Source organism: Kitasatospora sp. NPDC098652 (assembly GCF_044760155.1).
In the GTDB taxonomy this organism is placed as follows: domain Bacteria; phylum Actinomycetota; class Actinomycetes; order Streptomycetales; family Streptomycetaceae; genus Kitasatospora.
This window is the reverse complement of record NZ_JBIWAQ010000008.1, coordinates 171895-227574: the sequence shown is the minus strand read 5'-3', so window position 1 is coordinate 227574 and position 55680 is coordinate 171895. Positions and strand designations below refer to the sequence as shown.

Below are 55680 nucleotides of genomic sequence, written 5' to 3'. Positions count from 1 at the left end.
TGGTCGTGGTGGGCCCGGCTTGGGTGGGCTGGTGGTGGGGGAAGTGGAGGGCGCCGTAGGGGGTGGGGCCGGAACGGGCGGGCTTCGTAGGGGCGTTACGTTGGGAAGAGGAAGGGCGGGGGTGGGTGTGGCACTGGTCAGGGTGTGGCGGATCAAGCGGCTGTTCCGGCAGGCGGACCGCAGGTACCGGGGGGCGGCCCTGAGGCTGGAGGGGGTGTCCCAACTCCTCGCCCTGCCGGGGCGGCGTCGGGTTCGCAGGCTGCGGCTCGCGCGTGCGCAGTGGCTGCGGGCGGTGGAGGAGGATCCGGACAAGGCGCTGAAGGCGCTCGCCGACGCCGTGGTGAACGGACTGGACGTGGCGACCGGCGAGTTCGTCGACGGGGCGCTGGCCCGGTGGATCCGGTCCGGTCGGTGGGGCCGCCTGGAGCAGGACACCTACGAGCGGTTGCGGGAGGCCCTGGCCACGACCGGCCGGTCCCTGGCCGTGCGGCTGACCGACCTGTACCGGGGGGAGCCGGGGCTGCGGGAGCACCGCAAAGCCCGGGAGGTGCGCGACATGCTGATGGAGTACCACCCGGAGCACCCGCCGATGGAGCTGCTGATGGCGGTGGGCCCGCTGGGTTCGGAGGCGGACTGGTGGTGCGACCTCGGCTACCGGGCGATCCAGGACGGCGACCTGGAGCTGGCCGACCGGCACTTCACCCGGGCGCACGACCTCGGCTGTCAGCACGTGCGGAAGTGGGTGGTGTACCTCACTCTGCTGCGGGTGGCGGAGGTCGGCGACCGGGTGCAGGTGCACGATGCCCTCAGGACGGCCCGTGAGCTGCATCCCGCCCTCGACCACGAGCAGTTGTTCTACCTCGACTGCCGGGGCGTCCTCGCCGGTGTGGAGCCGGACGTGGAGGCGATGGTGCGGTTGCGGGTGGACCGGCCGGACCTGCGCCAGCTGTGGCTGGCCCAGCACTTCCTCCGGGTCGGGAACCCCGTCCTGGCCCGTGCCAGGCTGCGGTCGTGCGTGCGGAAGGCCAAGAAGCTGACCCAGGACCGGTACGGGTACCTGGACAGGCACGACGACGATCCCGATCCGTCCGACGTCCTACGGATGGCCAAGGCCCAACTGGCCCGGCAGGACGGGCGTGTGCAGGACGGGCGTGAGTCGGCGGGCCCGGACGCGCGCCTGCTGCCGTCGGTGGAGCGGTTCGACCCGGGCTATCTGCACGAGGCGCTGCCGAGCCCGTAGCAGCGAGCGGATCCGGCGGTTCCTCGGTCGTGCCTGAGGCTGGATATTCGCTTGGCCGACGGCCGCGGGCCGGGCGATCATGGCGGGATGTCCGATCTGCTCGAGCGGGTAGCCGCCTTCCACGTCGCCTTCGCCCGCCGCCAGGCGGCCGAGGTCGTCGAACTGCCCGAGTTCCCCGGGGTCTTCGCCGTGCGGAACCCGGAGTTCGTGCTCTCCCACGAGCACAACCACCTGATCGTCACCGGACCGGGCACCGACCCGGCGGCCCTGCCGGGGCTGGCGGTGCGCTGGCTCGGGCAGCGCTCGCAGTACGCGATCACCGTGCTGGACGAGGCGTGGGGCGAGCGGGCCGCGCCGGTGCTGGCCGGGGCCGGGTACGAGCGCAGTGCCGTGGTGGTCATGGCCAGGGACACGGCGGGTTGCACGCTACCCGAACCGGCTGCTCTGCCGACGGAGTTCGCCGACATCCGGGAGGCCGTCCTGCGGCAGCAGCGGGAGTGGTACGAGGGCGCGGAACTGCTCCGGCAGCTCGCCGACCGTCGGCCGACCAGGCGGCGCGGTGCTGAGCAGGTGCACTTCCTGGCCGCCCGGGCGGCGGACGGCGAGGTCGCCGCCTGGGTCGACCTCTACCTCGAACCGGCCCTCGGGCTGGCCCAGTTGGAGGACCTGGTCACCGCGACCCCGTACCGCGGGGCCGGTCACGGTGACACCCTGCTGGCCAGCGGCCTGGCCCTGGCGGCGGCGGCCGGGATCCCGCAGCTGTTCCTGCTCGCGGACGCGGTCGACTGGCCGCGCACGTGGTACGCGCGCCGGGGCTTCGTCGAGATCGGCCGCAGCCTGTCCTTCCAGACGCGCTGACGGCCCGCCGACCGCCCCTTTGACGGCCCTTTGACGGCCCTTTGGCGGCCCGGGCGTTGGCAGTCGTACGGGTGCGCCAGGATGGGGGCATGAACACGGAACGGGCCCTGCCCCGTGACCTGATGGCCGTCGACACCCCGGCGCTGGTGCGACTGGAGGAGCGGGCCGCCGGCCTCGGCCTCTCCCAGCGGCTGGACCCGGCGTGGCTGACGGCGCACGCGGCGCCCGAGGGGCGGCACTACCTGCGGGCGGTGCTGTGGCACGGGCTGTCCCACCGCCCGGAGCTGCCGGCCCAGTTGCGCTGCGAACTGGTGCTGGAGCTGCGGACCGGCGAGCAGGTGCTGAGCCTGCTGGACGTCCTGGCCGAGGACTTCGAGCGACTGACGGCGGTGACGTCCCGGGACGAGGGACTGCCGGTGGCCAGGCTCCTGGGCGGTGGCGGGCTGCGGTCGGTCAGGGAGTACGAAGCCGGGGGGTAGTCGGCCGAGGGATAGTCGGCCGGGGAATGCTCGGTCAGGGGGCGCGACGAGGGGCTGCGGGGCTGACCGGCCCTGCCGCCGCCCGCCCGCAGTGGTCGGCGACGGTGTCCGCGAAGGCCCGGGCGAGCGGTCCCAGGGTGAGCCACTCGCGCGCCGCCCAGCCGACGGTGAGGCCCGGGAGGTCGGGCAGCGGCACCAGCCGGAGCCCGGGATGGCCGGGGCCCTGCCACTCGGGGAGCGCCGGGACGACGGCGTGCCCGAGGCCGAGTTCGGCGAGCAGGATCGCGGTGTCCCAGTCGGTGACGCTGGTGTCGAAGACCGGGCGGATGCCCGACTTGCCGAGCCAGTCGTCCAGTTGGGAGCGGGAGACGGAGTTCTGCGGCAGTCCGATGAGCCGGGCGTCCTGGAGGTCGACCGGTTCGATGCGCTCCCGGGCGGCGAGCGGGTCGGCGGCCGCCACGGCGAGCACCCACGGCAGTTCGGCGACGGGACGCTGCTCGATGCCGCGGACGGGCGTGCCCAGGGTGATCCAGGCCAGGTCGACCTGGCCGGCGGTGAGCGCGTCCAGACAGCTGCGGCTGGATACACCGGTCTGGAACTCCAGGCTGACCTGCGGGAACCGTTCGCGGAAGTCGACCACGGCGGCGGACATGAAGTGCCGGATGCTGGTGGCGCCGGTGGTGATCCGCACCGATCCGCCCTCGCCGCGGGCGAGTTCGGCGATGGTGCGCAGCGCGTGGTCGATGCCGCCCAGCCCGTTGGCCACGGCGGTCTGCAGCTGGCGTCCGGCCTGGGTGGGCACCACGCCGCGCGGGTGGCGCTCGATCAGGGCGAGGCCCAGTTCGCGCTCCAGCCGCTTCACGTGCTGGCTGACGGCGGACTGGCTGCACGCCAGGTCGCGGGCGACAGCGCTGAGCGAGCCGGCCCGGCAGACGGCGGCGAAGACGCGGAGGTCGTCGAGGGTCACGAACGCCCAGGGTACTGCCGGATCCGGGACGGTAGGAGAAGGGGTCCGACCCAAGCCTGACCTTGGAAGTTCCCCAGGAAATCGGCGGATTGACTTGGAAGTCCGGCAGCCTCGATCATCGATGGCAGGGCCCGCAGGAGGGCGGCAACCCGCCCGCTGCCTTCGCGGCGCTCCGGACGCGTAGAGGCGGGGGCGGGGCGGGTGCCGACCCGTTTGAATCAGCTGCATGAGCTGCATCCGCGCGTGCCCGCGTGCCCGTGTGCCCGTGTGCCCGTGTGTGCACGGGCAGGTCGGACAGTCGGGCAGTGGAGGGGGGAACGGAATGCGGTACGCCGATGGTCCCGGCGCGGACTGCGAGGTGTTCGTCGGGGCGACGGTGGAGCGGCTCTGGGCGCTGGTGACGGACATCGCACTGCCCGCCCGGCACAGCCCGGAGCTCCAACGGGTCGCCTGGCTGGACGGTGCGGACGGCCCCGCGCCGGGCGCCCGCTTCGAGGGGTACAACCGGCGGGCGGGGATGCCCGATTGGCGGACGGTCTCCGAGGTGGTGGAGGTGGTCGAGCACCGCGCCTTCGTCTGGGCCGTCCTGGACGCGGACGGCCGCTTCGGCGCCCCGGTGACGGACGCGACCGGTGCGTTGGCCCGGTGGCGCTTCGAGCTGCGCCCCGAGGACGGCGGCACTCTGGTGCGGCACTCGGTGGTGCTCGGCCCGGGCCGTAGCGGAGTCACCCGGGCCATCGACGCCCGGCCGGAGGCGGAGGAGAAGATCGTCGCCTTCCGTCTGGGGGAGCTGCGGACCGGGATGACGGCGACGCTGGAGGGCATCAAGTCGATGGCGGAGAGCGGGGGTTGAGGTGCCGGAACCGGCCCGCTCGGAGGTCGACTGTTCCGAGCTCGACTGTTCGGAGCTCGACTGTTCGGAGCTCGACTGTTCGGAGCCGGCCCGTTCCGGGCTCGACTGGCCGGGGCTCGCGGAGCCCGACCGTCCGGTGGACTTCGCCGGGCTGCTCGCGGAGCTCGGGGCGTCGGCGGCACGCCTGTGCGCGGACCTCGCGTCGCTGACCGACCGGCAGGCCCGTGAGCCCTCGCTGCTCCCCGGCTGGAGTCGGGGCCATGTGCTCACCCACCTCGCCCGCAGTGCCGACGCGTACCGCTGGATGCTCGCCCTGGCCCGTACCGGCAGCGCGCCCGGGCCGCGCGCCGACGCCGACGAGCTGGACCGGCGGCTGCGCGAGGGCGCGGGGCGCGCTGCCGGGGCGCTGGTCGACGACCTGCGGGACGGCCTGGACGGGTTGCTGCGGGACGCGGCTCAGTTGCCCGTCGGGCGCCGGGACGTCCTGGTCCCGGCACTGGCGGGCTGGCGGCACCCGGCCTGGTACCTGCTGTGGCGGGCCTGGCGGGAGCTGGAGGTGCACGCGGTCGACCTGGACCTCGGCCGCGGGCCGGCCGACTGGCCCGCGACGTTCGTCCGGGCGGCCCTGGCCGAGACGGCCGCGGCGTCGGCCGTACGGTCGGTGCCGGTGGCCCGGGTGGAGGCCGAGGACCTCGGCCGCAGCTGGGTGATCGGCGGGGCGGGCCCGGTGGTGAGCGGCCCCGGGCACGCGCTGCTCGCCTGGTTCGCCGGGCGCGGCCCGCTGACGGGCCTGCGGGTGGCCGGCGGGCAGTCGGAGCCGCTGGTGCCGCCGGTGCTGCCGGCCTGGCCATTGCCGCCGGTGCCCGGCTGGGGGTGAGTGCTCAGCGGACGGGCGGGCGCGGGCGTACGTAGGCGACGTGGCCGCGCCCGGCACCGGTTCGTCCGGTGCCGGGCGTTCGGCTGTCCCGCTGTCCGATGGCACGGCTCTCCAGCCGCCCGGCTACTCGGCCTTGAGGTGCGCCAGCGTGACGATCAGCCGGTCGGCGATGCCCTCCGGCCACGGGAAGGCGACCGTGGCCGCCTGCTGGTGGGCCAGTCCGTGCAGGCCCAGCCAGAGGGCCACGGTGTCCGCGAACGGGTCGGTGCTGGTGGACGCGCCCGTGGCGACGCACGCCTCCAGGGTCTCGACGAACAGGTGCAGGAGCTCCTGGCCGAGGGCGCCCATGTCGTCCGCCGTCACGGTGGTGTCCTGGAGCGCGGGCACCCAGACGCCGCCGAACATGGTGCGGTAGCGCTCGGGGTGCTCCCGGGAGTACTCCAGGTAGGCGTGGCAGAGGGCGGTGAGCCGCTGCCGGGGGTCGTCGTCGGCCGCGCCGACGGCGGCGCGCAGCCGGGCCTCCATCTGCTCGAAGGCCTGCCGCACCACGGCCAGCATGATGGCCGGCTGGTCGGGGAAGTGCCGGTAGATCGAGGGGGCGGCGATCCCGACCCGGCGGGCGACCGACCGCAGGGTGACGGCGGTCTCGGTGCCGGCCTCGTCGAGCAGTTCGACTGCGGCGGCCACGATGTCCTCGCGCAGGCGGGCGCCTTCCCCGCGACGGTTGCGGGCGCGGACGGGGGCTGTGCTCGGTTCGTTTCCCATGGCGTGAGCTTACAGGTGAAAACTTACGAGCGGCAGCTCTTGTCGGCCGTGAGCTTACGCATGTAACTTTACGGCCGTAGCCACCGCCACCGTCATCACTGAGCCGAACGGAGCACACCGTGAACAACACCGTCGTCACCCACGCCACCGAGGTCGTCCTGCCGGGCGAGGTCGAGCCGAGCGGCCTCCGGCTGCGCACCCGCGACCTCCCGCCGCCGAGCGCCGGCCACGTCCTGCTCCGGATGGACGCCACCGGGGTCTCCTTCGCCGAGCAGCAGATGCGCCGCGGCAAGTACTACGACCAGCCGCCGTTCCCCTTCGTGCCCGGTTACGACGTGGTCGGCACCGTGGTCGCCGCCGGCCCGGGCATCGACCCCGCGATGGTCGGGCGCCGCTTCGCCGCCGTCACCAAGACCGGCGCCTGGGCCAGCCATCTGCTGCTCGACGCCGCCGACCTCGTCCCGGTGCCGGACGGCGTGACGGCCGCCGACGCGGAGACCGTCGTGGTCAACGGCGTGACGGCCTGGCAGATGCTCCACCGGACCGCGAAGGTGCGCCGGGGCGGCACGATCGTCGTACTCGGCGCCAACGGTGGTGTCGGCTCGACCCTGGTCCAACTCGCCCGGCATGCCGGGATCGCGGTGATCGGCACGGCCTCCGCGCGGCACCACGACACCGTTCGCGCCCTGGGTGCGACCCCGGTCGACTACCGCGACCCCGACCTCTACCGGCGCATCCGGGAGCTCGCGCCGGACGGCGTCGACGCGGTGTTCGACCACGTCGGCGGCGCCGGGCTGGAGCAGTCGTGGTCGCTGCTGCGCCGCGGCGGAGTCCTGGTGTCCTACGGCACCGCCGCCACCAAGGACGAGGCCGGCAACTCTCAGCTCCCGGTGTTGAAGCTGTTCGCCCGGCTGGCGCTGTGGAACAGCCTGCCCAACGGCCGGTCCGCGCACTTCTACAACTTCTGGGCGGGCAGGCGCCGCCCGGAGGCCTTCCGGGCCCGGCTGCGCGAGGACCTCACCCAGGTGCTGGCCCTGCTGGACGACGGCACGCTCACCGCGCAGATCGCCGCCGAGTTCCCGCTCGACGAGGCCGCGGCCGCGCTCGCCCTGGCCGAGTCGCGCACCGTCGCGGGCAAGGTCGTCCGCTGACCGGGCTCGGCTCTGCACCGGCCCGGCCCGGCCCGGCCAGGCCCGGCCAGGCCCGCCGTTGGTCAGGCGGTGTCGGCGGAGGCCGCCGCGATGCGGGCCTCGATCTCCGCCAGGATCGGCCGGTAGGCGTCCTCGTAGGTGTGCATCCGGTCCAGGCACTCGGCGAACAGCCGCCGGGAGCGGGACTTCCGGTGGGGCATCAGGTCGTAGCGGCGCAGGCGCACCGAGCGCATGTCGACCATGAACCCGGGCCGGCAGCGCACGCCGTGGGCGTGCCGAACGGTCTCCTCGGCCTCGCGCAGCAGGCTCAGGTAGGCGTCGTGGCCGGCCTTCCAGCGGGCGGCCTCCTCCGGCGTGCCGGGCACCTCGACGCCGCGCACGGGTGGCGCGACCGGGTCGACGACGTCGTAGAGGGTGAACTCCAGCCCCTCGGGGGCCTGGGCCCAGGACATCACCCGCCACGGCCACGGGATCAGGGTGTAGGTGCGCTGCTGTACGCGGATCACGCGGTTCCCCCCGGTGTCGGTGCGCATCGGTCCGGCGGCCCGGGCCTACTGCCCGGGGCCTGGCGTCAGCGTAGGGGATGCCGCCGGTGCGGCGGAGGCCGTCGGCGCGGACGGCCGGCCGCCATCGAACACGTCGTGGTGTTCATGCAGGAGAACCGCGCGTTCGACCACTACTTCGGCACCCTGGCGGGCGTCCGGGGCTTCGGGGACCGCACCGCCGTGCGCGGCGTCGCGTTGCTTGCGCTGGAGGACTCGCTGAGCTGACAGCGGCACCTCCGAGGCCCTGCCGTCCCTGTCCAGGGAGGGCAGGGCCTCTCTGCGTTCCGGGGTCCGTCGGCGCGGTTGTTAACCGGCGCGGCTCAACGGTTGCGAAGGAGTGAGGCGACCTTGAAGAACATCGCACTGATCGGCCGGGCGAGATCCGGCAAGGACAGCAGGCCGCGAACACCCGCGTCGAGGCCGAGGTGCCCGGCTTCACGGACACCCTGCCCTCGCTCACCGCCGCGGCCTGACAACCCGCCACTTCCAGTGTGACTGTGCACCGTAGATGGCCAGGGTTTTCGCGCTACCCGGCCAGGTGAGCGCGGGAGGCCCCGAACTCCTGGCACACGGCATCCTCCTCCTGTGGCGGCGAGTTGGCGCGGCCTCTCAGGATCTGCTCCCGGCCCAGGGCTTCACCGGGGTTCCTGGGCCGGGGTGCGCGGAGGGGGATGGGCTACTCGCCGAATTGGTCGAACGCGTTGTCGAGATCGGCGGCGACGGCGTTGGCGTCGCGGCTCTCGATGCGGTACCTGGGCATGAAGTAGACGAGTTCGCCGTCCTTGAAGAGGGCGAAGGAGGGGTCGGAGGGCGGGAGGTCCTCGAGGTAGGAGCGCATCCGGGCCGTCGCCTCCAGATCCTGCTCGGCGAAGACCGTGAGCAACAGGTCGGGGCGGTGGTCGGGGTTCTCCAGGGCGAGGCGCACGCCGGGCCGGGCGATGGCCGCCGCACATCCACTCACGGAGTTGATGGCCACCAGGGTGACACCGGTCTCGGCCTTCTTCATCGCGCTGTCCACGGCTTCGGCGGTGACCAGGTCGGTGAAGCCGATCCTGGTCAGCTCCTCTTTGAACGCCTTGACCATCTGCGGTGGGTACGGCATGCCCACTCCTCACTGAGAGAGAACGTCTGATGGCTCAGCGTATCGAGGTATGGCCTCGGTTGGATGGACGGTCAGATCGGCGGGAAGACGGTCCTGGGCAACCTGACGACCTCCAAGTCGGTGTACACCTCGGTCGTCGGGCAGCTTGCGGCCTATGCCCACGCGGACGACCTGATCACGGTGGACCGCAAGATCCAGGCGTTCCCGAAGGTGGACGCCGGGGCGGTGCTGCACATCACCCCGGCCCGAGCCGAGTTCCGCCCGGTGGGGATCGATCGCCCCGTGTTCGACCGGTTCCTGACCCTGCGCCGTCGCTTCACCGACGACCGGGCATCGGACGCCGGCATCACCGGCAGCACCGCGGAGCAGGCGTTCGCGGTGTTGGTCGGTGTCGGCGCGAACGGCAAGTTGGTGTTCCTGGACACCTTGTCGTACGTATTCGACGCGCTCGGCGAGACCACGCGCTTCGAGACGTTCGAGGACCGGGGCAGCTCGATCCCCGCCGACCTGGCCGCGCTGCGCGGGGCTCGGATGGTGATGGCCTCGGAGGGTGAGGCCGGTACGGCGATGTCGGAGTCCGTGCTGAAGCGTGCGACCGGCAGCGACAAACTGACGGCGAGGTTCATGCGGGAGAACCTCTTCACCTACCAGCCGTCCTTGCTTCTGTGGCTGGCCTCCAACCACACCCCGGCCTCCCGGTCTCAGACACCGGCCTGTGGCGAAGGGCCAAGCTGATCAAGTTCGACCGGTACTTTCGGCCCGAGGAGCGGGACCACGGGATCTTCGCCGACCTGCGCGAGAGGGCCGAGGGAACCGCCGCGTGGGCGGTCGCCGGTACGGTCGAGTGGTACTCCGAGGGCCTGGAGGAGCCCGACTGCATCAAGGCCGCGACCTCCAACTTCTAAGGAGAACTCGGACGCGCTGGCGGAGTTCCTGACGGACGTCCTGGTGAAGACCGGCAGTGACGCCCCACCGGCTCGCCGTCCCGCAAGGGCGTCTTCGACTCCACGCTGGTTTCGCCCGCCGTCCCGATCCCGGTCGGCACCGACACCCTCCACCTGGCCTTCGACTCGCACTACCGCCAGGAGGCCCCGCAGAAGGCCGCCGTCACCGCGGTGTTCGACAACGGGGCCGAGACCCGACTGGTCCGCTACAGCTCGGACGCCACCGGCAACGACAACGCGGGCAGAGACGCCCAGAACGTCCAGGTCGTCCGGCAGTTCGCGGTGCCGGCGGGTGCGCGGTCGGTGACCTTGAAGTTCCGGATGTACGACGCGGGCAACAACTGGTACTGGGCGGTGGACCACGTCCGGCTGGACACCCGTCCGATCACGGGCTGACCCGGGGCGCCGCGCCGGTCGTCGTTCCTGGCTGGCTGCGTTGATTCAGCCTGTGGGGATGCCGACCTGGTCGCGTTCGAGGGCGGCGCGCAGGGTGGCCAGGGCCCCGGCCGCCGAGGACAGCGCGGCGGCGTCGAGGGTGTCCGAGAGCAGCTCGGCCAGGCCCTCGGTGACGGTCCGCTCCGCCGCCTCGACGAGCCGGGTGCCCTCCTCGGTCAGGACCAGCAGCGAGGAGCGGCGGTCCGCCGGGTTCGGCCGGCGGGCGGCCCACCCCTGCTTCTCCAGGCGGTCGATGCCCTTGCTGGTCGCCCCGACCCCGATGGCGAACTCGGCGGCGAGGTCGGCCACCCGGCACCCGGGGTGGCGGTGCAGGTAGCCCAGGAACTCGTACTGCGAGGTGACGATCCCGTGCCGCTCGCGGAGCCGGTCGTTGAGGGCGTTGTACAGCCGCGTCTCGCACCGCACCAGGTCGGCGAAGAACCCGGCGAGGCCGGCTGCGGCGGGGGCGCCGTTCAATGTATCTTCCACGGCATATAGTGTACGGGAAGCTACTCAGGCAGGAGTGTGCCCATGAGCAGGGAGCAGCGCAGCCAGGTCGACGCGATGCTGCGGCGGTCGGCGTCGACCGGGCCGCGGTCGGTGGAGGAGATTCGGGCCGGCTTCCGGGCCCTGATGGCGGGAATGATCGTGCCCCACGACGCCATCCGCACCGAGCCGACCACCCTCGGCGGCCGCCCGGCCCTGCGGGTCCGGCCCAAGGGCCCGGAGGGGAGCGGTCCGGCGGACGGCTCGGATCGGGCTTCCGAGGACGGGACGGAGGGCGGGGCCGAGGACGGGACGGAGGACGGGACGCAGGGCGGGTCGGGGGCGACGATCCTGTACTTCCACGGCGGCGGCTGGGTCTTCGGCTCCCCCGAGACCGCGCTCTCGCTGACCGGGAACCTGGTGGCCAGGACCGGTGTCGGAGCGTACTCGCCGGACTACCGGCTGGCCCCCGAGCACCCCTTCCCGGCCGCCGTCGAGGACTGCCTGAGCGCCTACCGGGCCCTCCTCGACCGGGGCGGGGACCCGTCCGCCATCGTCTTCGCGGGCGACTCCGCCGGCGGTGGACTCACCGTCACCACCTGCCTCGCCGCCCGGGACGCGGGCCTGCCGCTGCCCGCCGCCCTGCTGCTCCTCTCCCCGGGCCTCGACGCCACCCGGAGCGGCGAGAGCATCCGGACCAAGGAGGGCGTCGACCCGATCTTCACCCGCGCCGCCCTCGACCACACCGGAGCCATGTACCTGGGCGGGGCCGACCCCCGGCAGCCGCTGCTCAGCCCCGTCCTGCACGCCGACCTGACCGGCTTCCCCCCGATGCTGATCCAGGTCGGCGCCAACGAACTGCTGCTGGACGACTCCACACGCCTGGCCGAGCGGGCCCGCGAGGCGGGTGTGGACGTCATCCTCGACGTCACCGCCGACGCGCCGCACGTGTTCCAGTCCTTCGCCGGCGTCCTCGACGAGGCGGACGAGGCGCTCGACCGCGCTGCCCTCTTCCTGCGCCAGCGGCTCCGGGCCGGACGGGCCGGAGCCGCCGCGCGGGCCTTGGCCGAGTAGGCGCTCCGGCCCCAGTCGAGCAGGCGCGGGTCGGGGCTGGGGTCAGACTGCGGCCCCGATCCGCGACAGGCGGAGCAGGTAGGCGCCGGAGGCGGCGGCCAGCAGAGCCATGCAGGCGGCGAACACCAGGCCGGCGTGGGCCAGGCCGAGCGGACCGGTGAGCAGCCCGACGCCGATGACCGGGATCGAGATGCCGAAGTAGCCGACCACGAAGAGGGCCGAGAGCGCCCCGCCCCGGTGCTCCGGCGGGCTCGCGGCGGCGACCTCGCCCACCGCGCCGCGCAGCCCCATGCCCTGCCCGACGCCGCCCACCAGCGCGGCCGACACCAGCAGCGCCAGGACGGCCCACGCCAGCGAACCCGCCAGCAGCGCCAGACCGGCGATCAGCACCAGGCAGCCCAGCGGCACGGCCCGCGCGGTGCCCAGCCGGGGGACGAGCAGCTGACCGAGGGTCGAGGCCAGGAAGGCGGACGAGACGATCAGGCCGACCAGTGCGCGGTTGTGCACGTCCAGCCCCTCGGCGAGGAAGGCCGGGGCGACGGAGGTGAACAGCCCCAGCAGGGAGAACCCGGCGAAGGCCGCGATCCCGGCCGCCAGGAACACCCGCCGCACCTCCGGGGGCAGGCTGGGCCGGACCGGCCGGGCGGTGCGCAGTGGACGGGCGCCGACCACCGTCTCCGGCAGCCGCAGCAGCACGCCGAAGGCGGCGGCCAGCAGCACCAGGTGCGCCACGAAGGGCAGCACCAAGGGGTGCGGCGCGTACTGGGCGAGCAGCCCCGCCACCAGCGGGCCGCAGCCCAGGCCGCCCATGTTGGCGGCCGTCGCGACGAAGCCCGCGCGCCCCCGGCGCCCCGGCGGTGCCAGCTCCAGCACGTACGCCGTGGCGGTGCCGGTGAACACCCCCGCCGACAGCCCCGACAGCAGCCGCCCCAGGCAGAGCAGCAGCACGCTGTCCGCGGCCAGGAACACGACGGCGCTCAGGGCCGCGCTGACCAGTCCGCACAACAGCACGGGCCGGCGCCCGACGCTGTCGGACACGTTCCCGACCAGCAGCAGCACCCCGATCACCGCGAAGGCGTACACGGCGAACACCACCGTCACCGTCAGTTCGGAGAAGCCGATCCGCTCCTGGTAGAGCCCGTACAGCGGGGTGGGCAGGGTGGTCCCGGTCATGCAGACCGCGAAGGCGAAGGCGGCGAGCAGGTAACCCGCCCCGCTGACGACGGGACCGGCAGTGCGATGATCAGTCACCAACCCACGATAGGCACCCGGACGGTACGGGCCCACGGCGTGCGGTCGCACACTGGGCCGACCGGCCGTACGGCGTGGCTGCCGCTTCCGCTGCGGTCGCCTCCGGCGCCGCCGTTGCCCCCCAACGGTGGCCGTGCCGGGGATGGGCAGGGCCAGGAAGCCCAGGCCCCGGTTCTGCGGTAGCCGCTGGGCGGCGGCGGCCTGCTGGGAGGTACGGGCCCGGCGGGAAGTGGCGGACTGTCGGGAGGTGCGGGTCGGCCTCATGTCAGACCGCCTCCGCAGCCTCCGTCGGGGTGCCGGAATCCCGGAGCATCGGCGACCCTTTTCGCGAGGCCCGGGGAAGTGCAACTCCTCGCAGCGGCGGAACGGGCGACTGGTGTCGCGGTGGGGGAGAGGGAGTGCTCAGAGCTTGTCGGCCGCGCGGACCCGGTGGAGGTGGATCAGCACGTCGTAGCTGCCGCCGAGGGCGAGGGTGGGCAGCGGGGTGCTGGTGAAGGTCGTGCCGGCGTCGTAGGTGGGGCGGGCGGTGTCGAGCCAGGTGCGGGCGGCGGGCGAGGCCTGGTGCAGGTCGAGGTAGTAGTCGCGGGGGCGGACCCGGTCGAGGAGGTACTCGTTCATGCCGAGGGTGGCCGGCGGCACGGTGGTGCTGCGCCAGTCGTCGGCGAAGGCGTCGGCCTCGGTGAGGAAGGAGCCGCTGCCGAAGGTGAAGCCGATGCCGACGTAGCCGGCGCCGAGTGCCTCGCGCAGGTGGGCGCCCTGCGGCGTGGGGTAGAGGATCGGGTCGCCGGACCGGTAGCCGACGTGGCCGTTGTGCGCCGAGAGCAGCACCTTGCCGCCGTGGCGGCGCTGCCACCACAGGGTGTTGTCGGCCATCGCCCGGTCGCGGAGCACCTGGGCGGCGACGACGGAGGCGCTGTCGTCGACCTGCATGGTGGTGAAGGCGAAGGTCCGGGCGATGTTGCGGGCGTGCTGGACGGCCCACTCGTAGTCCGCGTCGCCGTCCCGGCCGGCGGCGGTGACCAGGTCCAGCGCCTGCTGCGCCAGGTCCGCGTTGCGCCGTCGCTCGGGCAGCGGGGTGCGGCTGAGGTAGCCGATGGCGTCGGTGAAGGGCCGCAGGGCGGCGTAGGACTGCTCGACGCTCGACAGCGAGGCGGGGGCGGCCTTCCGCAGGTAGGCGGTGACCTCGGCGAAGGGCTGCTCGCCGATCGCGGGGAAGCCGAGGTCGGTGCCCACGAAGTGCACCGGGTGCTGCGGGCCGCTCCGGTTGTACGCCCGCATCCAGCTGATGAGGTCGGCGAACTCCCGCCGCTGCCACGGCGATCCGGCCATCACCCGGCGCACCAGCGTACGGGCGTCGCCGTCGCCCTGGCCCTGCACGAACGCGTCGATCAGCAGGCCCGCCGACCAACTGGCCTCCAGGGCGAAGGTGGTGAAGCCCTTCTCCTCGACCAGGTAGCGGAACACCCGGTGCTTCATGGTGAAGAACTCGTGCGAGCCGTGGGTGGCCTCGCCCAGGCCGACCACCCGGGCGTCGCCGATCATCGCGCCCAGCGCCCGCAGCCCGGCGGCCGGGGCGTCGGGCTCGGTGGAGCGCAACGGGTGGGCGATCCGGTCGAGTTCGGCGGAGACCGCCGAGGTCTGCGGGACCGACCGGGAGGCCGTCGGGCCGGCGGCTGCGGTGGTGGCCGCCGCTGCGGTAGCGGTGGTGGCCGTCGCCGGGATGAGCAGGGCGGCGGTCGCCGTCGCCGTGGTGGCGGTCAGCAGGGTCCGTCGGTCGATCGGGGTCCGGGTCACGGTCATGATGGCTACTCCACGGCTCGTCGGTTCAACTCGTCCGGCGGTGTGGGCCGGTGAGAGAATCCTCTGCCGAGGAGGGGGTGGGGCGCGCTGGGGAGGGCCGCCAGGTTCTCCGGGGGGCAGACCCCACCCGCCCAGGCCCCTTGGGGGCACCTGGACGGTTCCCCTGGGGCCACCTGGACGGATGGGCGGGCTGCTGGTAGGCGGGGGGCCGGGGGCGGCCCGCCCTGGTCCGGGTGCTCCGGGTGCGGGTGCTTCGGGTGCGCCCGGTGCTTCGGGTCAGCCGAGCCGGTCGGCGCGGTGGGTGGGGCGGCCGTCCAGGACGGTGAGCAGCACCGGGACCTCGGCGAGCTCGGTGGCGGTGGTGGCCAGGGGGTCGGCGGCGAGGACGGTGAGGTCGGCCCGGTGGCCGACCGCGATCCGGCCCGCGAGCTGTTCCTCGCCCGCCGCGAAGGCCGGGTTGACGGTCATCGCGCGCAGCGCCTCCAGGGCGGTGAGGGCCTGGCCGGGGTTGTGCGGGGGCTGGCCGAGGTCGCGGGTGGGGCGGCGGTGGCGGGCCCCCGCCATGACGCCCAGCGGCGGGTAGGGGGCGATCGGCCAGTCGGAGCCGAGGACGACGGTGGCGCCCGCGTCCCAGAGGTCGCGGCAGCGCCAGGCCCGGTCGGCGCGCTCCTCGCCGAGGCGGCGGGACCAGTTGTCGGTGTGGTCGGCGCGGGTGAAGTCGCAGCAGTGGGTGGGCTGCATGGAGGCGATCACGCCCAGCTCGGCGAAGCGGTGTACCACCTCGTCCGGGACGGTCTCGATGTGTTCGATCCGGTGTCGGACGGGGCCGGTGGTCGGGCCGGTCGGCGTGGCGGGCGGGGCGGTGGTCGCGGTGGCCGTCGAGGTGGCCTGCTCGACGGAGTCGAGGGCGTGGCGGACGGCGGCGTCGCCGATGGCGTGGGTGGCCGTCGGCACGCCGGCGCGGTGCAGCTGCCCGATCACCTGGGTGTAGTGCGCCGGGTCGGGCCAGAAGGCGTGGGTGGACTCGCCGTGGCAGTCCGGGCGTTCCAGCCAGGCGGTGCCGTTGTCGATCGTGCCGTCCATGAACAGCTTGACGCCGTCCACCCGCCACAACTCCCCACTGCGGCCCTGGAGTTCGACCAGTGCGTCCAGCCCGTCCTGGTCCACGCCGGGCTGGCACCAGGGGGCGACCCGCAGGCGCAGCGGCAGGTCGCCCGCCTCGTCGAGCTCGGCGTAGAGGGCGAGGCTGTCGCCGCCCGCGTCCATCGCGTGGCCGCCGGTGAGGCCGTTCGCGGCCATGGCGCGCAGGGCGGCGGCCAGGCGCTCCCGGCGCTCGGCGTGGGTGGGTTGCGGGGCGGCGCGTTCGACCAGTTCGCAGGCCGCGTCCTCCAGCAGTAGGCCGGTGGGGTGGCCGGCGGCGTCGCAGACCACCTCGGCAGCCTGGGCGAAGGTGCGCGGACCGTCCACGCCGGCCAGTTCCAGGGCGCGCGGGCTGGCGAGCATGGAGTGGGCGTCGAAGAGCTGGAGCAGTGCGGGGACGCCGTCGAGGACGGGGGCGACGGCGGCGGACTCGACCGGGCGGTCGCCGAAGACGTTCGGGTCCAGGCCCCAGGCGTGCAGCCAGGCGCCCGGGGCGAGGCGCTCGACCTCGGCGGCGAGGGCGGCGCGGACGGACGGCAGGTCGGTGCAGCCGGAGAGGTCCAGGCCGTGGGTGAGTTCGGCGCCGGTGACCGGGTGGAGGTGGCCGTCGACCAGGCCGGGGGTGACCACGGCGCCCTTGAGGTCGATCACCGTCGTTGCGGCGTCGGCGAGTTCGCGGATCGTCCGGTCGTCGCCCAGCGCGGCGATCCGGCCGTCGACCACGGCGAGCGCGGTCTGCGGGAGGAAGCCGCCGGACGCGGGGTCGAGCAGTCGGGCGGAGAGGAGGACCAGGGAGGTTCGCACGTCGACTCCAGCGGTGGTGCGGGGTGGGGGAGGGGGTGTGGGAGGGGGAGGTGGGGTCAGGACTGCTCTTCGGTGCCGGATCCGGGCTCGGTGGTGGGGGACCCGGGTTCGGCGGTGGCGGGTTCCGGCTCGGTGGCGAGGGCCAGCGTGCCGTCCGCCAGGCCGAGTTCGCGTTCGGCGGTGGCGGCGGCCAGCCGGATGACGGCCGAGGGGTGGTTGCCCAGGCCGGTGTTGGCGTGGGAGGCGAGGCCGTCGATCACCACCAGGATCCGGATGGCCGTGAGGTCCGGGTCCTCGGTGTGGAACTCGCCCCGTTCGACGCCCGCTCGGACGGCGCCGGTGAGCCGACCCCGCCACAGCGACTCCTGGCCGAGCACGCGCTCGCGCAGGACGGGACGGTAGCGGCTGAGGTGGCGGGCGTTGAGCCAGAGGCGGCTCATGTCGTCGTACGCCGGGCCGGTGGCGCGGGCGAAGAAACGGGCGAGGTGGTTGAGCGAGGAGCCGTCCGGCGGGTCGGCGGGCAGCAGCGACTCCAGTTCGGCGGTGGCGGCGCTGCCGAAGGCCTCGGCGACCAAGTCCTCCACGGCCGGGAAGTAGTGGCTGATCAGGCCGGGTCTGACGTCGAGTTGCTCGGCGATCCGGCGCAGGGTGATGCACTCCAGGCCCTCGGTGAGGGCGACGGTGGCTGCGGCCTCGACGATCTCCGCGCGGCGGTCGTCGGGGGACTTCCGGATCCGTTTGCGCTGAACGCTTGACGTCATGTGCCGGATGCTATTGAGTGTGCGACCAATAAGCAAGCAGGTGGGCACGACACCCCCACGGAGGGCCCCCAATGGCGTCCACGCTCCCGGACCACCCCCAGTCCGACTCCCCCACCGGACCACCGCTCCCGCAGTCCGCGCAGTCCCCACAGGACCGGGCCGGGCGGGTCGAGGTCCACGGCATCGACCACATCCCCGAGACGGAACGGAGGGGCCGCGCCCGTGAACTCTTCGCGGTCTGGGCGGCGGCCAGCGTCAACTACCTCAACCTGGTGGTCGGCGGCGCCCTGGTGCTGAGCGGGCTCAGCCTGTGGCAGGCCTTCGCGGTGATCGTGGTCGGCAACCTGTTCTGGCTGGGCACCGGACTGCTGGCCGTCTCCGGACCGGCCGCCGGCGCGCCCAGCGAGGTGATCACGCGGGCGCTGTACGGAGTCCGGGGCAACCGGGTGAACAACGCAGTCACCGGGTGGATGATCTCCGTCTGCTACTTCGCGCTGAACCTGGCGGCGGCCGCCGTCGCGGCGTTCTCCCTTGCCGAGCAGGTCGGGATCACCCCGAATACCCCGATCAAGATCGCCATCGTGATCGCGATCGTGGTGCTCACGCTGACCATCAGCGTGTACGGGCACGCCGTGATCGTGCGGCTCTACCTGCCGATCACGCTGGTCCTCGCCGCCGCCTTCGCCGTCGTCGGCTACGCGATCCTCCGGCATGCCGACTTCGGCTGGAGCCAGCCGCAGCCGCTCAGCGGCAGCGGGATGTGGGCGGCCGTCCTGGCCGGCGTCACCCTCATCGCCTCCGGGCCGCTCTCGTACACCACCAGCGCCGACTTCTCCCGCTACCTGCCGGCCGACACCTCCCCGCGTGCGGTGCTCGGCTGGACCGCCCTCGGCGGCTTCCTGCCCAGCGTCGTGGTCGGCGGCCTGGGCGTGCTCGGGGCCACGGCCGTCGACATGACCGACCCGCAGGCCGCGCTCCAGACGATCCTGCCCGGCTGGTTCAACCCGGTCTTCCTCCTCTCACTGGTCATCGGCACCGTTGCCGTCAACGCCCTCACCGCGTACAGCGCCGGCCTCGCCCTCCAGGCCGTGGGCATCCGCATCCGCCGCACGCTCAGCGTCCTGGTGGACGGCACGGTCGCGGTCGCGCTGACCCTCTACGCCCTGCTGGTCTCCAACTTCCTGGACACGGTCAGCAACGTGCTCCAACTGACCGTCGTCCTCCTCGGCCCCAGCACCGCCATCTACGCCGTCGACATCCTGCTGCGCCGCAACCGCTACGACGGGCGGGCGCTGACCGACGAGTCGCCCGGCAGCCCGTTCTGGTACCGCGCGGGCGTCAACCCGGCCGGTGTGCTTGCCCTGGTGGCGGGCGTGACGACCTCGGCCCTCTGCGTCGACACGCTCTACACCGGCCCGGTCGCGGCGCTGACCGGCGTCGACCTGGCCCTCCCGGTCGGGATCGCGGTCGCTGCCGTGGTCTACGCCCTGCTGATGCGGCGGGTGGTGTCGCGCGGGAAGGGCTGAGGCCCGGGACAGTTGGCCCCGTCGGTCCGGCGCTGGGCGAACGGTGGCTGAGGGTGGGCGAGGGTGGGCAGCGCGCGGGAGGTCGGCCGGCCCGACGTCCCGCGTCGGCCCGCCCACCGGTCGTTCTCCACCCCCGGGCGGTCACGATGGCGGCAGAGCAGTTCGCCTCGCTGGAAAAGGAGTTGGGCGGAGCCTCAGGGATCGACCGGGCGCCGGTCGGCCCGGCTCCAAGCGAGGCGGGCCCGGAGCGGCTGCGGGTAGCGCAGCCACCGCAGCACACGTCGTCGTCGCGGAACGGTGCCATGTACTCGAGCGCGTAGGCCACGTCGCGCAGGAGGCGGGCGAAGGTGGTCGGGCTCCGGTCGTCGACGACCTGGCCCAACCGCCCGGGCCGGATTCGCGGCTGATCCAGGTCAGGACCTCGCGGTCCTGCTCGTCGAAGCCGAGCGCGCGGGGTGAGTGTCCCTGGCCGACGGCCTCCGGACGGCGGAGGAGGTTGTGAACCGCTGAGGTCCATGGGCCGACCGGCCGGTGCACCGTGGTGCGGATGCGCTCGATCCGACTGGGGTCTGGTGCAGTCACCCGGCAGCCGTGGCGGGGGAACTGCCGTGGCGCAAGCGGTAGTCGTGCCCTCGCGTCGGCCGCAACCGAACGCAGCCGGATCGCCGAGGCCGGGACGGTCGGCGGCGGGCGGAGGTGGTACCGGGCGAACGGTGGTGCGCCCCAGGTGCGTTCCTCTCCCAGGCTGCTCCTCCGCTCGGCCGTTCGCCGTTGGCTGTCGGCGATCTCGGTTAGGGTGCGGACCGGCTGCGCCTGGCCATTTCAGGGCCGGCGCGAGGGGAGGGGCGTCATGATCGACGTCATCGGTGACAGTTCGCGCGGGGCCGAGGAGCGGGGCGGTGAGGGCATCCAGTGGTTGGCGGACGCCGATGGCGAGGTGAGCGGAGTGGTGTTCGCGCGCGGCATCCCGCCGGAGGAACTCGCCCGCCGGATGGGTGCCGACCCGGCTGCCGCCACCGGGCCGATCAGCGGGCGGGAGATCTGGGACCTGGACATCGAGGTCTACCGGCCCGGTGACGACGGCGACGGCGTGATCCGGGTCGGCGAGGCGGACGGCTGGTCCTTCGCGATCGAGTACGGGGACTCCACCGGCGGCGAACTGCTCACCGAGATAGCGCGCGAGGGTGTGGAGGTGGTGCACTTCCGGCCGATGCCGGAGCAGCCGCCCGCCCTGCTCGACTACGCCCGGGACGGCGCCGTGCTGTGCGGCTTCGGCCTGGGGCAGGAGCGGTGGCGCTGGGGCCGGCAGCCCGATCTGCTCGTACCGGAGCTGATCGCCGCGAACGTCCTGGAAGCGGACGGCGTCACCTCCTGCACCCCTGGGCGCGCGCCCGCTGCCGGAGTCCGGCGGCGGACCCTCGGCGCGGTCGGGCGGCGCTTCGGGCTGTGCCTGCCCCGGGCCGTCCTGGGCGAGGTACGGCTGCCGGCGTACGTGGTGCGTGGCAGGCCGGGGCTGGAACTGCACTGAGCTCGACGGCGGGGATGCGAGTAGGGGCGACGGCGGCGCGATGGTGACGGTGATGGCGGTCATGGCGGTCATGGCGGGGCTCCCTCCCGGGGCCCCACCGGCGGGGCCCCGATGACCGTCATCCTCGCCCGCCACCAGGCGCCCGCACATGTGCCGATCGGGAGGTTCCGCCGCGCACAACTCCCTTGCAGGGGTGCCGATCGGCCCACTCGCGGGTCAAGGTCGGGCCGGGCCGGGCCGGACAGGGCCGGAGCCGGCGCCCGGTGCCCCCGCCCTCAGGCAGGGAGGTCGGCCGTGCGCACCCGAGTGGCGGCGCGGGACAGTCGGAGCGCGGCGATCGGGCTCGGGCAGAAGCCCAGGGCACAGGCGAGGAGCAGGGCGCTGGGGGTGAGGCCCGTGGAGAACAGCGTGAACGCCACCGTGATCGCGGGCGTGAGCAGCAGCGGGGAGACCATGAGCACGGCGGCCTGCCGCTTCTCCCGGCGCGTCCACTGACGGGACCTGGTCACCCGGACGGCCGCGACGACGGCCGCGGCGAAGCCGAGCACGGGCCCGGCGAGCGGGACCAGCGAGACCGGCAGGGCGAGGACGGCCAGCGCGAGGGTGAGGTTGGTCCGGCGGGCCGACTCCGGGGCGGGCGGTGTCTGCCCCTCCTCGGCGAGGGCGGCCTCGGCGATCTGCCGGGGGGTGCCGAGCTGCGCCAGGACGGAGCGGATGGCGTCGTCGTCGAGCGGGACCTCGGTGAGCGAGACGTCGATGTGCTCGCGCAGGTCGGCCAGCAGCTCGCGGCGGCGCTCGGGCGGCAGTGTGGCGGTACCGCGGGCGACGGCGTCGAGGTGAGCGCGGACCAGGGGGTGGTCGACGGGGTTGTTCACGGGTGCTCTCCCGGGGCGAGGACGTGGTCGATGGTGGCGCGGAAGGCGGGCCAGAGCGCGGTGAACTCCGCCAGGGCGCTCCGCCCCGCCTCGGTGAGGGTGTAGTACCGGCGGGACGGGCCGCTGGCCGAGTCGCGCAGGAAGGTGTCGGCGAGCCCGGCGCGGCGCAGCCGGGACAGCAGTGGGTAGATGGTGCCCTGGCTGGTCGCCAGCATCGGGTGGCGGCCGAGTTCCTGGAGCAGCTCGACCCCGTAGCGCGGGCCGTCGCGCAGCAGTGCGAGGACGCAGTACTCCAGGACGCCCTTGCGCAGCTGGGTCGCGACCGGACCGTCGACCGCGCCGGGCTCGTCGCCGCCGTCGGTGCTTGCGATGCCAGGTACCATGCAATGCAAGATAGCAGGCGAAGCAAGATACCGGCCAGGGGGCGCGCCCCGACGGCGGGGAGCGGGCGCCGGGAGGGAAGCGCCGTCGGTCGCGGTCGGTCGCGGGGGCGGGCGGGCTACCCCTCCTGCCGCACCGGCCGCCAGCCGGCCAGGTGCGCGGCGAGGACGGTGCCCGGGTCCGCCGTGGTCTCCCGCAGCGCGACCATGGCTGCGGTGATCACGTCGCACAGCTCGCCCTGCAGCTCGGCCACGGTGTGGCTGACGCCCTTGCGCGGGTTGGCGCCGAGCACGCCGAGCAGGGCCTCGGCGACCTCCCCGGCCTCCTCCTGGATCTTCACCACCTGGAGGGGCAGTAACGGCAGTCCGCTGCCCGCCCGGTGCTCGGACAGGTGGCGGTGGATGTCGTCGACCACCGCCCACTCCGGCGTCCGCCCGACCGCCAGCCGCGCCTCCAGCTGCCGCAGGTACCCCTTGAGCGCGGGCGGGAGCTTCATCCGCTGGGCCTCGGTGAAGGGGACCAGCCGCAGTTCCCGGCCCTCCCCGAGGACCAGCTCCGCCTGGTCGACGTCGACCAGGGCGTGGAAGGCGCGGCGCCGCCGGCCCTCCGGGTCGGTGGCGGCCAGGACCGGGTGGAAGGGGAGCAGCCCGGGCACGTCCAGCCCGGTTTCCTCGCGCAGTTCGCGCACCGCCGTGCGGTACGGCGTCTCGCCGGGCTCGCGGTGGCCGCCGGGGACCACCCAGTGGTCGGGCCACGGGATGTCGGGCCTGTCGTCGCGCAGTTGGAGCAGGACTTCCTGCCGGCCAGTGGTGATGAAGACGTCCACGCTGTCGAAATCGCTGTCGGTGCTCAACGTGCCCTCCGTTTCGACGGTGCCCCGCGGTCCCCGCCGTGCCGCGGCGGCGGACTCCCGAACTGCTTGCGGCGTACCCGCGACGTACCCGCAGTGCACCCGACCCGGCACCCGACCCCGCACGCGGCGCACCCGACCCCGCTCCCGCAGCGCTCCCGCGCCGCACCCGGGCAGTGCGCCCGCACCGTCCCGGCCGGACCCTCACCCGGTCGGCCGATGGCAGTCCGTCCGGCGCACGCCCTCCGTCCGGAGATTCCGACGGGCGTCGCCGCGCCCGGGCCCCTAGGGTCTGTGGTGCGCCGACGGTGCCGGGCGCCGGGGCGCGCACGCCTCCCCGACGCACCACGCGTACGCCAGGCGTACGCCGTCCTGCCACGCGCCGGTGCACCCGGCAGTACCGCCCGGCCAACCCGAGAGGTGGACCGCCCCATGCCCTCCGTCGTCCGCGGCGCCGGCGCGCTCGGCCTGGCCGCGCTGCTGCTCGCCCCCGTCTCCGGTTGCCAGGGCGGCAGCCCGTCCGCCGCCGAGCCCGCGCCCACCTCCCCGGTCAGCGGTGCGAGCGCCGGCGGCCTGGCTGCCCAGCGGCTGGACTGGCGGGCCTGCCCGGCCCCGAGCGCCGCGCAGGGCGGCGGCACCGCGCCCCCGAGCGACTGGGAGTGCACCACCCTCAAGGCCCCGCTGGACCACGCCAAGCCCGACGGGGGGACCATCGACCTGGCGCTGATCCGCACCAAGGCCAAGGACGAACAGCACCGGCTCGGCTCGCTGCTGTTCAACTTCGGCGGCCCCGGCGCCTCCGGGGTGGCCACCCTGCCCGCCCTGGCCGCCGCCTACGCCTCCCTCAACACCCGCTACGACCTGGTGAGTTTCGACCCGCGCGGGGTCGGTGACAGCGCCGGGGTGAAGTGCCTGGACGACCGCGCGATGGACGCCAACGCCGCCGTCGACAGCACCCCGGACACCCCCGCCGAGGTCAAGGCGCTGGATGACAGCAACGCCCAGTTCGCCGCCGCCTGCGAGCACAACTCCGGCCCGGTGCTGCCCTACGTGGACACCGAGAGCGCGGCCCGGGACCTCGACCTGATGCGCCAGGTGCTCGGCGACCAGAAGCTCTCCTACTTCGGCATCAGCTACGGCACCGAGCTCGGCGGTGTCTACGCGCACCTGTTCCCGCAGGAGGTCGGCCGGGTCGTGCTGGATTCGGTGGTCGACCCGACGAAGGACCCGGAGCAGAGCGCGCTCGGCCAGGCCCAGGGCTTCCAGCTCGCCCTCGACGACTTCATGAAGGCCTGTGCCACCCAGGAGGCGGCCGCCTGCCCGACCGGCGGCGGCGGTGCCGAGGGCACCGCGCGGATCACCGACCTGCTGCAGCAGCTCGCCCAGTCGCCGCTGCCCACCAGCAGCGGCCGGAAGCTGACCGAGGGCCTGGCCGTCACCGGCATCGCCGGCGCCCTGTACAGCCAGCAGACCTGGCCCGCGCTGGCCTCCGGGCTCACCGAGGCGATGCAGGCGGGCACCGGCGACACCCTCCTCCAGCTCGCCGACTCGCTGAACGGACGCGACCCGCAGGGCCACTACAACAACCTCAACGCGGCCAACCGGGCGATCAGTTGCGTGGACGCGCGGCAGCGCTACTCCGACCAGGACGTGGCACAGCAGCTGCCGCAGTTCCGCGCCGCCTCCCCGGTCTTCGGCGCCTTCACCGCCTGGGGCCTCACCGGCTGCACCGGCTGGCCCGTCCCTGGCAAGGCCGACCACCCGGAGGTCGCCGCCCCCGGCGCCGCCCCGATCCTGGTGGTCGGCACCACCGGGGATCCGGCCACCCCGGTCGAGGGCGCCCGGACCATGGCCCAGCAGCTGGGCGCGGGCGTCGGCGTCACCGTCACGCTCAAGGGCGAGGGCCACGGTGGCTACAACACCGGAAACCCGTGCCTGAAGAAGGCTGTCGACGCCTACCTGCTGGACGGTACGGTGCCTGCGGACGGGACCACTTGCAGCTGAGAAGTGGCCCACTGCGGCAGTATTCGATTGGCCCTGCGGAATGGTCCAATCGGCCCCTAGGATCATCCGTGTGAACACGCGAGCGAACGAGAACACCCCCAAGGTCGACTTCTACTTCGACCCCGTCTGCCCCTTCGCCTGGATCACCTCGCGGTGGATCCTGGAGGTCGCCCGTCAGCGCGAACTCGACCTCACCTTCCGGGTGATGAGCCTGTCCGTGCTCAACGAGGGCCGTACCGACCTGCCGGAGCGCTACCAGCGTCTGATGACCACCGGCTGGGGCCCGGTCCGGGTCTGCATCGCCGCCGCCGAACAGCACGGCGAGCACGTGCTGCGCGACCTGTACACCGAGCTCGGCACCCGCTTCCACGACCAGGACCGGGAGGTCGACGACACCGTCATCCGCGAGGCCCTGGTCGCCGCCGGGCTGCCCGAAGAGCTCGCCGAGGCGGCCAACAGCACCGCGTACGACATCGCGCTGCGCAAGAGCCACCACGAGGGCATGGACCCGGTCGGCGAGGAGGTCGGCACCCCGACCATCCACGTGGACGGCACGGCCTTCTTCGGCCCGGTGCTGACCGCGATCCCGCGCGGCGAGGACGCGCTGCGGGTCTTCGAGGGCGTTCGGCTGCTGGCCGGCTACCCGAAGTTCTTCGAGCTCAAGCGGACCAGGACGGGGTCGCTCGACTTCTCCTGACCGGCCCCGACTTCTCCTGATCGGTCCCGACCTCTCCTGGCCGGCCCCCGACTCCTCCTGATCGGCCCCCGACCTCTCCTGACCGGCCCCGCCGCTCCGCCGGTACCGGCTCGGGCTCCCGTCCGGGGCCGCAGGGGTCGACCATGGAGGGGTGGGCGCCGAGCCGGGCCCGGCTGGGCCCGGCGGCGTCCGAGAGGCGGTGAGCGTGCATGATCCTCCGAATGCGCCCGGGTGCCGCCCGCCGCCACGCCGCGACCCCGCCCGGCGGCGGCAAGGGCCCGGGCCCCGGCGGCTGGGGCGGCCCCGGCCGCGGACCGGGGCAGGGCCCCGGCGGCACCCCGCCCAAGCCGCCGCCGCCCGCGCTGCGCCGTTGGCTGCTGCCGGTCGCCGTGCTGCTGACCCTGCTGCTCCTGGTACTGCTCGCCAAGCCCGCCGCGACCGGCCCCCGCTACGGCTACACCGACCTGCTCAACCGGGTCGACACCGGCCAGGTGCAGACCGTGAACGTCAGCGACACCGGCGGCGTGTCCGGCACCCTCAAGGACGGCACCCGGTTCACCAGCCAGATCCCCACCGCCCTGGACACCTCCCAGCTCAGCAAGGCGCTCTCCGACCAGCACGTGAACGTCACCGGCAGCCGGTCCGGCGGCAGCTCGATCTGGTCGACCCTGCTGCTGTTCCTGCCGCTGCTGCTCTTCGGCGGGCTGTTCCTCTGGTCCGGCCGGCTGGCCGCGCGCTCGCTCGGCGGCGGCCTCAGCGCCATCGGCCGCTCCCGGGCGAAGATCATCGAGGCCGAGCGGCCCGCCACCGGCTTCGCCGACGTCGCCGGGTACGAGGGGGTGAAGCAGGAGGTCAGCGAGGTGGTCGACTACCTGCGCAGCCCCGAGCGCTACGCCGCCGCCGGGGCCAAGGGGCCGCGCGGAGTGATCATGGTCGGCCCGCCGGGCACCGGCAAGACGCTGCTCGCCCGGGCGGTCGCCGGCGAGGCCTCGGTGCCCTTCCTGTCCGTCACCGGCTCCGGCTTCGTCGAGATGTTCGTCGGCGTCGGCGCCTCCCGGGTCCGCGACCTGTTCGACGAGGCCCGCAAGCGCGCACCGTCCATCGTCTTCATCGACGAGATCGACGCCGTCGGCGGGCGCCGCGCGGGCGGCACCCGGGTCGGCGGCAACGACGAACGCGAGCAGACCCTCAACCAGCTGCTCTCCGAGATGGACGGCTTCGACCAGAGCACCGGCATCGTCGTCATCGCCGCCACCAACCGGCCGGACGCCCTCGACCCCGCCCTGCTGCGCCCCGGCCGCTTCGACCGGCAGGTCGTCGTACCGCTGCCCAACCAGGCCGAGCGGGCGGCCATCCTGGCCGTGCACACCCGCGGCAAGACCCTCGCCCCGGACGCCGACCTGGACCGGATCGCCCGCGGCACCCCCGGCTTCTCCGGCGCCGACCTCGCCAACCTGGTCAACGAGGCCGCCATCAACGCCGTGCGCGCCGACCGGTCCACCCTCACCGCCGCCGACCTCGACGAGGCCCGCGACCGGGTGCTGCTCGGCCGCCGGGAGTCCTCCAACGCGCTGCTGCCCGAGGAGCGGCACTCCGTCGCCGTCCACGAGTCCGGGCACGCGCTGATGGCCGCGCTGTGCGAGCACGCCGACCCGGTCGCCAAGGTGACCATCCTCCCGGCCGGGGTCGCCCTTGGCGCCACCGAGCAACTCCCCGAGGCGGAACGGCACCTGTACAGCGAGAGCTACCTGAACGACCTGCTCGCCGTGCAGCTCGGCGGGCGCGCCGCCGAACTGGTGGTCTTCGGCGAGGGCTCCACCGGCGCCGCCAACGACCTCGCCAACGCCACCTCGGTGGCCACCCGGATGGTCCGCGAGTTCGGCCTCTCCCCGGACCTCGGCCCGGTCGGCTACTCCAGCGGCTCCCCGCAGTACCTCGGCGACCACCCCGACGACCTGCTGCGCCGCCCGTACTCCGAGCAGACCCAGCACGCGGTGGACGAGGCGGTGGCCGGGCTGCTGCGCGGCGCCGAGCGGCGGGCCCTCGGACTGCTGCGCGAACACCGGCACCACCTGGACGAGTTGGCGGCGCTGCTGGTCGCCCAGGAGACGGTGGACGGCAAGCTGGTGCTCGACATCCTGCGGCACCCGGGGCCCGGGGCGGACGGGAGCGGGGGCGCCGGGACGGCACCCTGAGGCGGGGGACGGCGCGGCCGGGGTGGATGATGGCGGGGTACCGACCCGAAGGAGCCCGACCATGACCGAAACCCTGCCCGCGGACGTCCAGCGCGAGATCGCCCTGGCCCTCGGAGTGGTGCCCGTCACCGACCCCGCGAAGGAGGCCGAGCGCCGGATCGCCTTCCTCGCCGACCAGCTGCGGGCCTCGGGCGCCCGCACCCTGGTGCTGGGGATCAGCGGCGGCGTGGACTCCACCACCACCGGGCGGCTCTGCCAGCTCGCCGTCGAGCGGCTGCGCGCCGAGGGGCGCCAGGTGGCCTTCACCGCCATGCGGCTGCCGTACGGCGTCCAGGCTGACGAGGCGGACGCCCAGCGGGCCCTCGACTTCATCCGGGCCGACGAGGTGCTGACGGTCGACGTCAAGCCCGCGACCGACGCCGCCTTCGACGCCCTGCTGACGGCGGGCGTCACCTTCCGCGACCACGCCCACGAGGACTTCGTGCGCGGCAACGTCAAGGCCCGCCAGCGGATGGTCGTCCAGTACGCGGTCGCGGGGGCGAGCGGCGGCCTGGTGGTCGGCACCGACCACGCGGCCGAGGCGGCCGTCGGCTTCTTCACCAAGTTCGGCGACGGCGCGGCCGACGTGATGCCGCTCTCCGGCCTGACGAAGCGTCAGGTTCGCGCGGTGGCGGCCCACTTGGGCGCGCCCGAGGAGCTGGTCGGCAAGGTCCCCACCGCGGACCTGGAGAACCTCGCCCCCGGCAAGCCCGACGAGGACGCCCTCGGCGTCGAGTACGGCGACCTGGACGACTTCCTGGAGGGCCGCCCGGTCAGCGAGCAGGTCTTCGACACCGTCCTCGGCCACTACCGCCGCACCGAGCACAAGCGCGCCCTGCCGGTCACCCCGGGCCAGGCGTGACCGAGCCTGATGCGCGGACGGGGCGCGCGGCCGGGGCGGTCCTCGGCGCGGCCGTGGGCGACGCCCTCGGTGCGCCGTACGAGTTCGGCCCGGCCGGCGCCCTGACCGCCCGCTTCCCGCTCGGCCGCGCGGAGCTGGTGGCGGGCGGCGGCTGGGAACGCGGCGAGGCCACCGACGATACCCAGATGGCTATTCTCGTCGCCGAATCCCTGCTCGAACAGGGCGAGTTGGACCTCCCGGACATCTTCGACCGGTTCCGCCGCTGGGCCGCCGCCGAGCCCAAGGACATCGGAATCCAGACCGAGTCCGTCCTCACCAGCGACTACGCCTGGGACCTCGCGGCCGCCGTCCACTTCAACACCACCCTGCGCGCGGCGGGCAACGGTTCGCTGATGCGGGCGGCCACCTCCGCCGTCGCCTTCGCCCGCGCCGGGCGCGAGGCCACCATGGCCGCGGCCCGGCGGATCGCCGCGCTCACCCACGGCGACCGGGCCGCCTGGGAGGGCACCGCGGTCTTCCACGAGTTGGTCCGGCTCGCCCTCGACGGCGCCGACCCGCTCGCCGAACTCCCCGCCGTGCTGGCCGCCGTCGACCCGGAGAACCGCGAGCGCTACGCCACCGTCCTCGCCCCGGACTGGCACCCCGACCGGGCCACCGAGCCCAACGGTGCGGTCTGGCCCTGCCTCGGCTCGGCCGTCTGGGCCCTGCGCACCACCGACGGCTTCGAGGCGGCCGTCCACGCCGCCGTCGACCTCGGCGGCGACACCGACACCGTCGCGGCCGTCACCGGCGGCCTGGCCGGGGCGCGTTACGGGCTCGCGGCCATCCCGATCCGCTGGACCGAGCCGCTGCACGTGCCCTTGCCGGGCTCCGGCGGCCGGGTGCTGCGGGCGCCCGAGCTGATCGCGATGGCGGCGCGGCTGGCGGCCTGAGCCCCAGAACGTCGGACGGCCCCGGTGGGTGGCCGGCGCGGCGAACGGGGCCCGCCCAGGCCCCGCCCCCCTTGATCGTCCCCGTAGGCGGCTCGCTACCGTACCGGAGGAACGGATCGACGCCGAAGGGGGAGACGACATGGCGGACATGACGGTGCGTCCGGTGGCCCAGGTGGTGGGTGGCCGGGAGGACGTGCGGGACGACGGGTGGGGCGGCGTCGCGGCGGTGATCCGGCTGGACGCCGGGCAGTTCACCGAGGAGGCGCTGTACGGGCTGGCGGACTTCTCGCACCTGGAGGTGGTCTACCGCTTCGACCGGGTCCCGGAGGAGAAGGTCGAGACCGGTGCCCGGCACCCGCGCGGCAACACCGACTGGCCGCTGGTGGGCATCTTCGCCCAGCGCGGGAAGAACCGGCCCAACCGGCTCGGGGTCTCGCGCTGCGAGCTGGTCCGGGTGGACGGACTGGACCTGCACGTCACCGGCCTGGACGCGGTGGACGGCACGCCGGTGCTCGACATCAAGCCGTACCTGGCCGAGTTCGGCCCGCGCGGTGGGCTCCGCCAGCCAGCGTGGTCGACCGAGCTGATGCGCGCCTACTACGACGGGGAGGCCTGAGCGGTGACGGAGCGCCGGCAGCGGCTCGCGGTGGTGTCCGGCGGCGGGACGGGGATCGGACGGGCGATCGCCGCCCGGCTGGCCGGGGACGGGTGCCGGGTGGTGGTCCTGGGGCGCCGGGCGGCCGTACTGGAGGAGGCCCGGGCGGCGATCGAGCGCACGGCCGGGCCGGGGTCGGTGGTGCCGTTGGCGGGTGACCTGGCGGATCCGGCGGCGGTCGAGCGGGTGGCCGCCCGGATCGCCGAACTCGGCCCGGTGGACGTGCTGGTGAACAACGCGGGCGCGATCATCACCCCGCCCGAGGACGACGGCCTGGCCGCGCTGGCCGCCTCCTGGCGGCGGGACCTGGACACCAATCTGCTGACCGCCGTGCTGCTGACCACGGCGCTCCAGGGGGCGCTGCGCCGGCCCGGCGGACGGCTGGTGGTGATCAGTTCGGCGGCCGCCCAGCGCGGTGGCGCGGGCCCGCACTCGGCGGGCTCGTACGCGGCCGCGAAGGCGGCGCTGCACGGCTGGGCGTTCGGCCTGGCACGGCAGTTGGGGCCGGACGGGATCACGGTGAACGTGCTGGCGCCGGGCTACGTGGCGGACACCGAGATCTTCGGCGCGGACCGGAACGAGGAGTTCCACGCCCGGAAGGTCGCCGACACCCTGGTCGGCCGGGCCGGCACACCCGAGGACGTGGCCGAGGCGGTCGCCTACATCGGCTCGCCGGCGGCCGGCTACCTCACCGGGCAGGTGATCGGGCTGAACGGGGGCGCGGTGCTGGGCAGCTGAGCCGTTCATCGGACGTCTACCCCCGCAGCCTACGGTGAGTCCCCGTATCGACCGGGCCCGACCACAGGAGTCTCCGCTGTCCAGGATCATCACCACCGCCCTGCCCGCGCACGGGCACGTCAGCCCGCTGCTGGCCATCTCCGCCGACCTCGCCGCGCGCGGCCACGAGGTGGTCTTCCTCGGCGGCTCGCGCTTCGCGGAGGCGGCCGGGCGGGCCGGGGTGCGCTTCGCCGCGCTGCCCGCCGAGGCCGACTGGGACGACCGCGACCTCGACGGGTCCTTCCCGGGGCGGGCGGAGCTGCCGCCCGGCCCGGAGCGGATCGCCTTCGACGTGCGGCACGTCTTCCTCGACCCGGTGCCGCACCAGTACCGGGCCCTGCTCGCGCTGCTGGCGCGGTTCCCGGCCGACGCCGTGGTCGCGGACGCCTTCGTCCAGGGCGTGCTGCCGCTGGCGCTCGCCCGCCCGAGGGCGGAGCGCCCGGCGCTGATCGGGGTCGGGATCACCCCGGCGATGCTGCCGAGCGCGGACACCGCGCCGTTCGGGCTGGCGCTGCCGCCGCTGCCGGGGGAGGAGGGCCGGATCCGCAACCGCTCCTTGCAGGAGGAGATGGACCGGCGCGGCGAGCCCTTGCAGCGGTACGCGGAGAAGGTGTTCGCGGAGGCGGGCGTCCGACTGCCGGCAGGACCGCGCGGGCTGGCGCAGGTGACGGTGCCGGACGTGTACCTGCAGCTGAACGTGCCGGGCTTCGAGTACCCGCGCTCCGACGCGCCCGCCTCGTACCGGCTGATCGGCGCGCTGCCGGGGAACGTCGGCGAGGAGCAGCCGCTGCCCGGGTGGTGGGCGGAGGTCACCGGTGAGCGGCCGGTCGTGGTGGTGACCCAGGGGACGCTGGCCAACGGCGACCTGGGCGAGCTGGTCGCCCCGACCGTCCGCGCGCTGGCGGACCGGGACGTGCTGGTGGTGGCCGCCACCGCCCGCCCGGACGGGCCGCGGGCACTGGCCGAACTGCTGGGCGGCCGGCTGCCGGAGAACGTCCGGGCCGCCGAGTACGTGCCGTTCGAGCGGCTGCTGCCGCACACCGACGTACTGGTGAGCAACGGCGGCTACGGCGGGGTGCAGACCGCGCTGCGGTACGGGGTGCCGGTGGTGGTGGCCGGGGCGAGCGAGGACAAGCCGGAGGTCGCGGCCCGGGTGCAGTGGGCCGGTGTCGGGCTGGACCTGCGCACCGGCCGCCCGGCCCCGGAGGCGGTCGGCCGGGCGGTGGAGCAGGTGCTCGCCGAGGGCCGGTTCCGCGCACGGGCCCGCGCGCTGGGCGCGGAGTTCGCGGCGTACCGGCCCTTCGACACCATCGCGGAGCTGGTCGGCTCGCTCTGAGCCGGACCGAACGGTTCCGGACCAAACGGTTCCGGACCGAACGGTTCCGGATCGAACGGTTTCGGCCCGGCGAGGACCGAACGGTTCCGGCCCGGTGAGGTCAGTCCCCGTCGGCGTCCGGCTCCGTGGTGGGCGTCGCGGCGGCCCCGCCCTTGCTGATGCCGAGCTTGGCCTCGGCCGTCGTCCAGTCGGTGGCGATCGCCTGCTGGGCGGCGGTCAGGGTGACCTGGCCCTTGCAGATCGCGGTGTGCAGGTGGGTCTCCACCGAGTCCTTGGGGTTGTTCGGGCCCTTGCCCGGGACGTGGCCGGGGGAGGGCGGCTGGATCCACAGGTTGCGCGGGTCGTTGGGGTCGCCGCCGAGCTGGAGGCTGATCAGGTGGTCGTACTCGGCGTCGCCCATCGGGCCGGTGTAGCCGTAGGACTTGGCGTTCTCGGTCTTCTCCTTGCCGGTGACGTTCACCGGCGGGCGGATGGTCGAGGTGTAGCCGCCCGGCTTGCAGATGGTGTCGTTGATGTTGCCCTGGTTGACCGCCGGGCTGATCGCGCCCGGGGTGCAGTTCGGGTCGGGCAGCGGCTGCTTGTCCGCCGTGTACCGGTAGTGGCAGCTGCCCGCCGCGGGCTGCGGCTGGGCGTCGTAGGAGCTCTTCGGCCCGGGGCCGGTCACGATCGCGGCCGGGGCGGGGTGGGCGGCGTCGCCGGCGGCCGCCGGGGCGGAGCCGGGGGCGCTGCTGTGGGAGGAGGCCTTGCCGCCGGAGCTGTCCTTGGCGGTGTGGCCGCCGCCGGACGAGCAGCCTGCGGCGGCGGCGAGCAGGACGGCCGCGGCTATGGCGAGGGCGCCTCGGGCGGGTGCCGGCACGGAGTTCCTCCAGGTCGTTGCGGTGGCACGGGCGGCCGGTCGACGAAGGTGCCGCGGGCCGCGCCAGCGGACACTACCGTGTCGAGGGGGCCGAAGGGGTGACGCCACGTCCGGCGCGGGAGGACGGCGGCGGGCGCGCGGAATCGTTTTCGCACTCCTGACGCCTCGACGGGTGCGCCGCGGCCTGGCCGGCACGGCCCCCGGCACCGTCCCTGGCACGGCACTCGGCCACGGCCCCCGGCGGCGGTACCCGGGACGGCGCCTGGGACCGGTGGGAGCGTCAGACCGACCGCAGCGCCGTGATCCAGTCGCTGATCAGGTCCTCCAGCACGCCCAGCGGCAGGCTGCCGTGCCCGATCACCTCGTGGTGGAACTCACGTACGTCGAAGAGCCCGCCGAGCTCGGCCCGGGCCCGCTCGCGGTGCCGGACGATCTCCCGACGCCCGATCAGGTACGCGGTGGCCTGGCCCGGCCAGGCGATGTAGCGGTCGATCTCGTTGCGGACGTTGGCCTCCGGGGTGGCCGTGTTGTCCCGCAGGTAGTCCATCGCCCGCTGCCGGGACCAGCCGTAGTGGTGCAGCCCGGTGTCCACCACCAGGCGCACCGCGCGCAGCGCGTCCATCGACAGCATGCCGAAGCGGGACAGCTCCGAGCCGTACAGGCCCATCTCGTCGGCCAGCCGCTCGGTGTACAGGCCCCAGCCCTCGACGTGCGCGGTCAGCTGGCCGTTCGGCCGCTGCCGGAACTCCGGCAGGTGGTGCAGGGTGCGGGCGAGCGCGAGCTGGAGGTGGTGGCCGGGCACGCTCTCGTGGAAGGCGATCGCCTCGTACTCGTAGCTGAACCGGCTCCCCGGGTTCAGGGTGTTGATCCAGTGGGTGCCGGGCAGCCCGCCCGGGCCCGGCGGCTGGTAGTAGGCCAGCGGCGCGGTCTCCGCCTCCAGCGGGTCGATCTCCCGGGTCACACAGTCGGCGATCGGGTACGGGCGGAACCAGTCGGTCGAGGCGCGCCGGGCCCGGTCCAGGGCGTCGTCCACCAGGGCGACGATCTCGGCCGCGCTGCCGAAGCGCAGCGAGCGGTCCTCGCGCAGTGCGGTCAGCACCTCGTCGGTGCCGCTGATGCCGAGCACCCGGGCGCCCAGCTCGCCGAACTCCTCGCGCAGCGCCGCCACCGTCTCCAGGCCGATCCGGTGCACCTCCTCCGGGCCGAGCCCCGGCCGGGTGAAGCGGGCAACGGCGTCCGCGTAGCCCTCGTCGCCGCCGGGCACGTAGCAGACCCCGGCCTCGGCGTCCGGGCGGGCGGCCGGGGCCAGCCGCTGGGCCAGCCCGGCCCGGTAGCGGGCGATGGCGGGGCGCACGCCCTCGCGGACGATGGCCCGGGCCCGCTCGAACTCCGGGCGGCCCTGGAGCGGGCGCAGCAGCTGGTCGGCGGTCGGGTCGGCGGCCAGGTAGCCGTCCAGCTGGGTGATCGCGGCGTCAACGCCGCTGCGCAGCGGGTGGCGGCCCTCGGCGGCGGCGTCCAGGCTGCGGCGCAGGACGCCGTCGAAGTAGCCGGGCAGGCCGGCCAGCCGCTCCAGGTAGGCGTCGGTGCCCTCGTGGTCGACGGCGGTCATGGCGAGCGAGGCGAAGACCGTGTTGTGCGGGGCGACGATGGTCGCGGAGACGCTGAAGTCGTCGAGACCGTGGGTGATCCGGCCGTCGTTGTCGTCGATCAGCCGGGCGAGCACCCGGTGGGTGGTGCGGTCCTCGCCGGTGAGCCCGGCCGGCGGGATCGCCGCCAGCCGGGTGGCGAGGCCGCGGAGCACCTCGCGGTGGCGCAGGGCGGCCTCGCGGGACGGGTCGGGCACCCCGTGGGCGTAGCCCTCGGTGCCGGCGAGGGTGGCCTCGAAGGGGTCGTGGTCGTTCTCGGCGGCGAAGAACTCGTCCGCGAGGGCGGCCAGTTCGGTGTGGTGGGAGGGGGCGGCGCGGTGGGAGGTGTCGTTCGGCTGCTCGGTCATGGGGGCGCTCCCGGGTCCGGTGGGGGCAGTGCGACACGGGTTCCCTGGGGGCCCGATCGGGCCGATTATTCGGAGCGGCGACGGCGCGGTCAATACGCATCGGGGGGAGAGGAGTTCGGGCCGCCGACGGTGAACGCGCCGCCGCCGCCGACGGCGTCTTCGGCCGGCCCGCAGGTACCGGGCGGGCAGGGCAGCGGGCGGGCGACCAAGGCACCAGGCACCGGGCGACCAAGGCAGCGGGCACCGGGCTCCGGGCACGACGGTGCCGGCGTCCGTCCTCCCTGGACGAACGCCGGCACCGGTGGAACGAGGGGGTCGGCGGCCGGCCCCCGAGGGGCTCAGTTGCCCTGGTTCTCCTTGGCGGCCTTCTCGGCGGCCTCCTTCTCGTGCTTCGCCTTGATCCGGGCGGTCTCCTTGCGAAGGTCCGCCTGGTTGGCGCGCTCGTGCTGGAGCCACAGCGGGTTCTCGGCCTTGATGGCGTCGACCTCGGCGGTGGTCAGCGCCTCGGTCACCCCGCCGCGGGCCAGGCCCGAGATGGAGATGCCGAGCTTGGCGGCGATCACCGGGCGCGGGTGCGGGCCGTTCTTGCGCAGCTCCTGGAGCCACTGCGGCGGCTCGGCCTGCAGCGCGTTGAGCTCCTCGCGGGAGACCACGCCCTCCTGGAAGTCGGTCGGCGCGGCTGCGAGGTAGATCCCCAGCTTCTTGGCCGCCGTGGCCGGCTTCATGGTCTGGCTGGTCTTCTGCTTGAGCGGTGTCATGGAACAAGGGTAAGGGAGTGTGCGGGCGCTTCCGGTCACGGTCGGTAGCCTTGCCCTGTGACAGACATGCAGGTGAACCCGCCGTTCCGGCTCGCGTACGTCCCGGGCGTGACCCCCGGCAAATGGGCCCGGGTCTGGGTCGAACGGCTTCCGGACGTGCCGCTCGACCTCGTCGCGGTGCCCTCCACCGACGGCGAGCGGACCCTGCGCGAGGGCGCGGTGGACGCCGGACTGGTCCGGCTGCCGGTCGACAAGGACGTGCTGAGCGCGATCCCGCTGTACACCGAGACCACCGTGGTGGTCTTCCCCAAGGACCACTGGCTGGCCGCGGCCGAGGAGGTCGCCCTCGACGAACTCGCCGACGAGGTGGTCTTCCACCCGCTGGACGACACCCTCGGCCTCACGGCCGGGACCCTGCCCGGGCGCCCGGCGATCGCCCGCCCGGACACCACGGCGGACGCGGTCGAGCTGGTGGCGGCCAACGTCGGCGTGCTGCTGGTGCCCCAGTCGCTGGCCCGGCTGCACCACCGGCGGGACCTCACCTACCGGCCGGTGCCGCAGGCGCCGCAGTCGCAGGTCGCGCTGGCCTGGCCGCAGGAGCGGACCACGGACCTGGTGGAGGAGTTCATCGGGATCGTCCGGGGGCGCACCGTCAACAGCTCGCGCGGCCGCGGGGCCGGACAGCCGGCCGAGGCCCAGCCGAAGAGCCAGCCGAAGAAGGCGGCGGCGCCGCGCAAGCCGCAGCAGCAGAAGGCCGGCGGCCAGAAGGCGGGTGCCCAGAAGACGGGTGCGCAGAAGGCGGGCGGCCAGCGGACCGGCGCGCAGAAGGGCCGGGGCGGCCCGGCCGCGGCCCGGCGCGGGAAGCCGAAGCGGCGCTCCTGACGGCCGCCGGGGAGTAGCGTCGGCCCCGTTTCCGGACGGTCGCTCCGGAGCGTCCTGACGGGAGGAGCGGGGCCGTGTGGCATGACCTGGTGGTCGTCCAGATTCCGATCGTGGAGAAGATCCTCCGGACGATCGCCGTCTACGTGCTGATCCTGGTGCTCTTCCGGCTGGCCGGGAAGCGCGGGCTGGCGGGGCTGAACACCTTCGACATCGTGGTCGTGTTCCTGCTCTCCAACGTGGTGCAGAACGCGATCATCGGCAACGACAACAGCCTGCTGGGCGGTGCGATCGGCGCCGTCACCCTGATCGCGGTGAACGCCGGGGTCACCCGCTGGCTGGCCCGGGACCCGCGGGCCGCGCGGATCCTGGAGGGGGCGCCCACCACGGTGGTCCGTGACGGCAGGCTGGTGCCCGGCGCGCTGCGCGAGCTGGCGCTGCGCCCGTCCGAGCTGGAGCATGCGATCCGGGTGCAGAACGGCGACAACGTGAGCGATGTGGCGCGGGCCCGGCTGGAACCGGACGGGCAGCTGCTGGTCACCCTGCGGGAGGCCGAGCGGAGTGCCACCAAGGGCGACGTCGACGAGCTGCGGGAGCGGCTGGCGGCGATCGAGCGGCTGCTGACCGCGCTCGCCGAGGAGCGCCGCCCGCCGCGCTGAACGCCCGCGTCGTTGAACGCCCGCGTCCCGGCGGGCCCCCGCCGCGCGCCACCCGCCGGCCCCGCCCGGGGCGGTCAGCCGCCGGTACGGGCCGTCAGCCGCCGGTACGGGCGGCGGCAGCCGGGGCGGCGGCGCGGCGTCGGCCGCGGGCGGTGGCGGCGGCCAGGGCGAAGCCGAGGGCGGCGGCGAGGAGGTGGCCGACGGTGGTGAACTCGGGCAGCGGGCCGGGCCACTCCTCGTCGCCGGTGAGCGGCCAGGCGAGCACGAAGGCGGCCCAGGGCAGTCGGGCCCAGCGGGGCAGGGCGAGGGTGGCGAAGGCGAGGGCGCCCTGGGCGCCGTAGCTGATGCCGTAGTCGGAGGCCGCCCGGACGCTCTCCGGGTACCAGCCCTGGTGCAGGGCGAGCAGGATCACCAGGGCGGTGATCAGGGTGGCTCCGACGTGCCCGGCCAGGAAGACGGCGGCGGCGCGGGGCGTGCCGAAGCGGCGTTCGGCCCAGGCCAGGCCGACGACGATGCCGAGGCCGAGGGTGATCAGGGTGCCGCCGAAGCCGGTGGAGGTGATGTCGGTGAGCGTGCCGTCGTACAGCAGGGCGCTGCCGACCAGGGCACGGAGCGGGTGGTCGTGCAGGTTGTCCAGGTTGGTGCTGATGTAGTTGCGCAGGTCGTCGGCCTGCTCCTCGGTCAGCCCGTACTCGACCCAGGCGTGCCCGAGGAGCAGCAGCCCGACGTAGACGAGGGTCAGCGGCGAGCGCCGCGGGTACGTGCGGACGACGCGCAGCAGCGTGCTGAGGAGCCCCAACGGGGGTCGAGCGTTCATGTTCTGATGGTGTCCCGGTCGAGCGGCTGGTCCGGCCGGTCCGGATGCGGCCGGCCACCTCGGGACAGTACCGAACCGCGCTGCCGGATGCCCGTGGCGGCTCAGCGGATCCGGCGGGCGAGCGTGGCGGTGAACGGGCGGGGGGAGAGCGAGGCGCTGCGCTGCGGGCGGACCGGCCTGCCGGGGGTGGGGGTGACGGTCCAGTGGGCGGCGATGCCGGCCAGGGCGAGGGCGGCCTCGGTGCTGCCGAAGGCGTCGCCGATGCAGCGGCGGGCGCCGAGGCCGAAGGGGGTGTAGGTGCCGGGGGCGGGGCGGGCGGTGGTGAGCCAGCGGTCGGGGTCGAAGCGGTCGGGGCAGGGGAAGAGGTCGGCCCGGCGGTGCAGCAGGTAGGGGCTGTACAGGACGGTGGCGCCGGCCGGGAGGGGGTGGCCGCCGAGTTCGGTGGCGGTGGCGGTGGTGCGGCTGAGGATCCAGGCCGGCGGGTGGAGCCGCAGGGTCTCGCTGACGATCCGGGCGGTGAGCGGCAGGGCGGGCAGGTCCTGGTGGCGGGCGGGGCGGCCGTCGAGGACGGTGTCGAGTTCGGTGTGCAGGCGCTCGCGGACGGCGGGGTTGGCGGCGAGCAGGGTCCAGGCCCAGGAGAGGGTGGCGGCGGTGGTCTCCGTGCCGGCCAGCAGGAAGGTGACCACCTGGTCGTGGACCTCGTCGTCGGACAGGCCCCGGCCTTCCTCGTCGCGGGCGCCGAGCAGCATCGAGAGCAGGTCGTGCTGGTCGGTGCCGGCGGCGCGGTAGTCGCTGATCAGGCGGTCGGTGATCTCCCGGAGGTCCCGCCGGGCGCGGGCGAAGCGGCGGTTGCCGGGGGTGGGGATCCGGTCTGCGCCGGGCAGCGGCAGCATCATCCGCCGGGCGACCCCGCGGGCGACCTGGTCCATGGCGGCGTGCACGGGCAGCGAGCCGGCCCGTTCGTGGGCGGCGAACAGGCAGCGGGCGGTGACGGCGGTGGAGAGGCGGTACATCGCGGCGGGCAGTTCGACCACGTCGCCGTCGCGCCAGCCGGCGGTGGCGCCGGAGATCTCCTCGGCCATCAGGGCGGCGTAGCCGGGCAGCCGGTCGCGGTGGAAGGCGGGCTGGAGCATCCGGCGCTGGCGCCGGTGGTCGGCGGCGGGGCAGGTGGCGAGGCCGTTGCCGAAGGCCTCCCGGGCCTTCTCGACGACGATGCCGCCCTTGTCGTAGGTGCGGTCCTCGGTGAGCAGGCGGCGCACCAGGTCGGGGTGGCAGACGACGTACGCGTCGAGCGGGCCGAGCCGGATCCGGACGAGGTCGCCGTGGGCGGCCAGGCCGGCCACGAAGTCGTGCGGGTTGCGGAGCAGGGCGTGGGCGTGGCCGAGCAGGGGGAGCGCACCGGGGGCGGTGGCCGAGGTGTAGCGGGCGGTGGGGTGGTACTGGGTGGGCACGGGCGTCACCTCGGGGAGGGCGGGTCGGTGGGGCGTCGGTGATCTTTCCCGGCGGCCGCCGGTGAAACGGTCCGGGAACGGCGGGTGGGGTGAACGCGGGGGCGCAGGCCGAACGCCCGTGCGCCGGGGCGGCCTTGACACTCGGGCAGGGCCCGGTCCGGCGCCCGGAGCGCGGTCGCCGGAGGCCCGGTCCGGCGCCCGGGGCGCGTTCGCCGGGGGCTAGGGGGTGGGTTCGTCGGGGGCCAGGACGGGGGTTCCGGGGGCGGGCGCAGGGGCTTTCCGCGCGCGGTGCCGCGCGCCTAGACTGCGAGCTCCGCACTATTACCGGCCGGTACTACCGGCTGGTACCGCCAGTCAGTTCGGTACTACCGGTTGGGAGTTGGGATGGCCGACGAGCGGGCCCACGCGTTCACCGACGACGCCCTCGGCACACACGACGCGGTGGCACTGGCCGCCCTGGTCCGGGCCGGCGAGGCCCACCCCCGGGAGCTGGTCGCGGCCGCCGTCGCCCGCGCCGGGCGGATCGACGCCGCGCTGCTGCCCGTCGCCCACGCCGCCTACGACCGGCCCCGGATCAGCCGGGCGGGCATCGACGGCCCGCTCTGGGGCGTGCCGACCTACCTCAAGGACAACGTCGACCTGCGCGGCCTGCCGACCGGCATGGGCAGCGAGGCCTTCCGCGCCCGCCCGGCCCGCCGCAACGCGCCCTTCACCGACCAACTGCTCTCCACCGGCCTGGCCGTGCTCGGCAAGACCCGGCTGCCCGAGTTCGGGCTGAACGCCTCCACCGAGTTCGCCACCGCCCAGCCGGTGCGCAACCCCTGGAAGACCTCCCACTCGCCCGGCGCCTCCTCCGGCGGCGCGGCCGCGCTGGTCGCCGCCGGGGTGGTGCCGATCGCCCACGCCAACGACGGCGGCGGCTCGATCCGCATCCCGGCGGCCTGCTGCGGCCTGGTCGGCCTCAAGCCCACCCGCGGCCGGCTGGTCACCAACGCCCAGGGCGGCAAACTGCCGATCGACCTGGTCACCGACGGGGTGGTGACCCGTACGGTGCGCGACACCGCCGCCTTCTTCGCCGCCGCCGAACGCCACCACCGCAACCCCGGGCTGCCCCCGCTCGGCCTGGTCGAGGGCCCGAGCGGGCGCCGGCTGCGGATCGGGCTGGTGGTCGACTCGCCCACCGCCAAGACCGACGAGGCGACCCGCCGGGTGGTCGAGGAGACCGCCGCCCGGCTGGAGGCGATGGGGCACCGGGTGGTGCCCACCACCCTGCCCTTCGGCGAGGAGTTCTCCCGCGACTTCCTGGCGTACTGGGGCTACATCGCCTGGGTGATCGCGCTCACCGGCCGGGTACTGCTCGACCCGGGCTTCCGGGCCGGGAAGCTGGACGGGCTCACCACCGGGCTGCGCAACAGCTTCCGGGCGCAGTACCGGCGCACCCCTGGCGTGCTGCGCCGACTGCGCCGGGCCGAGGCCGTGTACGCGGGGATCTTCCGCGAGCACGACGCGATCCTCTCCCCGGTGCTCGCCCACACCGCCCCGCCGATCGGCCACCTCAGCCCCAACGTGGCCTTCGACGAGCTGATCGAGCGGCTGTTGCGCTACGTCGCCTTCACCCCGGTCAACAACGTGACCGGTGGCCCCGGCATCGCGCTGCCCGCCGGGGCGGCGCCGGGCGGCCTGCCGATCGGGGTGCACCTGTCGGCCGCGCACGGCCAGGAGCGGCTGCTGCTGGAGCTGGCCTACGAGCTGGAGGCGGACCGGCCCTGGCGGCGGATCCAGGACTGACCGACGGTCCCCGGAAGGGGCGGGGCGGTCAGGAGGCCGCGACCGCCCGGGCCGCGTGCACCTCGTGGTGCAGCCGGGCCAGCGCGCAGTCCGGCGCCGGCGGGTCCGGGTCTCCCGGGGGCACCGGTGCGCCGCTGCGCAGCGCCTCGGCCAGGTCGGTCAGCTCCCGGGCGACGGCGCCCACCTCGGCCGGGGTCGGCACCGGGGCGCCGTGCTCGACCCGGACCCGGGTGGCGGTGGTGGTGTCCACGATCCGCTCCACCGCGATCACCAGCGGCCACCAGGCCTCCGCCCGGGCGCCGACCGGCGGCGGCTCGGTGAGCGCCCGCTGGAACTCGCTGCGCACCGCCGAGAGGTCCCGGTAGAGCCGGCGCCGGTAGCGGGCCCGGGCGGGCTCGTCATGGCCCGGCGCCGTGGTGAAGGCCAGCGAGACGTACGAGGCGGCGTCCTGCACGGCGTCGGCCAGCCGGTCGCCGATCCGGGTGCGCCACGACTCCGGCCAGAGCAGGTACCCGGCCAGCAGGGCGATGGCGCAGCCGATCAGCGAGTCGTAGAGCCGGGGCAGCACCAGGTGGAAGCCCTGGTGGTTGAGCAGGTCGGAGAGCATCAGGATGACCGGGGTGATCGCGGCGGTCTGGAAGGCGTACCCCTTCACGGACAGCACCGGGATCAGCGTGGCGAGCGCCGCCATCACCGGTACGTCCCACCAGCCGTGCGGGACCTCGGCGAGCACCGGCACGGCGACCAGCAGCCCGGCGGCCGTCCCGAGCGCGCGCAGCACCGCGCGGGAGAACACCGAGCCGAAGTCCGGTTTCAGCACGAAGGTCACCGTCAGCGAGACCCAGTACGAACGCGGCACGGCGATCACCGACACCAGCACCTGGGCCAGCCCGATGCACAGCGCCAGCCGCAGCCCGTACCGCCAGGACGCGCCGGACAGCAGCAGCCCCCGGGCCGTCCGGCGGGCCCGTACCCGCAGGCCGGCGGGCCGGCCGAGCCGGTCGTCGGCGGCGTACGGGTCGGGCTCGGCCTCGTGCACCACGATGGCGGCGTGCCCGATGGCCTGGGCCAGTGCGCGGGTGGACGGGCCGCGCGGCTCGGGCAGGTCGGGCAGGTCGAGCAGGTCGAGGCGTCCGGGCGGGCCGGGCGGGCCGGGGCCGCTCCGGCCGTGTTCGACGGCGGCGGCCAGCGCGCGCACCGCCGCCGGGTAGGCCGGCGGCAGCGGGCCCTCCCCGGGCGGGCGCAGCTGGGCCGCGGCCGCCCCCTCGACCACCGGGATCAGCGCGTTGAGCTGGGCGAGCAGCCGCACCAGGGTGGCCGAGCGGCCGTGCCGGCGGGCGCGGCGGGCCAGCAGCAGGTCGTAGGAGTGGTTGAGCGACTGGGTGAGCTCCCGGCGCCGGTCCTCGTAAGCGGGTGAGCCGGCCGCCTCCAGGAGTCCGGCGACCGCCCGGTAGGTGTCGGCCACCGTCGCCCGCTCGGGCGTGCCGCCGCGGAAGGGCCAGGCGAGCAGGGTCAACGCGAGCACCAGCAGGCCGCCGAGCAGCAGCAGCGCGGGCGGCAGCCACCACGGGGACGGCATCGGCAGGCCGGCTCCGACCACGGCGTTCAGCAGCAGGAGCAGGCCGGAGACGGAGGCGACCGCGCCGACCGAGGAGATCATGCCGGACAGCAGGGCGACCACCGTCAGGGCCACCACGGCCGTCCAGCCGGTGCCGAACACCTGGGTGCCGACCAGCACTCCGAGGGCGCCGAACAGCTGCGGCACGGCGATGTTGAACACCCGCATCCGGTAGGCGTCGGCGGTGTCCCCGATCACCCCGGACAGCGCGCCCATCGACACCAGCGCGCCGTAGCCGGTCCGGCCGGTGGCGGTGCCGACGGCGAGCGGGGCGGCGAGCGCCACCGAGGCGCGGGCCGCCGCGGCCCAGGGGACCGGCGCGTCCCGGGGCCGCAGGCTCGCGGTCAGCCAGCCGGGCGGGGCCAGCCGGGGACGTGCCGGTCCGGTGCGTGCCGGTCGGGGACGTGCCGGTCGGGGACGTGCCGGTCGGGGACGTGCCACAGACCCAACGTACGTGCGCAACGGATTCGGGGCGCGTGGGGTTCAACTCCGCGCGATTATGTCAATTCTCGAAACATACCCCGCCTTATGTCAGTTTCCGAAACATAAAGCGAACCTCCAGAACCGCCGTGAACTGCGCTGATTCCCAATCGGTAACCTGCGGGAAAGGGTTGACACCATTAGTTGGTCTAGTCCAACGTATGGGGAAGCGCGGTCCGGCGCAGGCTGATGTGAAGTGAGTGCCCTTGCCGGACGGGCGAGTTGGCCCCCTGATGTGGCGTTGTGCGCTGCTCGGGGGCCGAGGCGAGAAGGAGCGCATGCGGACGGGGAGCCGGTCCGCGCACCGAATTCCCCGTCCGGCCGACGACCGGCCATCGGCTCGCCGCGCCCGCACCGGGCGCCCGGGAACGCGCTGCATCGACCACGAACCACGGAGTGACCGCCCATGCCGAGCCCTGACGAACACCCCGAGGAATATCTGTACCGGGCCGCCTCCGCGCGCCCCTACTTCAGTGCCGACACCGAGAGCTACCTCGCCGCCACCGCCCTGCGCGAACTGCGCAAGAAGCACCCGCTGCGAGTGCTCTCCGAGGAGGACTTCGCGCACTGGCAGACCTACGGCTACGTCGTGGTCCGGCAGGCGATCCCGGCCGCGGCCGCGCAGCGACTGCTCGACTTCGCCTGGGAGTTCCAGGGCCTGTCGCCCGACCGCCCCGAGGACTGGTACCGCGAGCGCGACCACCGCGACGAACTCGACCGGCACCTGCACATCTACGGCTTCGTCGAGGCCTACCACCACCAACTCATCTGGGACAGCCGCCAGTCGCAGCGCGTCTACGACGCCTTCGTGGACGTCTGGGACTGCGAGGAGCTCTGGGTCACCCTCGACCGGCTCAACCTCAACCCGCCGAACGTCCGCAACCGCGACCGCGCCCTGATCGAACCCACCGACAAGGGCTTCGACATCGAACTGCACTGGGACGTCGACACCACCCGCGCCATGCTGCCGCAGCGCGTCCAGGGCATCATCGCGCTCAACGACACCGCCCCCGACCACGGCGGCTTCCAGTGCGACCCGGAACTGTTCCGCCGCCACAACGAGTGGCAGGCCGCCCAGCCCGCCGACCGCGACCCGATCCGCCCCGACATCGACCGCGCCGAGTTCCCCGTCGTCCGCCCCGAGTTGAAGGCCGGCGACCTGCTGATCTGGAACGGCCTGCTCGCCCACGGCGTCGCCCCCAACACCTCCGCGAACGGCGTGCGCTCCGTGCAGTACCTGTCCATGATGCCCGCCCTGGAGGAGGCCGAGCCGCTGCGCCGCTCCCGGGTCGAGTCCTGGCGCACCCTCTCCACCCCGGACTGGAACCGCACCCTGGTCGGGGATGCCGAGCGGCCCGAGGCGCTGCGCTACGGGCCGGCCGAACTCACCGAACTGGGGGAGAAGTTGCTCGGCCTGCGGTCCTGGACCGGCCGGAGCTTCGAGGACTCGGGTGCCGAGCAGCCCACGGGGGAGCGGGAATGCACGCCGTCTGCCTGACCCTGCCCACCAACCGCGCCTGCGCCGACACCATCACCGCCGTCGGCGCCGAAGCCGCCCACGCCGCCCGGACCTTCGGCGTCCGGGTGCACCTCCTGGTGCTCGACTCCGCCGGACCGGCGGACCGCGCCCGGCACGCCGCCGCCCTTGCCGCACTGCCGCCCACCGAAGGCGTGGTCGCCCACCACCTCGACGAGGACGCCCAACGCGCCTTCCTGCGCCGGGTGATCGAGCGCGCCGCCCTCCCTGACCCGGACCGCCTGCTCGACCTGATGCTGCCCGACGCCGTCTCCTACGGCGCCTGCACCAACCGGGCCTTCCTGCTGGCCGCCGCCCTCGGCTGCGCCTCCGTGCACCGTCGCGACTCCGACAGCCGCTACCAGTGGCACGACGGCGCCCCCGTCTTCCCGATCGACCACGAACTCGCCACCATCGGCCTCAAGGCCGCCGACGCGGCCGCCGCCGTCACCGAGCACACCCTCGACCCGGCCGACGCCGACAAGCCCGTCGCCCTGGTCGGCGCCTCCTTCATCGGCGAACTCTCCGTCGACCTCGGCGAGATCCGCGACCTGGACCCGGACGTCTACCACGACCTGGTCGCGCTCTGGGCGCCCACCGGAGCCACCGAGCAGGAGCGGCGGGAACTCGTCGCCGACTCCTTCACCGGCGGCGGAACCGACCCGTTCACCGTCGACCGCGCCGTGCTCGGCCGGCCCGACATCTGGCGGATCGACATGTGCAACATCGCCCTCGACCGCGAGGTCTACGAACGCGTCCCGCTGCCGCCCGCCACCGACACCATCGGCAGCGACTACTTCCTGCACCACCTGGTGCACGACGCCACCCTGCCCGGGGTGACCCACAACCGGCACATCGTCAACTACTACACCCCGGAACGACGCACCGGCTCCGGCTTCACCGCCTACCAGGAGCGCTACGCCAAGTTCCTGCTCTCCATGCTCTACCTCCACCCCGTCTACTCCGAGCTGGAACGGGCCGGCGACACCCTGCTGGACGAGCACCACCACGTCCGCCCCGAGCTGATCGCCGACGCCGCCCGCCGCAGCGCCGCGACCGACCGCGCCGAGAACCACCGGCGGCTCGCCGAGCTCGACCGCTGCTACCGGCAACTCGGCGGCCGATACGCCGAGTTCGCCGACCACCTGGCGCCCCGACGGGCGCAGCTGCTCGACCGGGCGCAGGCCGACATCGAGGACTTCGCCCTGCTGATCGACGCGTGGGGCCCGCTCGTGCGGGCCGGTAAGGCCACGCCCGCCGACCGGCTGCCGGGCTAGCCGCACCGGGAGTTCACACGTGATATCGCAATCCACCGAACCGCATCGCACCACCGAACCGCGCCACATCCCCGAGCAGCGCCACCCCACCGGGGCGCAGCACGCCGCCGAACCGTGCGAGCGGGCCGAGCGGGCCGACCGGGCCGACCGGGGGAGGACCAACCACCGCGCCCCGACCGCCTCCGCCGCCGTGCACGCCGACCGCGCGCCCCGCCCCGACCAGCACGACCACACCGCCCTCCGGGCCGCGCTCGCCGCCGCCACCGAGGACACCGTCATCTACGACCTCGACGGCATCGGCCGCCAGTACGCCGCCCTGCGCGCCGAACTGCCCGGTGTCGCCGTCCGGTTCGCGATGAAGGCCTGCCCCGTCGACGAGGTGCTCGGCCACCTCGCCCGGCTCGGCTCCGGCTTTGACGCCGCCAGCCCTCAGGAGATCGCCCAGGCGCTGCGCACCGGGGCGGCCCCCGAACTGATCCACTACGGCAACACCATCAAGTCCGACCGCAACATCGCCGAGGCCTACCGGCTGGGCGTGCGCGAGTTCGCCACCGACAGCCTGGAGGACGTCGCCGCGATCGCCGAACACGCCCCCGGGTCACGGGTGTTCTGCCGGATCGCGACCACCGGCGAGGGCGCCCTGTGGGGGCTCAGCCACAAGTTCGGCTGCTCGCCCGAGGACGCCCTGCGGGTGCTCGGCGCCGCCCGCACCGCCGGGCTGGTGCCCTCCGGGCTGTCCGTGCACGTCGGCTCCCAACAGATGACCGCCGAGGCGTGGACCGCGGCGATCGACTCGCTGGCCGCCGTCCTGGAGGCGCTCAACTGGCGCGGCATCACCCCGGACCGGATCAACCTCGGCGGCGGACTGCCCGCCCTCGGCGTCCTCGACCGGGCCGGCCGGCCGCTCGAACCGCCGCTGGACAAGATGTTCACGGTCATCCGCGAGGGCATGGAACGGCTGCGCGCCGTCAACGCGGCCCCGCTGGACTTCGTCCTGGAACCCGGCCGCCACCTGGTCGCCGACCACGGTGCGATCCGCGCCCACGTCGCCCGGCTCTCCTCCCGCCACCGGCTCGACGGCACCCGCGAGGACTGGCTCTACCTGAGCTGCGGGAAGTTCAACGGCCTGTACGAGATGGACCAGTTGCAGTACCGACTGGAGTTCCCCACCCACCCCGGCGGGCAGTTCGTCAACGCCGTGGTGGCCGGCCCGACCTGCGACAGCGACGACGCGTACGCCCAGGAGGACGGCGCGGTGCGCGTCCCGTACGCGCTCGCCTCCGGCGACCCGGTGTGGATCCACTCCTGCGGCGCCTACGCCACCGCCTACGCCACCCGCGGCTTCAACGGCTTCCCGCCGCTGCCGTACACCTGCGTCGGCGGCGACCACCCCGAGGAGGTCCGCTGATGACCGACCCAGCGACGACCGACGCAGCGACGACCGACGCAGCGACGACGGACCGAGCGACGACGGACCCAGCGACGACGGACCCAGCGACGACGGACACCACGATGACCGATACGGCGACGACGGACACCCGGATCCGGCTGCTCCGCGAGGAGGACTGGCCGGAGGTGATCGCCGCCGAGGAGCGCGCCTACGCCGCCAGCGGCCTCTCCGAGGGCGGTGCGGCGCTGCGCTCCCGGCACCGCGCCTCGCCGTCGACCTGCTTCGTCCTGGAGGACGCGGACGGCTTCGCCGGCTACCTGCTCGCCCTGCCGTACCCGCTGTTCCGCTGCCCGGACCTCAGCCTGGCCTCCACCGGCGCCGCGGTGCGGCCCACCGAGAGCAACCTGCACGCCCACGACCTGGTGATCGCCGAGCGGGCGCGCGGCCGCGGCCTGGCCCCGCGGCTGCTGCGGCACCTGGAGGAGACCGGCCGGGCGGCCGGCCACCGCACCCTCTCGCTGGTCGCCGTGCGCGGCTCCGAGGTGCTGTGGGCCGGGCTGGGCTACCGCGCCCGGCCGGAGATCGGGCTGCCCGCGAGCTACGGCGCCGCGGCCGTCTACATGGCCAAGCCGCTGGACCGCGCCCCGAACCCCGCGGACCCGACTCCCGGATCCGCACCCAGAGCCGAAGTGGGCTGATGCACATGACCTCCCCCGCGCGCGACGAGTTCCGCCGCTCCCAACTGGCCATCGGCGCACTGTTCTTCGCGCTCGGCTTCCAGTACGCGACCTGGGTGTCCCGGGTGCCCGCGCTCAAGGCCCGGCTCGACCTGGGCGAGGCCCAGATCGGCCTGTTGCTGATGACCTGCGGGATCGGCGCGGCGGTGTCGTTCCCGCTGGTGGCGGTGCTGATGCGGCGGTTCGGCTCCCGGCTGCTCTCGGTGCTGTCGGCGCTCGCCCTGGGCGTGGTCCTGCTCGCCCTGTCGGTGGTGCCGAACTACCCGGTCACCTTGCTGGTGCTGTTCTGCGACGGCGTCGCCGTCGGCTGTCTGAACGTGGCGATGAACGCCCAGGGCGCCGCCCTGGAGGCCCGCTTCGAGCGCACCACGATGTCCAGGCTGCACGCCACGTTCAGCGCCGGCTCGCTGCTGGCCGCCCTGCTGGCCTCCGGCGTCAACGCCGTCACCGGAAGCCTCGCCGTCCACCTCGGGCTGGCCGCCGCGCTGCTGGCGGTGCTGGTACTGGCCGCCCGGCCCGGCCTGCTGGCCGAGCACCCGGACGGGGCCGAGGGCCAGGACGGGGCCGCGCGCCCGGACGGGGCCGCCGACCCGGCGGAGCAGGCCGGGAGAAAGTCCCGCCGCGGCTTCGCCCTGCCGGCCGCCGCCACCCTCTGGATGGGCCTGGCGATGGTCTTCGGCACCGTCACCGAGGGGGCGATGAACGACTGGTCGGCGCTCTACCTCAAGGACGTGGTGGACGCCGGTGCCGGACTCGCCCCGCTGGGCATCGCCGTCGTCTCGGTGATGATGGTCTGCGCCCGGATCTTCGCCGACGGCTGGCGCACCCGCTTCGGCGACGGCCGGATCGTCCGCACCGGCAGCCTGCTGGCCGGCCTCGGCCTCGCCCTCGCCCTGCTGACCGGCGGCGTGGTGCCCACCCTGCTCGGCTTCGCCTGCGTGGGCCTCGGCGTCGCCGCCGTCACGCCCTGCGTCTACGTCGCCGCCGCCCGCCAGGGCTCGGACGCGCTCTCCCTGGTGGCTGCCATGGGCACCACTGGCCTGCTGGCCGGTCCCGCCGTGATCGGCTTCATCGCCGGCGCCACCAGCCTGGTCTGGGGCATGGCCGCGGTCGCCGCCTCCGCCGCGGTGGTCTCGCTCTGCGCCACCCGGATCAGCTGGCCCCGGCCCGCCGCCCCCGCGCTGGAACCCCGGCTCGCCGCGCCCGAGGCCGGCTGAGCGCCGCTCAGGGCGCGCCGGGCGCGTCCCGGTCAGGCGCGTCCCGGTCAGGCGCGTCCCAGTCCTCGCCCGGCACGTCGACGCCCCCCGTCGCGGCGTGCCGGGCGAGCCGCTCCCGCCGGGCGGTGAGCCGGGCGATCTCCGCGTCCAGGACGGCCAGCCGGGCGGCGATCACCGGGGCGAAGGTCTCCGGTCCGGGGTCGGCCGTGCAGCGCCGGGGCGGGTCCTCGATGAGCAGGTCCAGCCGGTGCGGGCGGCTGGCCAGGTCGTCCACCGTCAGCCCGGTGGCCAGCAGTTGGCGGATCACCCGGACCCGGGCGACCTCTTCGGGCCCGTACTCGCGTTGGCCGGAGCCGGAGCGGGTGGGCGGGGGCAGCAGCCCGCGCTGCTCGTAGAACCGCAGGGCCCTGGGGGTGGTGCCCGCCGCGGCCGCCGCGTCGCCGATCCGCATCCCGCCTCCTCGGTGTCAGTGCTCCACGTCAGAGTTCCACGTCAGAGCTCCACGTCAGAGCTCCAGGTCAGAGCTCCACGAGGGTCGCTCCGAAGGTGTCGCCGGTGAACACCCGGGTCAACGCCTGTGGGGCTCGTTCGATGCCCGCGACCGGCGTCCGGGGGAAGACGAGGTCCCCGCTGGACAGCCAACTGCCCAGGCGCTCGCGCCACTCGGCCTCCAGGTCGGGGTGGTCGAGCAGGGTGAAGCCGCGCAGGCTCAGGCCGTGGGTGGTGACCCGGAAGCTGTCGATCACCGCGGGGGAGTCGCCGCCCCGGCGGGCCGGGTCGAGCTGCCCGGACACCGCCCCGACCAGCGCGAACCGGGCGCCGCGCCGGGCGGCGTCCACGGCCGCGGTCAGCTGTTCGCCGCCGACCAGGTCCAGCACGACGTCCAGGCCCTCCGGTGCGGCCTCGGCCAGTTGCTCGGCGAACGGGCGCTCGCCGGGCACCAGGACGGTGTCGTAGCCGAGTTCGGCGGTGAGCCGCTCCGCCTTGGCGGGCGAGCGGGTGGTGCCGATCACCCGGGCGGCGCCGAGCAGCCGGGCGATCTGCCCGGCCAGGGTGCCGACCGCCCCCGCAGCTGCCGTCACCAGGACCACGTCGCCGGGGCGGACCGGGGCGCTGCGGGTCAGCCCGCCGTAGCCGGCGGAGGCGGCGGAGACCAGCGCCGTCGGGTCCGGGAAGCCGGCCGGAACCGGGGTGAACTGCCCGGCGTCCGCGACCACTTGGTCCCGCCAGCCGTGCAGGTGGGTGACCAGGTCGCCCGGGCGCAGCGGCCCGTCCGCCGGGGCGGCCAGCACCTCGCCGAGGGCCGGGCCGAACAGGGCGTCGCCGGGGGCGATGTGGGGGAGCGGCAGGTCCGAGCCCTGGCCGCTGATCAGGATGCGCAGGCCGGGGAAGACCAGGAAGGCCCGGTTGCGGACCAGCGCCTCGCCCGGCCCGGGGGCCGGCAGCGGTTCCTCGGTGACGGTGAAGTGCTCGGGGCCGGGCAGGCCGTCGGGTCGGGCGGTCAGCCGGACGACGCGGGCGGTGGTGGGCAGGGGCACGGCGGCGCTCCTCGCGCTGGGAGGGGGAGTGGTGCGGCGGGACCGCCGCGGGACGACCGGGACGCTAACCCCTGACGCACGGGTCAGGGGCAAGCCCCGGCGCGGGAGGGGTGTCTGACGGGGCGTGGGGAGGGCGGTCTTCTAGAGTCACCTGCGGTACGACCGTATGACGGTGCGACCGAAAGTCGTACGGGCCGTGCGAGCCGTACGAGCCGTACGAGCCGCGAGCGAAGGAAGAGAGCAGCATGACCGAGCAGGCGCCCGAGCCCTACCAGCCCGTCGACGAGGACTGGCGGACCGCCGTGGCGATCGTCGCCCACCCCGACGACATGGAGTACGGCGGCGCGGCGGCCGTCGCCCGCTGGACCGCCCAGGGCAAGCAGGTGGTCTACGTGATGGTCACCAGCGGCGAGGCCGGGATCGACGCGATGGACCCCGAGCGGTGCGGCCCGCTGCGCGAGGCCGAGCAGCGCGCCTCCGCGCGGGTGGTCGGGGTGGAGACCGTCGAGTTCCTCGGCCACCCGGACGGTGTGGTCGAGTACGGGTTGCCGCTGCGCCGCGACATCGCCCGGGTGGTCCGCCGGCACCGCCCGGACATCGTGATCACCAGCAACTTCCGGGAGACCTACGGCGGCACGTTCCTCAACCAGGCCGACCACATCGCGGTCGGCCGGGCCACCCTGGACGGCGTGCGCGACGCGGGCAACCGCTGGGTGTTCCGCGAACTGCTGGACGAGGGCCACCAGCCCTGGAACGGCGTCCGGCAGATCTGGGCGGCCGCCTCGCCCGAGGCCCGGCACGCGGTGGACACCACCGACACCTTCGACCTGGGCGTCGCCTCGCTGGAGGAGCACAAGGCGTACCTGGCCGGGCTGGGCGGGGCGATGGCGGACGCCCGGGAGTTCCTGGAGGGCTTCGGCCGGGGCGCGGGCAGCCGGCTGGGGACGCGCTTCGCGGTGCCGTTCGAGGTCTTCCCGCTGGGCTAACCGCTCCCGGGCCCCTGAGGTTCCTCGGGCCCCTCAGGTTCCTCGGGTTCCTGCGTGCCGGTGCCGGCGCCGGCGTCCTCGCGGCGTCGGCGCCGGTAGCGCAGCACCTGCCGCAGCAGGAACACCGCGACCAGGACGCCGAGTCCGATCGCGAACCAGAGCTGGTAGCGGAGCGCCGTCCGGTACACCGCCCCGATGTTGGCCCCGGCGACGTACCCGAAGGTGCCCCAGACGGCCGTCCACAGCACCGCGCCGAGGAGGTTGAAGACGGCGAAGCGGCGCCAGGGCATCTCGGTGGTCCCGGCGATGATGCCGTTGTACTGGCGCAGCCCGTCCACGAAGCGGGCGACCGTGACGACCTTGCCGCCCTGCCGGGCGAAGAAGCCGTCGGCGCGTTCCATCCGGGCCGGGGTGAGCAGCACGTAGCGGCCCCAGCGGTGGACGAAGACGCGCCCGCCGGTGTGGCCGATCAGGTAGCCGAGCATGTTGCCGAGGGTGGCGGCGGCCGCCCCGATCAGCAGGACGGCGGCGAGGTCCAGGTGGCCGGTGCCCGCGTACACCGCGGCGAGCACCAGGACGGTCTGCCCGGGTACCGGGATGCCGCAGTTGTCCAGCAGCACGAGCAGCGCCACCGCCAGGTACCCGTAGTGGTCCAGCAGTGGCGCGAGCCCGGCGAGCGCTCCGGGCAGCGGGGTCGTGGGCGCGGACACCCCTCCTCACCACCTCGCCCGGGCCCGGCGCGAGGTGGCGGGGGAGTGGGTCAGCGTTCCGCCAGGCGGGGTTCGACGTTGCAGTCGGGGCCGGGGTAGATCAGGCCCTCGTGGCCGTCCTCGAAGCGGACCACGTACGGCGGCTCACCGTCGGTGCCGCGCACCTCGATGATCTCGCCCTTCTGGTCCACCATGCCCACGGCTCTGCTGTGGATGTGGAGCTGGTCACCTACCGCTGCGTGCATGGTCTGCTCCTCGGGTCGTGCGGGGTTCCGCTATCCACTGTGCTGCGCGGGCGGCGGGCCCGCAACGCCTCGGGCCGACGGGAGCGCTGGGAGCCGCGGGAGCGGCAGGTCCGGCGGGAGCGATGGGAACGATGGGAGCAGCGGGACCCGGCCGGGGCTGAGGGACGGCGGTCAGTGGGTGGGCAGTTGTTGCGCGAGGTAGCCGCGCACCAGCCGCTTGCACTCGGTGATCAGCGCCGGATCGCCCTGCGGATCCCCCCGGAAGGCCAGCTTGAGCACCGCGTCGGCCGCCTCCAGGGCGACCCGCAGGGCGAGCGTGGTGGCCGCCGGGTCGCCGGCCTCGAACAGTTCGCCGCCGAGTGCCTGCAGCCGCAGGGCGACGGCGGTGTTGTTGTCGACGCCGGAGTCCAGCAGGTGCTTCTCGTTCCGCACCCCGGAGGGCACCGCCGTACCGGCGAGCCCGAAGTCGACCTGGCCGAAACCGGGCACCGCACGCTTCATCGCGACGAACTCCTCCACCGCGAGGTCGGTGAACCCGGCCGGGCCGACCGGGGCGGAGCCGGCCAGCCGGTCGTCCAGGCGCTGGAGGTAGTGGTCGAGGTTGCGGGTGGCGAGGGCGGCCAGCAGGTCCTCCTTGCCGGCGAAGAACTGGTACAGGGTGCCGATCGGCACCTGGGCGCGCTGGGCGACCTCCTTGGTGGTCAGGGCGGTCGCACCCACCTCGTCCAGCAGCCGGGCGCAGGCGTCCAGGATGCGGCCGTACCGCTCCTGGCTGCGCTGCTGGACCGGCCGCCGCCTGGCCGGTCCGGGGCTGTGCTGGAGACTCCGGGCGTCAACGCTCATGCCGCCAACTCTGCCGCATCCGCTGTTCCGACGGCGAATCATCGGGGCGGGGGAGCGCCGGAGTTTCTGTTGGGGTGCGAAGCGACTGGTGGCCGGAGCTGAACGGCACGGTGGCGGGAAGGTGGCCACGGGTTGGCTTTGGTCTTGTCGTGGACGCGAAGGCCGGTTCATACTCCTGGGGCGGATCACTTTGCGTGATCGACTCCCGTCGCTTCGTGGCGATCGTGGGCCCGGTAGGTGGGCCCGGTCGCGATTCCGAACGCGCATCCAGCTGTCTGTGGCGACGACGGGCGACACCGCCGCCACCCGAAGTCAGGACGACCCGTGTGCCTCCATGCCCGAACCATGTCCCGCTGTGCCGAGTCCCGCTGTGCGTCCCGTCGAACGGAAGGAGGGGGTCGGGACGGTGACCGTGTTCTCCACCGGGCGTGAGGCCCTCGACGTCGAGCGCCGTCGTCAGTTCCTGGAGTCCGGGTACCTGGTCCTGCCCGGGCTGCTCCCGGAAGCCCTGCGCGAACGCCTCGCCCCCGAGGTGGACCGCTGGGTCGACGAGGGCCTGCGGGCCCGCTCGATCGCCGCCTGCACCGACCCCCGCCGGCACGGGCCGCCCCCGCTGCTGGAACTGGAACTCCCCGCGCACGGCGAACTGCTCACCCATCCGCCGCTGCTGCGGGCGCTGACCGCTCTGATCGGCCGGTCCTTCGTCTTCCACCACCTGCACAGCGACCGCCAGGCCCCCGACCTCCCCGGCAAGCCGTGGCACCACGACTGCGAGCCCAACGACCGCTCCGACCCGTCACTGCTGATGGTCCACGCCCTGCACTACCTCACCGGCCTGGACGAGCGGGTCGGCAGCCTGGCCGTGCTGCCCGGCTCGCACCGCCGCACCGCGAACAAGGGCGCCTACGCCCACCACGGCACCGGCGAACTGCCCGGCGAGGTGGTCCTCGACCGGCTGCCGCCCGGCACCACGGTGCTGCTCAACTCGGCCCTGTTCCACACCCGCAGGCCGGCGCCCGGCGGGCCGGGCCGGCCCCGGTACTTCATCGACGCCTCCTACTGCCAGGTCGGAGCGCGCTGGCGCCCGGTGAAGCCGCACTGGCGGCAGATGCTCTCCCGGGCCCGCGAACTCGACCTGGCCGACGGCCAGTGGCCCGACCTGTTCGCGGAACACCACTTCACCGAGTACACCGGAACCGTCTGAACCGCCTGAGGAGCACCGTCGTGGAGATCGTCAGCGCTGTCGCCTACTCCGAGGTCCACCGGGCCTACCTGCGGGACCATCCGGTGGAACGCGCCCACGAGGCCAACACCAACCTGTACGGCGAGGAGAACCTGGAACGCGCCGACGAAGAGATCCCCGGCGGCTGGTGGCGGGTCCGGCTGACCCGGGCCGACGTTCTCGGCGTCGTCCTGCCCTGGCACCTCAGCGAGGGCGGCGCGCGCGAACTGGTCCCGCGCACCGGGCTGACCGTCGCCCGCGCGGCCGAACGCGTCCGCTCCGGCGGCGCCGACTGGGCGGCGGCCAACCCGCTCTGCGCGGCGAAGCTCCGGCTGCTCCGGCGGGCGCCGTTCACCGCGCTCTACCTCGCCACCGCGCCGGTCGACCACCCCGACTACCAGGGCCTGGTGGTCCGGCACGGGCTGATCCACGTCGACGGCCTGCACCGCATGCTGGCCTGGGAACTGGCCGGACGGCTGCGCGCGGGCACCGTGCTGGACGGGTACCTGGC

53 protein-coding genes and 1 pseudogene (1 of these 54 only partly in view) are annotated in these 55680 nt (G+C 74.4%); 31 read left to right on the top strand and 23 right to left on the bottom strand.

All coding sequences use genetic code 11. The features are described from left to right. Positions 1–121: 121 nt before the first annotated feature. The 3 genes from ACIQWA_RS19850 to ACIQWA_RS19840 all read left to right on the top strand — a co-directional run bounded on the left by ACIQWA_RS19850 (position 122) and on the right by ACIQWA_RS19840 (position 2577). Positions 122–1240, top strand: a complete 1119-nt coding sequence (locus ACIQWA_RS19850; protein ID WP_402484131.1) for a hypothetical protein — start codon at positions 122–124, stop codon at positions 1238–1240. A gap of 87 nt (positions 1241–1327) precedes the next feature. Next, positions 1328–2098: a GNAT family N-acetyltransferase gene (locus ACIQWA_RS19845; RefSeq protein ID WP_402484130.1), complete on the top strand. Its 771-nt coding sequence runs from the start codon at positions 1328–1330 to the stop codon at positions 2096–2098. Between the two features lie 89 nt (positions 2099–2187). Next, complete coding sequence (locus ACIQWA_RS19840) at positions 2188–2577, top strand: hypothetical protein (protein WP_402484128.1); 390 nt, start codon at positions 2188–2190, stop codon at positions 2575–2577. A gap of 34 nt (positions 2578–2611) precedes the next feature. On the opposite strand, the gene ACIQWA_RS19835 is transcribed toward ACIQWA_RS19840, so the two are convergent. Continuing rightward, positions 2612–3544, bottom strand: coding sequence for a LysR family transcriptional regulator (locus tag ACIQWA_RS19835; protein WP_402484126.1), 933 nt, complete (start codon positions 3542–3544; stop codon positions 2612–2614). 322 nt (positions 3545–3866) lie between these two features. Between ACIQWA_RS19835 and ACIQWA_RS19830 the strand changes: the two genes are divergently transcribed. Both ACIQWA_RS19830 and ACIQWA_RS19825 read left to right on the top strand, forming a co-directional pair. After that, complete coding sequence (locus ACIQWA_RS19830) at positions 3867–4397, top strand: SRPBCC family protein (protein WP_402484124.1); 531 nt, start codon at positions 3867–3869, stop codon at positions 4395–4397. A 1-nt stretch (position 4398) separates the two neighbouring features. Next, entirely contained in the window at positions 4399–5274 is an 876-nt protein-coding gene (locus ACIQWA_RS19825) for a maleylpyruvate isomerase family mycothiol-dependent enzyme (protein WP_402484122.1), read from the top strand. A gap of 123 nt (positions 5275–5397) precedes the next feature. Here the strand turns inward: ACIQWA_RS19825 and ACIQWA_RS19820 are convergent, their stop codons facing one another. Continuing rightward, a complete protein-coding gene (locus ACIQWA_RS19820) occupies positions 5398–6039 on the bottom strand; it encodes a TetR/AcrR family transcriptional regulator (RefSeq protein WP_402484121.1) in 642 nt (213 codons plus the stop codon). 119 nt (positions 6040–6158) lie between these two features. Here ACIQWA_RS19820 and ACIQWA_RS19815 point away from each other — a divergent pair, with 119 nt between their 5' ends. Continuing rightward, complete coding sequence (locus tag ACIQWA_RS19815) at positions 6159–7190, top strand: medium chain dehydrogenase/reductase family protein (RefSeq protein ID WP_402484120.1); 1032 nt, start codon at positions 6159–6161, stop codon at positions 7188–7190. A gap of 62 nt (positions 7191–7252) precedes the next feature. Here ACIQWA_RS19815 and ACIQWA_RS19810 read toward each other — a convergent pair whose 3' ends face one another. After that, positions 7253–7696, bottom strand: a complete 444-nt coding sequence (locus tag ACIQWA_RS19810) for a hypothetical protein (protein WP_402484308.1) — start codon at positions 7694–7696, stop codon at positions 7253–7255. A 48-nt stretch (positions 7697–7744) separates the two neighbouring features. Here ACIQWA_RS19810 and ACIQWA_RS19805 point away from each other — a divergent pair. After that, positions 7745–7918, top strand: a pseudogene (locus ACIQWA_RS19805) (alkaline phosphatase family protein); the annotation flags it as partial. Positions 7919–8411: 493 nt separating this feature from the next. Here the strand turns inward: ACIQWA_RS19805 and ACIQWA_RS19800 are convergent. Then, complete coding sequence (locus tag ACIQWA_RS19800) at positions 8412–8837, bottom strand: BrxA/BrxB family bacilliredoxin (RefSeq protein WP_402484118.1); 426 nt, start codon at positions 8835–8837, stop codon at positions 8412–8414. A gap of 63 nt (positions 8838–8900) precedes the next feature. Here ACIQWA_RS19800 and ACIQWA_RS19795 point away from each other — a divergent pair, with 63 nt between their 5' ends. Beyond that, positions 8901–9572, top strand: coding sequence for a DUF5906 domain-containing protein (locus ACIQWA_RS19795; RefSeq protein WP_402484116.1), 672 nt, complete (start codon positions 8901–8903; stop codon positions 9570–9572). A 380-nt stretch (positions 9573–9952) separates the two neighbouring features. Next, a complete protein-coding gene (locus tag ACIQWA_RS19790) occupies positions 9953–10177 on the top strand; it encodes a hypothetical protein (RefSeq protein ID WP_402484114.1) in 225 nt (74 codons plus the stop codon). Positions 10178–10222: 45 nt separating this feature from the next. On the opposite strand, the gene ACIQWA_RS19785 is transcribed toward ACIQWA_RS19790, so the two are convergent. Continuing rightward, on the bottom strand, positions 10223–10705 hold the full coding sequence (locus tag ACIQWA_RS19785; protein ID WP_402484112.1) for a MarR family winged helix-turn-helix transcriptional regulator: 483 nt from the start codon (positions 10703–10705) through the stop codon (positions 10223–10225). Positions 10706–10747: 42 nt separating this feature from the next. Between ACIQWA_RS19785 and ACIQWA_RS19780 the strand changes: the two genes are divergently transcribed. After that, entirely contained in the window at positions 10748–11776 is a 1029-nt protein-coding gene (locus tag ACIQWA_RS19780) for an alpha/beta hydrolase (protein ID WP_402484111.1), read from the top strand. Between the two features lie 42 nt (positions 11777–11818). Here ACIQWA_RS19780 and ACIQWA_RS19775 read toward each other — a convergent pair whose 3' ends face one another. From ACIQWA_RS19775 to ACIQWA_RS19760, 4 genes are all read right to left on the bottom strand, one after another. Continuing rightward, positions 11819–13027: an MFS transporter gene (locus ACIQWA_RS19775; RefSeq protein ID WP_402484109.1), complete on the bottom strand. Its 1209-nt coding sequence runs from the start codon at positions 13025–13027 to the stop codon at positions 11819–11821. A 402-nt stretch (positions 13028–13429) separates the two neighbouring features. Next, entirely contained in the window at positions 13430–14827 is a 1398-nt protein-coding gene (locus ACIQWA_RS19770) for an erythromycin esterase family protein (RefSeq protein WP_402484107.1), read from the bottom strand. Positions 14828–15103: 276 nt separating this feature from the next. After that, positions 15104–16771, bottom strand: coding sequence for an amidohydrolase (locus ACIQWA_RS19765; protein WP_402484105.1), 1668 nt, complete (start codon positions 16769–16771; stop codon positions 15104–15106). A 56-nt stretch (positions 16772–16827) separates the two neighbouring features. Next, positions 16828–17532, bottom strand: a complete 705-nt coding sequence (locus tag ACIQWA_RS19760; RefSeq protein ID WP_402484103.1) for a TetR/AcrR family transcriptional regulator — start codon at positions 17530–17532, stop codon at positions 16828–16830. Between the two features lie 71 nt (positions 17533–17603). On the opposite strand from ACIQWA_RS19760, the gene ACIQWA_RS19755 reads away from it, so the two are divergent. Next, complete coding sequence (locus tag ACIQWA_RS19755; RefSeq protein ID WP_402484102.1) at positions 17604–19058, top strand: purine-cytosine permease family protein; 1455 nt, start codon at positions 17604–17606, stop codon at positions 19056–19058. 850 nt (positions 19059–19908) lie between these two features. Continuing rightward, positions 19909–20586, top strand: a complete 678-nt coding sequence (locus ACIQWA_RS19750) for a DUF6461 domain-containing protein (RefSeq protein WP_402484100.1) — start codon at positions 19909–19911, stop codon at positions 20584–20586. A gap of 275 nt (positions 20587–20861) precedes the next feature. On the opposite strand, the gene ACIQWA_RS19745 is transcribed toward ACIQWA_RS19750, so the two are convergent. The 3 genes from ACIQWA_RS19745 to ACIQWA_RS19735 all read right to left on the bottom strand — a co-directional run bounded on the left by ACIQWA_RS19745 (position 20862) and on the right by ACIQWA_RS19735 (position 22695). Further along, entirely contained in the window at positions 20862–21461 is a 600-nt protein-coding gene (locus ACIQWA_RS19745) for an HAAS signaling domain-containing protein (RefSeq protein WP_402484099.1), read from the bottom strand. Beyond that, positions 21458–21844 (bottom strand): PadR family transcriptional regulator, encoded by a 387-nt coding sequence (locus ACIQWA_RS19740; protein WP_360234009.1) that lies wholly within the window; start codon positions 21842–21844, stop codon positions 21458–21460. Before ACIQWA_RS19740 ends, ACIQWA_RS19745 begins: the two co-directional genes overlap by 4 nt. A 116-nt stretch (positions 21845–21960) precedes the next feature. Beyond that, positions 21961–22695 carry an NUDIX domain-containing protein gene (locus tag ACIQWA_RS19735; RefSeq protein WP_402484097.1) on the bottom strand — a complete coding sequence of 245 codons (735 nt, stop codon included), beginning with the start codon at positions 22693–22695 and terminating at the stop codon, positions 21961–21963. 429 nt (positions 22696–23124) lie between these two features. Here ACIQWA_RS19735 and ACIQWA_RS19730 point away from each other — a divergent pair, with 429 nt between their 5' ends. The 8 genes from ACIQWA_RS19730 to ACIQWA_RS19695 all read left to right on the top strand — a co-directional run bounded on the left by ACIQWA_RS19730 (position 23125) and on the right by ACIQWA_RS19695 (position 32189). Further along, positions 23125–24696, top strand: coding sequence for an alpha/beta hydrolase (locus ACIQWA_RS19730; protein ID WP_402484095.1), 1572 nt, complete (start codon positions 23125–23127; stop codon positions 24694–24696). A gap of 40 nt (positions 24697–24736) precedes the next feature. Further along, on the top strand, positions 24737–25393 hold the full coding sequence (locus tag ACIQWA_RS19725) for a DsbA family protein (protein WP_360234000.1): 657 nt from the start codon (positions 24737–24739) through the stop codon (positions 25391–25393). A gap of 209 nt (positions 25394–25602) precedes the next feature. Beyond that, positions 25603–27588: an ATP-dependent zinc metalloprotease FtsH gene (ftsH, locus tag ACIQWA_RS19720; protein ID WP_402484092.1), complete on the top strand. Its 1986-nt coding sequence runs from the start codon at positions 25603–25605 to the stop codon at positions 27586–27588. Positions 27589–27649: 61 nt separating this feature from the next. Continuing rightward, the gene (gene nadE / locus ACIQWA_RS19715) at positions 27650–28489 is read left to right on the top strand and encodes an ammonia-dependent NAD(+) synthetase (RefSeq protein ID WP_402484090.1); all 840 of its coding nucleotides are present in this window, start codon (positions 27650–27652) and stop codon (positions 28487–28489) included. After that, complete coding sequence (locus ACIQWA_RS19710) at positions 28486–29421, top strand: ADP-ribosylglycohydrolase family protein (protein WP_402484088.1); 936 nt, start codon at positions 28486–28488, stop codon at positions 29419–29421. Before nadE ends, ACIQWA_RS19710 begins: the two co-directional genes overlap by 4 nt. 148 nt (positions 29422–29569) lie before the next feature. Next, positions 29570–30037: an SAM-dependent methyltransferase gene (locus ACIQWA_RS19705; RefSeq protein WP_402484292.1), complete on the top strand. Its 468-nt coding sequence runs from the start codon at positions 29570–29572 to the stop codon at positions 30035–30037. Positions 30038–30040: 3 nt separating this feature from the next. Next, complete coding sequence (locus ACIQWA_RS19700) at positions 30041–30814, top strand: SDR family NAD(P)-dependent oxidoreductase (RefSeq protein WP_402484086.1); 774 nt, start codon at positions 30041–30043, stop codon at positions 30812–30814. Positions 30815–30848: 34 nt separating this feature from the next. Then, a complete protein-coding gene (locus ACIQWA_RS19695) occupies positions 30849–32189 on the top strand; it encodes a glycosyltransferase (protein ID WP_402484084.1) in 1341 nt (446 codons plus the stop codon). Positions 32190–32289: 100 nt separating this feature from the next. On the opposite strand, the gene ACIQWA_RS19690 is transcribed toward ACIQWA_RS19695, so the two are convergent. The 3 genes from ACIQWA_RS19690 to ACIQWA_RS19680 form a co-directional block, all read right to left on the bottom strand. After that, a complete protein-coding gene (locus ACIQWA_RS19690; RefSeq protein ID WP_402484082.1) occupies positions 32290–33045 on the bottom strand; it encodes a hypothetical protein in 756 nt (251 codons plus the stop codon). A gap of 280 nt (positions 33046–33325) precedes the next feature. Further along, a complete protein-coding gene (locus ACIQWA_RS19685) occupies positions 33326–35038 on the bottom strand; it encodes a DUF885 domain-containing protein (RefSeq protein WP_402484080.1) in 1713 nt (570 codons plus the stop codon). Between the two features lie 338 nt (positions 35039–35376). Further along, positions 35377–35796, bottom strand: coding sequence for a DUF5997 family protein (locus ACIQWA_RS19680; RefSeq protein WP_360233973.1), 420 nt, complete (start codon positions 35794–35796; stop codon positions 35377–35379). Between the two features lie 57 nt (positions 35797–35853). Between ACIQWA_RS19680 and ACIQWA_RS19675 the strand changes: the two genes are divergently transcribed. Further along, a complete protein-coding gene (locus ACIQWA_RS19675) occupies positions 35854–36678 on the top strand; it encodes a LysR substrate-binding domain-containing protein (RefSeq protein WP_402484078.1) in 825 nt (274 codons plus the stop codon). 74 nt (positions 36679–36752) lie between these two features. Next, positions 36753–37334 carry a DUF421 domain-containing protein gene (locus ACIQWA_RS19670; RefSeq protein ID WP_402484077.1) on the top strand — a complete coding sequence of 194 codons (582 nt, stop codon included), beginning with the start codon at positions 36753–36755 and terminating at the stop codon, positions 37332–37334. A 94-nt stretch (positions 37335–37428) separates the two neighbouring features. Here ACIQWA_RS19670 and ACIQWA_RS19665 read toward each other — a convergent pair whose 3' ends face one another. Together ACIQWA_RS19665 and ACIQWA_RS19660 are read right to left on the bottom strand one after the other, a co-directional pair. After that, the gene (locus ACIQWA_RS19665) at positions 37429–38151 is read right to left on the bottom strand and encodes a rhomboid-like protein (protein WP_360233967.1); all 723 of its coding nucleotides are present in this window, start codon (positions 38149–38151) and stop codon (positions 37429–37431) included. A gap of 101 nt (positions 38152–38252) precedes the next feature. Then, the gene (locus tag ACIQWA_RS19660) at positions 38253–39602 is read right to left on the bottom strand and encodes a cytochrome P450 (protein ID WP_402484075.1); all 1350 of its coding nucleotides are present in this window, start codon (positions 39600–39602) and stop codon (positions 38253–38255) included. Positions 39603–39986: 384 nt separating this feature from the next. Between ACIQWA_RS19660 and ACIQWA_RS19655 the strand changes: the two genes are divergently transcribed. Beyond that, positions 39987–41390 carry an amidase gene (locus tag ACIQWA_RS19655; protein WP_402484073.1) on the top strand — a complete coding sequence of 468 codons (1404 nt, stop codon included), beginning with the start codon at positions 39987–39989 and terminating at the stop codon, positions 41388–41390. Between the two features lie 28 nt (positions 41391–41418). On the opposite strand, the gene ACIQWA_RS19650 is transcribed toward ACIQWA_RS19655, so the two are convergent. After that, positions 41419–43374: an FUSC family protein gene (locus tag ACIQWA_RS19650; RefSeq protein WP_402484291.1), complete on the bottom strand. Its 1956-nt coding sequence runs from the start codon at positions 43372–43374 to the stop codon at positions 41419–41421. A 520-nt stretch (positions 43375–43894) separates the two neighbouring features. Between ACIQWA_RS19650 and ACIQWA_RS19645 the strand changes: the two genes are divergently transcribed. The 5 genes from ACIQWA_RS19645 (at position 43895) to ACIQWA_RS19625 (ending at position 49625) form a co-directional block, all read left to right on the top strand. After that, positions 43895–44986, top strand: coding sequence for a phytanoyl-CoA dioxygenase family protein (locus ACIQWA_RS19645; protein ID WP_402484071.1), 1092 nt, complete (start codon positions 43895–43897; stop codon positions 44984–44986). Continuing rightward, positions 44968–46281 carry a DUF6271 family protein gene (locus tag ACIQWA_RS19640; RefSeq protein WP_402484069.1) on the top strand — a complete coding sequence of 438 codons (1314 nt, stop codon included), beginning with the start codon at positions 44968–44970 and terminating at the stop codon, positions 46279–46281. Before ACIQWA_RS19645 ends, ACIQWA_RS19640 begins: the two co-directional genes overlap by 19 nt. A gap of 190 nt (positions 46282–46471) precedes the next feature. Next, the gene (locus ACIQWA_RS19635) at positions 46472–47689 is read left to right on the top strand and encodes a type III PLP-dependent enzyme (RefSeq protein WP_402484289.1); all 1218 of its coding nucleotides are present in this window, start codon (positions 46472–46474) and stop codon (positions 47687–47689) included. Between the two features lie 104 nt (positions 47690–47793). Further along, the gene (locus ACIQWA_RS19630; protein WP_402484068.1) at positions 47794–48369 is read left to right on the top strand and encodes a GNAT family N-acetyltransferase; all 576 of its coding nucleotides are present in this window, start codon (positions 47794–47796) and stop codon (positions 48367–48369) included. After that, entirely contained in the window at positions 48369–49625 is a 1257-nt protein-coding gene (locus ACIQWA_RS19625; protein WP_402484067.1) for an MFS transporter, read from the top strand. Before ACIQWA_RS19630 ends, ACIQWA_RS19625 begins: the two co-directional genes overlap by 1 nt. A gap of 7 nt (positions 49626–49632) precedes the next feature. On the opposite strand, the gene ACIQWA_RS19620 is transcribed toward ACIQWA_RS19625, so the two are convergent. Together ACIQWA_RS19620 and ACIQWA_RS19615 are read right to left on the bottom strand one after the other, a co-directional pair. After that, the gene (locus ACIQWA_RS19620; protein ID WP_402484066.1) at positions 49633–50076 is read right to left on the bottom strand and encodes a MerR family transcriptional regulator; all 444 of its coding nucleotides are present in this window, start codon (positions 50074–50076) and stop codon (positions 49633–49635) included. 67 nt (positions 50077–50143) lie between these two features. Then, a complete protein-coding gene (locus ACIQWA_RS19615; RefSeq protein WP_402484288.1) occupies positions 50144–51157 on the bottom strand; it encodes a zinc-binding dehydrogenase in 1014 nt (337 codons plus the stop codon). A 251-nt stretch (positions 51158–51408) separates the two neighbouring features. On the opposite strand from ACIQWA_RS19615, the gene ACIQWA_RS19610 reads away from it, so the two are divergent. Next, the gene (locus ACIQWA_RS19610; protein WP_360233943.1) at positions 51409–52149 is read left to right on the top strand and encodes a PIG-L deacetylase family protein; all 741 of its coding nucleotides are present in this window, start codon (positions 51409–51411) and stop codon (positions 52147–52149) included. Here ACIQWA_RS19610 and ACIQWA_RS19605 read toward each other — a convergent pair. The 3 genes from ACIQWA_RS19605 to ACIQWA_RS19595 all read right to left on the bottom strand — a co-directional run bounded on the left by ACIQWA_RS19605 (position 52146) and on the right by ACIQWA_RS19595 (position 53947). Continuing rightward, positions 52146–52859 carry a DedA family protein gene (locus ACIQWA_RS19605; RefSeq protein WP_402484064.1) on the bottom strand — a complete coding sequence of 238 codons (714 nt, stop codon included), beginning with the start codon at positions 52857–52859 and terminating at the stop codon, positions 52146–52148. The genes ACIQWA_RS19610 and ACIQWA_RS19605 overlap by 4 nt on opposite strands. Positions 52860–52909: 50 nt before the next feature. After that, positions 52910–53104 carry a DUF1918 domain-containing protein gene (locus ACIQWA_RS19600; RefSeq protein WP_360233937.1) on the bottom strand — a complete coding sequence of 65 codons (195 nt, stop codon included), beginning with the start codon at positions 53102–53104 and terminating at the stop codon, positions 52910–52912. A gap of 171 nt (positions 53105–53275) precedes the next feature. Continuing rightward, positions 53276–53947, bottom strand: a complete 672-nt coding sequence (locus tag ACIQWA_RS19595) for a TetR/AcrR family transcriptional regulator (protein WP_402484062.1) — start codon at positions 53945–53947, stop codon at positions 53276–53278. 406 nt (positions 53948–54353) lie between these two features. On the opposite strand from ACIQWA_RS19595, the gene ACIQWA_RS19590 reads away from it, so the two are divergent. Continuing rightward, entirely contained in the window at positions 54354–55151 is a 798-nt protein-coding gene (locus ACIQWA_RS19590) for a phytanoyl-CoA dioxygenase family protein (protein ID WP_402484060.1), read from the top strand. Positions 55152–55171: 20 nt separating this feature from the next. Further along, positions 55172–55680, top strand: partial view of a DUF6309 family protein gene (locus tag ACIQWA_RS19585; RefSeq protein WP_402484058.1) — the 5' portion only. The gene runs 322 nt beyond the window's last position; 509 of the gene's 831 nt are visible here — the first part of the coding sequence; the start codon lies at positions 55172–55174; the stop codon falls past the right edge of the window.

Bases quoted from the DNA above. Each gene is read 5' to 3' on its own strand.
- ACIQWA_RS19845 (WP_402484130.1), top strand. From the start codon at position 1,328: ATGTCCGATCTGCTCGAGCGGGTAGCCGCCTTCCACGTCGCCTTCGCC.
- ACIQWA_RS19840 (WP_402484128.1), top strand. From the start codon at position 2,188: ATGAACACGGAACGGGCCCTGCCCCGTGACCTGATGGCCGTCGACACC.
- ACIQWA_RS19830 (WP_402484124.1), top strand. From the start codon at position 3,867: ATGCGGTACGCCGATGGTCCCGGCGCGGACTGCGAGGTGTTCGTCGGG.
- ACIQWA_RS19820 (WP_402484121.1), bottom strand. From the start codon at position 6,039: ATGGGAAACGAACCGAGCACAGCCCCCGTCCGCGCCCGCAACCGTCGC.
- ACIQWA_RS19800 (WP_402484118.1), bottom strand. From the start codon at position 8,837: ATGCCGTACCCACCGCAGATGGTCAAGGCGTTCAAAGAGGAGCTGACC.
- ACIQWA_RS19795 (WP_402484116.1), top strand. From the start codon at position 8,901: ATGGACGGTCAGATCGGCGGGAAGACGGTCCTGGGCAACCTGACGACC.
- ACIQWA_RS19780 (WP_402484111.1), top strand. From the start codon at position 10,748: ATGAGCAGGGAGCAGCGCAGCCAGGTCGACGCGATGCTGCGGCGGTCG.
- ACIQWA_RS19770 (WP_402484107.1), bottom strand. From the start codon at position 14,827: ATGACCGTGACCCGGACCCCGATCGACCGACGGACCCTGCTGACCGCC.
- ACIQWA_RS19760 (WP_402484103.1), bottom strand. From the start codon at position 17,532: ATGACGTCAAGCGTTCAGCGCAAACGGATCCGGAAGTCCCCCGACGAC.
- ACIQWA_RS19755 (WP_402484102.1), top strand. From the start codon at position 17,604: ATGGCGTCCACGCTCCCGGACCACCCCCAGTCCGACTCCCCCACCGGA.
- ACIQWA_RS19750 (WP_402484100.1), top strand. From the start codon at position 19,909: ATGATCGACGTCATCGGTGACAGTTCGCGCGGGGCCGAGGAGCGGGGC.
- ACIQWA_RS19740 (WP_360234009.1), bottom strand. From the start codon at position 21,844: ATGGTACCTGGCATCGCAAGCACCGACGGCGGCGACGAGCCCGGCGCG.
- ACIQWA_RS19730 (WP_402484095.1), top strand. From the start codon at position 23,125: ATGCCCTCCGTCGTCCGCGGCGCCGGCGCGCTCGGCCTGGCCGCGCTG.
- ACIQWA_RS19725 (WP_360234000.1), top strand. From the start codon at position 24,737: ATGGTCCAATCGGCCCCTAGGATCATCCGTGTGAACACGCGAGCGAAC.
- ftsH (WP_402484092.1), top strand. From the start codon at position 25,603: ATGATCCTCCGAATGCGCCCGGGTGCCGCCCGCCGCCACGCCGCGACC.
- nadE (WP_402484090.1), top strand. From the start codon at position 27,650: ATGACCGAAACCCTGCCCGCGGACGTCCAGCGCGAGATCGCCCTGGCC.
- ACIQWA_RS19705 (WP_402484292.1), top strand. From the start codon at position 29,570: ATGACGGTGCGTCCGGTGGCCCAGGTGGTGGGTGGCCGGGAGGACGTG.
- ACIQWA_RS19685 (WP_402484080.1), bottom strand. From the start codon at position 35,038: ATGACCGAGCAGCCGAACGACACCTCCCACCGCGCCGCCCCCTCCCAC.
- ACIQWA_RS19680 (WP_360233973.1), bottom strand. From the start codon at position 35,796: ATGACACCGCTCAAGCAGAAGACCAGCCAGACCATGAAGCCGGCCACG.
- ACIQWA_RS19665 (WP_360233967.1), bottom strand. From the start codon at position 38,151: ATGAACGCTCGACCCCCGTTGGGGCTCCTCAGCACGCTGCTGCGCGTC.
- ACIQWA_RS19655 (WP_402484073.1), top strand. From the start codon at position 39,987: ATGGCCGACGAGCGGGCCCACGCGTTCACCGACGACGCCCTCGGCACA.
- ACIQWA_RS19645 (WP_402484071.1), top strand. From the start codon at position 43,895: ATGCCGAGCCCTGACGAACACCCCGAGGAATATCTGTACCGGGCCGCC.
- ACIQWA_RS19640 (WP_402484069.1), top strand. From the start codon at position 44,968: ATGCACGCCGTCTGCCTGACCCTGCCCACCAACCGCGCCTGCGCCGAC.
- ACIQWA_RS19630 (WP_402484068.1), top strand. From the start codon at position 47,794: ATGACCGATACGGCGACGACGGACACCCGGATCCGGCTGCTCCGCGAG.
- ACIQWA_RS19625 (WP_402484067.1), top strand. From the start codon at position 48,369: ATGCACATGACCTCCCCCGCGCGCGACGAGTTCCGCCGCTCCCAACTG.
- ACIQWA_RS19620 (WP_402484066.1), bottom strand. From the start codon at position 50,076: ATGCGGATCGGCGACGCGGCGGCCGCGGCGGGCACCACCCCCAGGGCC.
- ACIQWA_RS19610 (WP_360233943.1), top strand. From the start codon at position 51,409: ATGACCGAGCAGGCGCCCGAGCCCTACCAGCCCGTCGACGAGGACTGG.
- ACIQWA_RS19600 (WP_360233937.1), bottom strand. From the start codon at position 53,104: ATGCACGCAGCGGTAGGTGACCAGCTCCACATCCACAGCAGAGCCGTG.
- ACIQWA_RS19595 (WP_402484062.1), bottom strand. From the start codon at position 53,947: ATGAGCGTTGACGCCCGGAGTCTCCAGCACAGCCCCGGACCGGCCAGG.